The organism is Micromonospora sp. DT231, assembly GCF_049847025.1.
Classification (GTDB): domain Bacteria; phylum Actinomycetota; class Actinomycetes; order Mycobacteriales; family Micromonosporaceae; genus Micromonospora.
In genome coordinates, this window is sequence record NZ_JBNCNO010000023.1 from 1 (window position 1) to 40,373 (window position 40,373).

Below are 40,373 nucleotides of genomic sequence, written 5' to 3' on the forward strand. Positions count from 1 at the left end.
ACCACCACCAACCCGCAACACCACATCACCCGACGTATCCACACCCCCCGACTCCACCGGAACCCACCGCACCGCGTAGAGAGGGTCGTGGAGCCGGGTGGGCTCGTTCAGCGGCGCGACGCTGACCGCGTCGACGGTGGCGACCGGTACGCCGGCGGCGTCGGTCAGGTCCAGCCGCCTCGTACGGTCGTCGCGGGCGGTCTCGTGGACGCGTAGCACCGTGGCACCGGCGGCGTGGAGCGTCACGCCCTGCCAGTCGGTGGCCTCGAATCCCGCGTCGAGTTGGAGGGCGAGCCCGAGCAGGGCCGGGTGCAGTGCGAAGCCTGCGGCCTGGTCGTGGTCGTCGGTGGGTAGGACGACCTCGGCGTAGGTTCCGGTGGTCGCGGCGGCTGCCGGTGTCTCGGTGGTCAGTGTTCCGGTGGCGTTCTCGACCCACGTGCCGGTGCCCTCGTCGCGGGACGAGATGCGCACCGAACGCACGCCGGTGCCGTCGTCACCGCCGAGGTGCACCTGCACGTCCGCCGGGCTCGCCGGCGCCCGGTGGACGGTGAGCCGGCGCACGTGAGTGGACCCCGTCTCGTCGCCGGCTCGGATGGCGAGTTCGAGCAGGAGCGCGCCAGCCGGCCAGTCTCGGGCCTTGTCGGGCAGGCGCCCGGTCAGCACGAGTTCGTCGCCGACCGGGATCGCGGCACCGAGTACGGGATGGTCGACCGCCTGGAGTCCGGCGGCGGTGACGTCGCCGCGGTTGCCGCCAGAGGTCAGCCAGTAGCGCTGGTGTTGGAAGGGGTAGGTGGGCAGGTCAGCGGGAGTGATACCGGCGAACTGGGCGGCCCAGTCGATCGGGACGCCCTGCACCCACGCCTCCGCCGCCGACCGCACCACCCGATCCCAACCACCCTCAGCACGGCGCAACGTCCCCACCACCACCGGGGCATCAACGTTGTACGTCAACACCGGATGAGCACTGGACTCCACGAACACGTCGAACCCGTCACCGGCCAACGCCTGAACCGCGTCGGCGAAGCGCACCGTCGAGCGGAGGTTCGCGAACCAGTACTCGGCGTCGAGCTGCACGCTCTCGTCCAGCACAGCCCCGGTGAGGGTCGAGTACATCGGCAGCACACCCGGCTGTGACGTGATCCCGGCCAGGGCGGTGAGGAGTTCCTCGCGGATGACGTCGACCTGGGCGGTGTGCGACGCGTAATCCACCGGCACCAACCGAGCCCGCACCCCCCGCTGCTCACACCCGGCAACCAACGCCTGCACCTCGGCAGGATCACCACCAACAACCACCTGCGACGGGCCGTTGACCGCAGCCACACTCAACCCGTCGGTCAACAACACCTGCACCTCAGCGGCGGGCAGGCCGACTGAGGCCATCGCCCCGGCACCGGCCAACCGCTGACCAACGATCCGGGACCGCTGCACCACCACCCGCAACGCGTCTTCCAACGACAACCGACCGGCGATGTAGGCGGCGGCGATCTCACCCTGTGAATGCCCGACGACGGCCGCGATCGGCAGGCCGAGGGACTGCCACACCCGCGCCAGACCGGCCATCACCACGAACGAGACCGGCTGCACCACATCCACCCGATCCAAATCACCACCACGCAACACCGAAGTCAGCGAGAAATCCACCAACGGCTCACACTCCGCCACCCAGGCGGCGAACACCGACGACTCATCAAGCAACTGGCCGCCCATACCGACCCACTGCGCCCCTTGACCGGGGAACACCAACACCACACGATCCCGCGACACCACGGCAGTGCCCTCGATCAGCTCGTCACCGACCCGCACCGCCCGATCCTCGAACACCGACCGCCGCACCAACGCAGCACCAACCGCCGCCGAATCACCAGAAACCCGCTCCCGCAGCGCCGACAAAGCCGCCTGACCACGCGCGGAGAACACCAACGGCACAGCGGGCATCTCGGGCGACACCACATCCGCGGCCTCAGGCGCCTGCTCCACGATCACATGCGCATTCGTCCCCGAAACACCGAACGACGACACCGCCGCCCGCCGCGGCCGACCGACCTGAGGCCACTCCCGCGCCTCGGTGAGCAGCGAAACCGCTCCCGCCGACCAGTCGACATGCGGTGACGGCTCATCCACGTGCAACGTCGCCGGCAACACCCCGTGCCGCATCGCCTCGACCATCTTGATCACCCCAGCGACGCCCGCAGCCGCTTGCGTGTGACCGATATTCGACTTCAGCGACCCCAGCCACAGCGGCTCGGACCGATCCTGGCCGTACGTGGCCAACAACGCCTGCGCCTCGATCGGGTCACCCAGCGTGGTACCGGTGCCATGCGCCTCCACCGCGTCCACGTCCCCGGCGGAGAGCGAGGCCGCCGCGAGCGCCTGCCTGATGACGCGCTCTTGGGATGGCCCGTTCGGCGCGGTCAGGCCGTTCGACGCACCGTCCTGATTGACCGCGCTACCACGGATCACGGCCAGCACCTGGTGACCGTTGCGCTCCGCGTCGGAGAGCCGTTCCAGCAGCAGGACGCCGACGCCCTCACCCCACGCCGTACCGTCGGCGGCCGCCGCGAACGCCTTCACCCGCCCGTCCGGGGCCAGTCCTCGCTGCCGGCTGAACTCGACGAACACGGACGGGGTGGCCATCACTGCCACGCCGCCGGCGAGGGCGAGCGAGCACTCCCCGGACCGCAGCGACTGCGCGGCCAGGTGGATCGCGACAAGCGACGACGAACAGGCGGTGTCCACCGTCATCGCGGGGCCTTCCAGGCCGAGGGTGTACGCCACTCGCCCCGACACCACGCTGCCCGCGCCGCCGATGCCGCGGTAACCCTCCACGCCGTCCGGAGCATCGATCACTCCCGCGCCGTAGTCGTGGAACATCAGGCCGGCGAACACCCCGGTGCGGCTGCCGCGCAGTGCCGTGGCGGGTATCCCGGCCCGCTCGACGGTCTCCCACGCGACCTCGAGCAGCAGCCGCTGCTGCGGGTCCATGGCGAGCGCCTCGCGCGGGCTGATCCCGAAGAACGCGGCGTCGAAGTCGCCGGCGCCGTCGAGGAAGCCGCCTTCGCGGACGTAGCTCTTGCCCGCGCGGTCCGGGTCGGGGTCGTAGAGGGCGTCGAGGTTCCAGCCGCGGTCGGCGGGCAGGCCGGAGACGGCGTCGACGCCGTCGGTGACCAGCCGCCAGAGGTCGGCGGGCGACGTGACGCCGCCGGGCAGGCGGCAACCCATCGCGACGATGGCGATGGGCTCGTCAGGCGCGGCGCCGGCGCTGTTGCTGTCCGCGGCCGCGATGTGGGCGGCCCGTTCCGGCAGCAGTGCGGCCGCGAGGTAAGTGGCGACGGCCCGGCTCGTCGGCTGGTCGAACGCGAGGGTGGCGGGCAGGCGCAGGCCGGTGGCGGCGGTGAGCGCGTTGCGTAGCTCCACCGCCATCCGCGAGTCGTAGCCGAGGTCGGTGAAGCTGCGGTCGGCGGCGACCCGTCCGGGTTCGGTCATGCCGAGCACGGTCGCGACGCGGCCACGGACCAGGTCGAGCAGGATCCGGTCCTGCTCGGTCGGGCCGACGGCGCCCAGGCGGGTACGCAGCGCGACGAGGACGCCCGTGTCCGGCCCGGTCGCGGGTCGGCCGGTCAGGTCGCGCAGTTGGGCCGCCGGAACCGCGGTGATCGCCTGCGGCGCGTCCGTGGCGAGGGCGACGACGTGCGGTTCGGTGGCGCCCAGCGCGACGTCGAGGCAGGCCAGCAGGTCACGTTCGGTCACCGGGCCGGCGGCCAGCGAGACCGCCGACCGGCCGGCGGCCCGGTGGTCACGGACCCGGGCCTCGGCGGCGAGGTCGTCGCCGGAGCCGAGCGGGGCGCAGGCGAGCAGGAGGTCGGCAGGCAGGTCGCCGGGCAGGACCAGCCCGGTCTCGGCGACCAGGCGGGTGCCGGCCGGTGACTCGGTGAGGAGCCGGGCGACCTGCTCGGGAGCGGCCAGGATCGGCTCGGCCCCGGCCGCGGCCAGCTCGGCGGCGATCTCCGGGCCGGCGTCGGTCAGGATCAGACGGCGTACCCCGTATGCCGTGACCAGGTGCCGGGCCACCAGCCGGCCGAGTTCCCCGGCGGTGCCGGTGACCGCTGCTGTGGTGGCGGCGTCGATGGGCACAGGTGTCGTGGTGCCGGCCGCCATCCGCACGAGCCGTGGCACCCGGCCGCCGTCCGCGCTCAGGACGATGTGGGGCTCGTCGCCGGCGAGCAGGCCGGGCAGGTCGGCCCAGCGCGGGTCGCCGGCGGTCTCGACCAGCACGGCGGGGCCGCGGTCGGCGCGGTCCACTCCGGACCCTTCGGGCGCGATCAGGACAGGACCTGCCCGCCCGGTGGCGGTGTCCTGCCACCGGGCGAGCACGTCGTGCACCCAGGCGAGGGGGTCGCCGCCCGGGTAGGGGAAAAGGACGTGGGTGGCGTCGGCCGGCAGGTCCGTCAGGTCGGTGCGCACCGGTGCGGCGGCCAGGGCGTCAGGTCGTGGGCCGGCGATCACCAGTTTGGCCACGGTGGTGCCGGGCGCGGCGGGCGGCCGGGTCCAGCGCCGTGCCAGCAGGACCGGCAATTGCCCGCGTACGGCGATGAGCCGGGCCGGATGACCGGCGAGCGCGTGCCGCCGTACCTTGCGTGAGCCGGTGCGGGGTATCGCGGTGACCTGGTAGAGGCGTTCGGGCAGCTTGTACGCGGTGAGGACCCGCTCGCAGCGCTCGAAGATCTCGTCCGGGTCGACCGGGCCGTCGGTGACCAGGTACGCCACCGGCACCTCGCCGAGCACGTCGTGCGAGACGGCGGCGACCGCCACGTCGGCCACGCCGGCGGCACCGCGAATCGCCTCCTCCACCTCGGTCGGGTGGATGTTCTCGCCACCGCGGATGATGATGTCCTTGCGGCGGCCGCTGATGGTGAGGTTGCCGTCGGCGTCGGTCCAGGCCAGGTCGCCGGTGCGGTACCAGCCGTCGCGCACCGCGCTGGCGGTGTCCTCGGGCCGGTCGTGGTAGCCGGCCATCAGGTTGGGGCCGCTGACCCAGACCTCGCCCTCGGTGCCGGCCGGGACGTCGCGCCCGCTCTCGGGTTCGACGACGCGGACCGACAGGCCGGGTACCGGCCGCCCGCAGGAGCCGTCCGGCGCGCCGGCCGCCGGCACGCTCATGGTGATCGCACCGCAGGTCTCGGTGCTGCCGTAGCTGTCCAGCAGGGAGATGCCGAAGGTACGGCCGAACTCGGCACGCAGCGCGGCGGGTGCGACGGCACCGGTCACCAGGCAGGCGCGCAGCTCGGGCAGCCGAGCGCCGGTGTCGGCGGCCGCGCGCAGCAGGTAGTGGAACATCGCGGGTACGCCCGGCAGCATCGTGTAGGTGCCCGCGTTGAGCAGGTCGAAGACGTCCTCGGCGGCGAACCGGTCCATGATGCGCGCGGTGGCGCCGACGGCGAGCACGCCGTGCACGCAGAGCACGTGGGCGAGGCTGTGGAACAGCGGCAGTGGCCAGAGCAGGCGGTCCTGTTCGCCGAGCCCGAGGATGGGCGCGTAGCAGTTGGCGACCGACCACAGGCAGGCCCGCTGGGTGGAGAGCACGCCCTTGGGCCGGCCGGTGCTGCCGGAGGTGTAGAGCATCCAGGCGATCTCGTCGAGGCCGAGGTCGTCGGGGGCGGGCTCGGGCGGCTCGAACCGGGCGAGCGCCTCGAACGAGCCGGGTCCGGTGCCGTCGTCGACGATCGTGCGCACGCCGGGGGCGACCCGCCGGACCCGGTCGAGCCGGGTCCGGTCGGTGATCACCACTTGGGCGCCGCTGTCGGTGAGCAGGTGGGCGAGCTCGGCCTCGGTGGTGGCCGGGTCGACAGGTACGGCCACCCCTGCCGCACGGGCCACGGCGTAGTAGCTCTCCAGCACCGCGACGCCGTTGGGCAGGAAGATCGCCACCCGCTCGCCGCGGCGCAGACCACCGGCGACCAAATGACCGCCGAGCCGCCGGGATCGCAGTTCCAAGCCGCGGTAGGTCACCGCGCGCCGGTCGTCTTCGAAGGCGACCTTGTCGGCGTGCCGGTCGGCCTGGTCGCGGAGCAGCTCCGAGATCGGGCGGACGAGCTCTCCCATGGATCCCCCTCGTGTCAGCGGTCGTGCCTGGAACTGCTACGCGCTGGTCAGCCGCGGGTGGTGGTGTTTAGCAGGACGGTCACGTCGCCGGACGTGTAGTTGGCGGTGGCGAGGTCGAGCCGCCGATCGCGGTTGAGGTCGGTCGCGACGATCTCCGACGGGTGCATGCCGTCGGCGGGCAGGCTGGTGGCGGCCGAGAAGCCGCCGCGGCCGTCGCCGCTGAGCACGCTGATCGTGCTGGTGTGCACGTCGGCGGTGGCGAGGTCGAGCTTGCGGTCGCCGTCGAGGTCAGCCGCGACGACGTCGGCGGGGCCAGCGCCCGTGGCGAAGGTGCGGGTGAGCGGGTATCCGCCCCGGCCGTCGCCGAGCAGGACGACCACCGCGTTGCCGAGGTAGTCGCTGACGACCAGGTCGGTGTCGTGGTCACGGTCGACGTCGGCGGCCGCGATACCGACCGGGCCGGTGCCGGCCCGGAACGTGCGCGGTGCGGTGAAGCCACCCGTGCGGTCCGCCAGGAGCACGCTGACCGAGCCGGTGGCGACGCTGGACACGGCAAGGTCGGGCCGCCCGTCGCGGTTGAGGTCGGCGATGGTGACGTCGGTCGGGTCGGTGCCGGCCGCGAAGGTCCGGGTGGGCGCGAGGCCGCCGTGACCGTCGCCGGCGAGCACGCCGACCGTGTCGTGGTCGGTGACGACCACGTCCGGTACGCCGTCCCCGGTGACGTCGCCGACCGCCAGGTCGCCGGCGCGGGCTCCGGCCGGGTGGGCGACGGGCGCGGTGAGGCCACCGCCGCGGGTGCCGAGCAGCACCGCGACGGTGTTGTCGATGAGGTTCGCGACGACGACGTCGGGGATGCGGTCGTGGTTGAGGTCGGCGACCACGACGTCGGCGGCGCCCGCGCCGACCGCGATGGGTGGGTCGGCGACGATCCGCCCGGTGCCGTCGCCGCGCAGGACGCTGAGGGTGCCGGCGTCGAAGTTGGGAGTCAGCAGGTCGGCGCGGCCGTCCCGGTCGAGGTCGGCCGCGACGATGGAGGTGGCGCCCGGCCCGGCGGCGGCGACCGCCGCGGGGGCGAAGCTGGAGCCGGCCGCGAGGGCCGCCGCGGGCAGCACGGTCGTCCCGACGATGGCGGCGCCTATGGTGAAGGCCGTGGCTTGGGCGGCCCGGCGTACGCCCTGATTGTCCCCGTGCTCGCGCATGTGTCTCCTCAGTGGACTTCGCTCCGCGTTCTGAAGCGAAAGTAGGTGCGCGTGACCGGGGGCCGGGACCCCTAAGACTCCCCTACCCAGTGCGGCGGGCGCTTCTCGGCGAAGGCGCGCGGGCCCTCGCGCCACTCCTCACCCGCGAGGCGGCGTTCCTCCCATTCGAAGCGGGTGGCGAATGCCTGTTCCAGCGGCATGGTGACGGAGGCGGTGGCGGCCTCCTTGATCGCCCGAAGCGCCAGCGGCGAGCAGGCGAGCACGTCACGCACCCAGCCGTCGACGCAGGAGTCCAGGTCGGCGGCGGGGACGACGTCGTTGACCAGGCCGTGCCGCAGCGCGTCGGCGGCGCTCATCCGCCGTCCGGTGAGCAGGTGGCCCAGTGCCACCCGGAACGGCGCCTGCCGAGCCAGCCGGAACACCCCGCCGGCACCGGGCACCAGGCCGAGCCGCGCCTCCGGGAGACCGAACTCGGCGTGCTCGGCCGCGACCACGATGTCGCAGGCCAGGGCGAGTTCGAAGCCGCCGCCCAGGGCGTACCCGTTGACCCGGGCGATCAGGGGTTTGCTGAACCGGAACCGTTCGGTCAGCCGGGGCCAGCCAGGCTGACCTCGGCTGCCGAACGTGCTCGGCGCGGTGCCGGAGGCGTTGCGGGTGGCCAACTCCTTGAGGTCCTGGCCCACCGAGAAGGACCGGTCTCCGGCGCCGGTGAGCACGACCAGCCGGACGGCGTCGTCGCGCTCCACCTCGTCCCAGATCAGGGCCAGCTCGGCGTGGGTCGCGCGGTCCATGGCGTTGAGCACCGCGGGCCGGTCGATGGTCACCCGGGCGACCCCGCCGTGGCGCTCGTAGCGGACTCGCGGTTCGCCGGTCACCGCGGTCTCATCCCTGCTCCGGGGTGCATCAGAACGGGTAGGGGGGCGGGCTGTCGCGTACGGTCAGCCACTGCCACTGGGTGAACTCGTCCTGGCTGTGGGTGGCGCCGAAGCGGCTGCCGTCACCGGAGGCGCCGCGACCTCCGAACGGCACGTACGCGTCGTCGTAGATCGTCTGGTCGTTGACGTGGACGATGCCGGTGCGCAGCCGGTCGGCGAGCGCGGCGCCGCGGGCGGGTACGCCGGTCTGCACGGCCGCGACGAGCCCGTACGGCGTGTCGTTGGCGACCGCCACGGCCTCGTCCTCGTCGCGGACGACGACGACAGGCGCCACCGGGCCGAAGACCTCCTCGGCGAAGACGGGCATGGCGGTGGTGACCCCGGCCAGAACCGTCGGCCGGTAGAAGAGCCCGTCGTGGCTGCCGCCGGCACGCACCGTGGCGCCGGCGGCGACCGACGCGTCGACGAGGCGGCGGACCCGGTCGAGCTGCGCACGGTTGATCAGCGGGCCGAGGTCCGTGTCGCCGTCGGCGGGGTCGCCGACGCGCAGCTTGTCGGCGCGCCGGGCGAGCCGGTCCAGGTACTCGTCGGCGACCGCCTCGACGACGATGTGTCGTCCGGCGGCCATGCAGATCTGGCCCTGGTGGAAGAAGGCGCCGAACGCGCCGGCAGCGGCCGCGGCGTCCAGGTCGGCGTCCTCGAGAACGATCAGCGCGTTGTTGCCACCGAGTTCCAGCGCGGTGCGTTTAAGCGCGCGACCGGCCCGCTCACCGATGACCCGGCCCACCGCGGTGGAGCCGGTAAACGCGATCATGGCGACGTCGGGGTGGTCGACAAGCGCGGCGCCCTCGTCGGCGTCGCCGGGCAGCACGTGCAGGACCCCCGCGGGCAGCCCGGCGAGTTCGAACAGCCGGGCGATCACCAGCCCGCCGGCGACAGGGGTGTTGAGGTCGGGCTTGAGCACCACGGCGTTGCCGAGCGCGAGCGCGGGCGCCACCGCCCGCAGCGCGAGGATCAGCGGGAAGTTCCACGGGGTGATCACACCGACCACGCCGAGCGGGATCCGGCGCGCGACGCTGTGCGCGCCGGCCGGTGTGGCGAGGAGTTCGCCGTACGGCTGCGTCGGCAGCGCGGACGCGGCCCACAGCTCGTCGAGCGCCGAGTCGATCTCGAAGCCGGCCTTGGCCGCCACGGCGCCGCCCTCGCGGGTCAGCCAGCCGGCGACGTCGGCGCGGTGTTCGGTGAGCAGGTGGGCGGCGCGGCGCAGGATCGCCGCCCGCTCGGGTGCGGGCCGGGCCGCCCAGGCGGGTTGGGCGACCTGTGCCCGGCGTACGGCGGCATCGATGTCTCCGGGGTTCGCCCGGCCGGCGGTGGTGAGCACCGCGCCCGTCGCCGGTGCGGTGACCTCCAGCGTGCCGCCGGCGGCGGTGCGCCACCCGTCGCTGAAAACCGTGGCGGCCGGTATCCGCAGCCGCTGGTCGGTGCTGGTCATGCGTCCTCCTCCGGGTGTCGGTGCCCGGTGATGGGCACGTCGATCAGCAGCGGCGCGTCCCGGGTTCCGGCCTTGGCCAGGGTCTCGGTCAGCTCGTTGGTGTCGCGGACGCGGATCGCGTCCATGCCGAAGAACGCGGCGGCGCGGGTGAAGTCCAGCGCCGGCGGGCCGAGATCAAGGCCCAGGTAGCGGCGCTGCCGCGCGGAGGGGCCGTCGATGTCGTCGAGCGTGTGCTTGAGCGTGCGGTACTCGCCGTTGTTCATCACGACGAACGTCACCGGCACCCGATAGCGGACGGCGCTCCAGAGCCCCTGCAGGCCGAACATGGTGCAGCCGTCGCCGAGCACGGCGACCACGGGCCGTCGCGGGTCACCGAGGCGGTGGCCGACGGCGGCCCCGATGCCGGAGCCGAGACCGCCACCGACGGTGTGCACGTACGAGCCGGGCCGGTCGAGCCGCAGCACCCGGCGCAGCAGGACGCCTGTGGTGATGGCCTCCTCGACCAGGACGGCGTTGTCGGGCAGCCCGGCGGCGACCGCGGCCGCGGCGGCGAGTGGGTCGATCGGCGCGACCGCGCGCAGGCCGCCCAACTGCCGGGCGAGTTCCGCGTCGCGACGCTCGGCGGCGAGACGTCCGGCGGCGAGGCGTTCCGCCGACCCGTCGGCGGTGCCGGTGAGCAGTGCGGCCAGCCCCTGCAGCGAGGCCCGGATGCCGCCGACCAGGCCCCGGTCGGCACCGAAGTTGCGCCCGATCTCCGCCGGGTCGCTGTCCAGTTGTACGACTGTGATCCCGTCCGGCAGCGGGTGCTCGGGCGTGTAGTGGTGCGGCGTGAAGGCGTGGCAGCCGGCGATGAGCACGACGTCGTGGCCGGTGAGCGCGGCGCGGATGCCCGCGTGCCGGGCCGGAAGTGTGCCGGCGTGCAGCGGGTGGCTGCCGGGGAAGTCGACGCCGTCGTTCATCGGCTGGTGGTAGACGGTCGCGCCGAGCGCCTCGGCGACCGCCACCAGCGCGGGTACGGCCGCGTCCCGGCCGACGCCGTCACCGGCGACGATGACGGGCGACCGTGCGGCGGCGAGCAGCCGGGCGGCGTCGGCCAGGCCGGGCGCCGGGCCGGCGGGGGCCACCACCGAGCGGGACGGCAGCGACACCTCGGTCAGCTCGGCCATCAGGTCCATCGGCAGCGACAGGAACACCGGGCCGGCCGGTGGCCGCGCGGCGAGCGCGAACGCCCGGCGCAGCAGCAGCGGCAGGTCGTAGGCGTGCTGCACGTCGAAGACCTGCTTGGCCACGGGCCGGGCGATGCCGACCAGGTCGCCGGCGAGCATCGGGTCCTGCGCGAGGTGCCGCCGGTCCTGCTGACCGGCCGTGACCACGAGCGGCGTCCGGGACCGGGCCGCGTTGAGCATGCCGACCATGCCGTTGGCGAGCCCGGCGGCCACGTGCAGGTTGACGAAGGCGGTACGGCCGGTCGCCCGCGCGTACCCGTCCGCCATCGCCATCACCGAGCCCTCCTGGAGCCCGAGCGTGTACTCGAACTCGGGCAGCTCGGTCAGCGCGTCGAGCAGCGGCAGCTCGGTGGTTCCGGGGTTGCCGAAGATCCGGGTCACGCCCTCCTCGCGGAGCACCGCGAAGAGCGCCTGCAGCGGGGTCATCCGTTCATCCCGTGCAGCGCGGCCCGTTCCACCTTGCCGAGCACGTCGTCGCTGTACATCCGGTACGCCTGGACACCGGCGAACGCGGCCATGTACTCCCGGAACCGCTGTGGCGGCTCCTCGGCCAGGCCCAGCATCCGCCGGTTGGCGACGACCGCGGGCGCGCTGAGCTGTTCCGCGGCGCGGGCGGCGACCGCCTCGATCTCGCGGGGATCGGCCACCTCGTCGCAGAGCAGCCGGCCGTCGGTTTCGTGCGCCCACACCTTGCGGCCGCCGAGGATCATCTGCCGGGCGAGGCGGCTGCCGGCCCGCCGGATCAGGCGCAGGTTCGACGCGCCGGGCACGATGCCCTCCTGCGCCGCGGGCAGGCTGAAGTACGCGTCGGCCGCGGCGACCACCCGGTCGAAGACCATGGCCAGCTGGGCGCCGCCGCCGATGGCGAACGACTCGACGACCGCGACCCACGGCTTCTGCACCGGCGGCGACCCGTCGCCCGGGTGCAGGCCGCGCACGATCTTGTTGAGGTAGCCGAGTTCCCGGGCCAGCAGGAAGTCGACGTACGAGATCCGGCCGCGGTGCAGGTCGCGCAGGTTGATCCCGGCGCTGAAGACGCGCCGTCCGGCGTAGCGCGGGTGCGACATCGGCGCGCCGCGCAGCATGCCGACACGGGTTTCGCCGTCCAGCAGCACCAGGTCGACAGCGGTCTCCATGTCCTCGGCGAGCTGGTTGTCCTCCGCGTTGAGGCAGTGGTCGTTGTGCACCTCGAGGCGGGTCACCCCGCCGGTGCGGCTGAGCCGGACGCTGCCCAACTCCAGCTGGCCCGTACGCGCGAACAGGTCGGCGAGCTCGAGCGAGCGCGGTACCGGGCCGAGCATCGACTCGACGAGGTGCTCGCCCGCGTCCGGCAGAGCGAGCAGCGCGCCGAACAGGATGCCCTGGTCGATCTCGCGCCCCTCCTTGCCGGCCTGCTCGTGGCGCAGCTCCGCGGCGATCTGGGCGGCCGTCGGCACCAGGCCCGGAACCAGGTCGGCAGCGGCGTACGCCACCTCGGGCAGCCGCGGCCGGCGGGTGTGGTCGCCGGTCAGCTCCCGGTACAACTGCGCGGCGTGAGCGCGCAGGAACTCCTCGCGCAGCGCCCGGCAGTCGGCGTGCACGCGGGCGGCCAGGTCCTGCTGGCCCGCGTCCCGGTCGACGCGCGGCGGCAGGCCGGCGAGGATCTCCTCCGCGCCGGCGGTGACCTCGGTCAGGGCGCGGGCGTCGGCTGCCCGGTCACCGCGCAGTGTGGGCACGGTGAGCGCGGCGGTCATCGCGGCTCGCCCGCGCTCGCGCGCAGGGTCCGGTCGCAGGCGGCGAGGTGGACGCCGAGCGCCTCCTCGAAGCTGGTGTTCACCGCGTCGAGCAGCAGCCGGCGGCGGATGGCCAGTTCGGCTCCGTCGACTGGCCGAGCGCCCAGCAGTTCGGCGGCCCGGGCGGTCGGGTCCGCGGTGACCTCGTCGATGATGTGGAGGGCACGGGCCTGCTCGGCGCTGAGGTCCGCGCCGAACAGTGTCAGCCGGCGGGCGGCGACCGCGCCGATCTGGTTGGCCAGCCGGTACAGCGCCATACCGGGCCAGGCGCCGCCGGTGCCCGGCAGCGTCACGGTCGCGCCGGGACCGGCGATCCGCTGGTCGCAGACGAGCAGGATCTCCAGGGCGCCCCCGACGACGGGTCCGTCGACGAGCGCGATGGTCACCGCGGCGGAGCGTTCGAGCCGGCGCAGGGCGCGTTCCCACTTGTTGACCACGTGGATGCCGGGGCCGCCCGGCCACTCGGCCAGCGCGCCGCCGGTCAGGTGGAGCAGCGCCACCGCCGCCCCGCCGGCCTCCTCGATGCGGTCGCAGAGGCGCTCCACGTCCGCGATGAGCGGGGCACCGAGCGGCTGCGCCGTGTCCACGGTGGTCTCGATCCGCACCGGTTCCTCCCGGTCCAGGACCAGGGCGGGTGCCACGCTGTCGGTCATGCGGCTGTCTCCTTGGCTCGTGGTCGCGTCGTTCACCAGCGGATGAGCGCGGTCTCGATGGTCGAGCCCGGTCCCATGGTCATCAGCACGCCGTACTCACCCGGGCGCGCGACGCCCTCTTCCAGCAGCCGCGCGTAGGAGAAGAGGAACGAGCCGCTGGACAGGTTGCCGTAATCGCGCAGGACGCCGCTGGTGTGCCGTACGTCGTGCCGGGTGATGCCGAGGTTGACCATCATCGAGTCGATGACCTTCTTGCCGCCCGAGTGGATGACCCAGTGGGCGATGTCGCTGCGCCGCAGGCCGGTGTCCGCCAGCAGGTCCGCGAGCACCGTCTCGGCGTGGGCGCCGACGACGTACGGGATGTCGCGGTCGAGGAAGAAGCTGAACTTGCCGGCCTCGTCGTCCCAGTCGTAGCGCATGGCATCCACGGCGTCGGGGATGATGCAGCTGGCGAAGCGGAGGACTGTCGGTCCCTGCACCGCCTCGCGCGGGTCGGGGCCGGCGATGATCGCGGCGGCCGCGGCGCCGTCGCCGAAGAGGCTGTTCACCACCGACGTACGCATGGTGCCGTCGAAGACGTACGCCGCCGAGCACGCCTCCACGCACACCATCAGCGCGAGCTGGCCGGGGTGCGCCGAGGCCCAGGACGCCACGGCGGTCAGCGCGTTGAGCCCGGCGTTGCAGCCCATGCCGACGACGTCGAGGCGCGACGTGCCGACCGGCAGGCCGAGCTCCCTGATCAGCAGGGCGCTGAAGCCGGGCGTGAGCAGGCCGGTCGAGGAGACACAGCACAGGTAGCGCACGTCCGCGAGCGTCTGGTCCGCGTTCTTGAGGCACTCCTGCAGAGCCCGGCCGCCCAGATCGATGCCCTGTCGCTTGTGCTTGGCGATGAGCTCACCCTGCGACTCCATGCGCGGGTTGCCGTCCGGCCCGTTCGGCGGCAGGGTCAGGTAGCGGCGGTCGATCGCGCTGCTGCGGAACACCGAGCGGATCTTGGGGTCGGCGATCCGGAAGATGCCGAGCAGTTCCTCCTGCGTGTAGCTGAACGTCGGCACCGCGGTACCGACGCCGGCGATGCGGGGCAGCGCACCGGCGAGAACTGATTCCGGCGGGAGGCGGTCGCCTCGCACGGCTGGGTCGTCGACCTGCAACACGCTCGTCACGGCGGCACCCTTCTTCGTGGGATCGGTGGGACCACCAGGTCCGTCCCGGACGCTACGGTCGCCGCGAACTGCACCCACACCCCTAGGGACACCTAAAACGGGCGGCCGCTCCCCTTAAGGGGTTCTCCGCTCCGCCGGCCACGGGCACCATGGCGAAGGCACACCCGGACGAGCGGCGAGGCGGGAAGATGACCGTATTGACGGAGTCCTCGGGACCGGCGCCGCTGGTGGTGGGCCTGGGCGGCACGACACGCAGCGGCTCCACGTCGGAGCGCGGGTTGCGGGCGGCGCTGGGCGTGGCCGAGCGCCTGGGCGCACGGACGCTGTGCTTCGACGGCCGCTTCCTGGCGGACCTGCCCGCGTACGCCCCGGAGCGGCCGGAACGCACCGCCGCCGCGATCAGGCTGGTCGAGGCCGTGCGCGCCGCGGACGGTCTGATCGTCGCCACTCCGGCCTACCACGCCGGCGTCTCCGGCCTGGTCAAGAACGCGCTGGACTACCTGGAGGACCTGAGCCTCGACGAGCGGCCCTACCTGGACGGCCGGGCGGTCGGCTGCGTGGTGGCGGCGCTGGGTGGGCAGGCCCTGGGCTCCACGTTGGACTCGCTTCGCGCGGTGATCCACGCCCTGCGCGGGTGGCCGGTGCCGGTCAGCGTGTGCCTGGAGAGCGGCCGGATCGGCTTCGAGCCGGACGGGACGTGCACGGACACCAAGGCGGCGATGCGCCTGGACCTGCTCGGGCGCCAGGTCGTCGGCTTCGCCGCCACCCCGTTTGCGGTACGCGCGGAGAACGCGCCGGACCCCATGGTGGGATCCGGCGCGTAGCCGGGCTCGCGCCGCTCAGCCCACGAGCGTGCGCAGCGACCGCTCGCCGGGTTCGCAGGCGGCGCGCAGAGCCTCACCGGCCGCCGGGTCGAGCCCGGCCGCGCCGTGGATCCGGCTGGGGTCGATCTCGCCGCGGGCGTCCGCCAGCCAGGCCGGGTCCGCGTCGACGCCCAGGAAGCCGGCCACCCGGGTGAGCTCCTCGTCCGGGTCGGCGAGCAGCGCCTCGAAGCTCAGCTCGGCCTGACGCTCGGCGGGCACCGCGGCGAGAGCCGTACACCCCTCGGTGATCATCTCGGACCACATCTCACCGAAGACCTCGACCGGGATCCGGTAGTCGCGGAACGCGCTGGGATCGAAGGGCGGCACCAGCAGATCGACAAGCTCCGCCGGCACGCGCTTCATCGTCTCCGGATTGAGCTGGGCGGGCGACGCGACCCCGGCCAGCCGGGCGGCGTGCCGGGCGAGCGCGGTCAGCCGGAAGCCGATGTGCCGGCTCATCGACTCGGCGCAGTCGGGGCCGTTGCGGTGGATGTGGACGAACCGCGCGCCGGGAAAGTGCGCCAGCAGGTCGGGTACCAGGGCCAGTGAGGCGCCCGAGCGCTCGACGACCACGGGCCGGCCGAGGCGGCGGGCCATCAGCTCGAAGAACGCGGAGTACTGCTCGCCGGCCGGGCGCAGCGGCCAGGCCGGCACCTCCGCGGCCAGCTCGTCGAAGAGCCGGTCGGGGTCGTCACTGAGCATCGGCAGCGTCATGTGCGAGATCATCGGTACGCCGGCGGCGGGGCCGAAGCGCCCGCTCTCGTACGGGTAGGTCAGCTCCGGCGCGCGTAACCCGTCGCGCACCATCGCGTCGAGGTACGGGTCGTTGGCCGAGAGCATCTCCCAGAACGCGGCCCCGTCCAAGGGTGCCAGCGGGATCGCGTCGCGCCGCACAGTCAGCGCGGCGAAGAACTCGCTGACGCTGAGCACCGCGGGATGTCTGCGCAGCAGCCGGGACATGAGTGTCGATCCGCAGCGGCCGCTTCCGACGATGAACGTGACAACCATCAACGCCTCCATGCTCGTCGCAAGGCGCCGCCGCGGTTCCGTCGACGGCCTCGGCGGCTCGTTCCTCGACGCTAGGAAGCAACGGGCGTCACGTGGACCCCCAATCGGACACATCGACCCCTATGCCCCCTTCTGCATACTCTACTGCTCCTATAGGCATTAATCGGTATCCGCGCCCCTGCCTCGAGCGACGGCCGCCGGCATGCGAAAGCCCGCCGTTGGTCCCGGCCCACCCCTTCATCGGGTACGGAGCGGACACACCGGCAACCCGGGCTCCTGGATCATTACGGTATGACTGCTCCGCTGCTTCGCGTCACGATGGAGTCCGGCCAGATCTGGCACGACCCCTCAGAGGATCTGCTGTTCGAGTTGCTGTCGGACATGGAGCGCGGCGAGGAAATGTTCCTCGTCGTGGAACGTCTCACCGATGCCACCGGTCAGACGTTCGCGCAGGTTGCCCGCACCGAGGCAAACGGATACCAGGTCGAGTACCGCGAGGGTGGCGAAGACAGTCACTTCCAGGCGTTCACCGAGGACAAGCGGCTCGTCCACTCCGTGCTCACGGCTTGGGCCTTCGAGCTGGCCGGATGGCGGGCGGCGCTGCCGTGGGTGCGCCTGCGGTTCGACAACCACAGCTGAGGGTGAGCCCGCGCGTCCCCTCGGCTAACGACTCGGCGAACCGCTGTCCCCGGGAGCACGGCTCACGATGGTGCTTGGGCTGCTCGTCTCGTCCGTGGGCCCCAGCGGCGGGGCCGCGGCCAGGTGGAACTCCCTGCGCAGGGCGGCCCGGGCGGCCAGGTGTCCGCAGAGACCGTGCACGCTGGGGCCAGGAGGCGTCGACGCCGAGCACAGGTACACACCCGCGAGGGGCGTGCGGTACGGGTTCCAGGCGGGTACCGGCCGGAACACGGCCTGGGTGAGCGTGACAGCCCCCGCGCCGATGTCGCCGCCGCGATAGTTGGGGTTGTACGTCTCGTACTCGGCCGCCGACACACCCCGCGCCGCGATGACCGTGTCGGCGAAGCCGGGCGCGTACCGCTCGATACGGCGAGTGACCAGCGGCACCGGATCCCGGGTATCGCCGTTCGGCACGTGTGCGTAGGCCCACACCGGGCGACGGCCACCCACCGCGCGGCCGGGGTCGGTCACGGCCGGATCGACGACGAGCACGAACGGCTCCTTGGCTGCCTCGCCCCGCGCCGTCGCGTTCTCCGCCGCGACCATGCCGGCGCGAGCGCCACCCACGTGCACTGTCCCCGCCTGGCCCACCTCCGGGTTGGCCCACGGGATGGGTCCGCTGACCAGGAAGTCGACCTTCGCCGCCCCGGGGCCGTAACGGAAGCGCTCCAACGCCCGGCGGTAGCGCGGCGGCAGCCGGTCGCCGGCCAGCGCCAGCAGGCCGTGCGGTGTGGTGTCCAGCATGATCACCTGAGCGTCGAGCTCCGCGAGGTCGGTGATCCGACGGCCGGTGTGCACGATGCCACCGTGCGCCCGCAGATCGTCGACGAGGGCTTCGGCGATGCGGACACTGCCGCCCCGGGGCAGCGGCCAGCCGGTGGCGTGCGCCAGGTGCCCGAGCAGCAGCGCGATGGCCCCCGCGGGCAGGCTGGGCAGCCGGCCCACCGCGTGCGCCGCAACCCCGGTGAGCAGTGCCCGGGCAGCCTCGGTGCGCAACCCGTCGCTCCCCAGGAGATGCCCGAGCAGACGCGGGCCGAGCAGCAGCGGTGCGGCCAGGTCGTGCGGCAGGGACCGCTGGCCGGACAGCAGGAAATCGGTTACGCCCGTGCTGTGCCGCACCAGCGGAGCCATCAGCCGCCGCCAGCGGCCCCCGTCCGGGCCGAGCCGATCGCAGGTCCTGGTGAGGTCGTGGTAGGCGAACGCGGCGGCGCCCCTGTCCAAGGGGTGCGCGTAGGCGATCGGCGCCCGCAGCAGCGCAACGCCGCGGGCCGCGAGGTCGAACTCCCGGAAGAACGCCGACGCGGCAGCCATGGGGTGCACGGCCGCGCACGTGTCGTGCCAGATCTCGGAGTCGAACAGCGCCGCACCGCGCAGGCCACCGCCGACCGTGGCGGCCTGTTCGTGAACGTGCACGGTCAGCCCGGCACGCGCCATGGTGACGGCGGCGGCCAACCCGTTCGGTCCGCTGCCGACGACGGCGACGTCGGCGCGCGTCATGCCGGTGCGGTGTCAGTAAGGAACCGCTTGTCGGCGAGGCCGGCGCCGCGCCCGCGAACAGTAGCGCGACCGATCATGCCGGCTTCGTGTACGACGAAACGAACACACCGGCGGTGGGAAGGTACTCGTTGCGGTGCCAGTCGCTGTAGTGGCCCTCCGGCCGCAACCCGGCGTCCTGGGCGTAGACATCCACCTCGCTGGGCGTCAGCAGGCGCGTGATCTCCGTACCGATGCGGTGCGTGCCATCCGACTCGAACAGGATGGTGGACACCTGCCAGATCCGGTTCTCCCCCAGGAGCAGGGCGTTCATCTGGATGCCGGTGTCCGGCTCGGACAACGGCAGGAAAGCTGTGCTGCGTGCCAAGCCCTGATGCAACGCCTCGACACCGGGACGGTTGTGTGTCTCGACCAGCAGCCTGCCACCGGGCCGCAGGTGTTCCGCCGCACGGGCGATGACGTTTCGCTGTTCCTCGGGATCGAGGATCAGCGCCAGCGTGGCGCAGATGCAGTAGACGAGGCCGTACTGCCGGTCGCCACGGTAGGTCCGGATATCGCCGAGCTCGGCGATCACCTCACCCTCGTCGGACTTCTTCTCGAGAGCTGTCAGCATCTCCGGAGAGGAGTCCACCCCGGTGACGGGGCCGACACGGCGCGACAGCGGTAACGCGACGCGGCCCGTCCCCACGCCCAACTCCAGGGTCCCCCAGGCGGGCTCCGGGTGACATTCGACCAGGGCGTCGACGGTGACCCCAGTGGCGCCACCGTCCCGGAAGATGCGGTCGTACCAGCCTCCGAACTGTCTGCCGTAGCCGATGTCCGCGATCGTCATGGGTTCTCCGTCCCAGTGCTCGGTTGTCGAAGCGCCCTCGCGGTGAGGGCTTGCCGTCTCGGGCGATGCGCAGATCGCTGGGGCGTGGTGCACCGCTCAGGCGGCAAGGGCAGCGTCCGGCCGGGGTGTGGCGGGCCGGGGCACGAGGGCAAGCTCACGCCGACGCTGCGACAGCACGTAGTGGATCGCCGGATGAGTGGCGCCGAACGCGAGAACGAACCGGTTGAGCCCCATGAACGCGCCGATGCCGAGGTGGAACGCCGTCATGGTGCCGAGGTAGGCGCGGGCGGCGGGCTTGGGAAGCACGTAGATGAGGGGGAATCCGAACTCGATGGCGATCGTGCCCCAGGACAGGACCTTGGACATCACCGGGTAGCGGGTCAGAAGCTTGTGCGCGTGCGGGTGCCCGTAGTTCTTCGTCCGGATCACTCCGGCGACGGCGTCCCCCTTCAGCCAGACCGGGGACACGACCTTCACCAATCCGGACGCGACGTAGGAGAGCGATGTCTCCAGTGCCAGCGTCCGCATCGCGAGGTCGTCGGCCCGCTCCTGGTCGCGGATCAGGCCGGTGGTGGCCATCGTGGCGTTGATGACCAACTGCAACTGGTCGGCGCCGTCCCGGCCGAACGGCATGAGTTGGCCCTGCACGCTCTGGAGAAGGGCCAGCGTCGCGCCGCCCGCGATCCGCAGCGGCCGGTTCTTGGGCCAGATGAAGGTGGCCGCCGACAGTGCGGCCTGCGCCCCGAAGATCGTGTAGGGGAGCGCTCTGGACGCCAACACGCGGTGCAGCCCGGGGTGATCCTGTGCCATCGTCGGCTCGAAGGCATCGATCTGGCTCCCCAGCAGATCGCCCTTCGCGAAACGCTTGTGCTGGCTGAGCGTCTCCAACGCCGCGATGAACGTCCCCGCGGAGGCGATGCGGCGCGCGGTGATGGCCGGGTCCAGCGCGTTGAGGAACGAGGCAACCCGGGTCAGACGACGAAACACAAGATCTCCTTCTGCTGGATTTGACTGCCAGGCCTGGGCATCGCCGGCGGTGGTGGGGCGCATTCCGCATCACCACCGCCGGCGATATCCCCGCTCTCAGTCAGCGGTACTCAATCCGCTCCCGGATCTCAGTAGGCGTTCCGTGCGACGTAGTTGTTGACGTTCGCCGCGAGCGCCCCCACCCCAGCAGCGAAGAGCGCAACCGCCTCCGGGCAGGTAACGGTGAGGGGGGTGAACAAGACGGGTTCGGCGGTGCCGTCGAACGGGGAGACGATTTCGATCTGCGTGAGCATCCCCGGCGAGACGTCGGGCAGGGTTTCATTGGCGTACTGGGCGACGAGAGACATCTGGATCCCTTCTTCCTGATCCTTGTTGGATCCCTTGGTGGTCCTTCCGAAAGAACAGCGGCCGCTCCCCAGTGGGGCAGGACGCCCACTTCGGCTGGGGGTACCGCCCTCACAGCGCGTACGGCGGCCTGAGGACGGGGCTCTCAGCCGATGTGGCCTACTGTGCGGTGGCGGCTGCCGGAAGCGCGGGAGTCAGGGGAATGTGTTCGGAAGCGAACATCGGTTTCACCGTGTACTTCCCCTCATCCTCGGGGTGACCCTGCAGCATCATGAACTGGGTGTGGTCGGCGCCCGGCTGGTGCGGGACCTGCGTCAGCAGGTAACGCTTCAAAAGCTGGTAGCCGGAGGTGGCGACGATGTGCGGCAGGTCGGCGGACGACTCATTTGACGCCTTGACGGTGACCTGGAGCGCGTCGAAGATGACCTTGGGAACGCGGTTTGTCGCGTTCCAGAAGAGGCCGTACCAGGGCCGGTCCGGGACTAGCTCGATCTCTTTCCACTCAGTCGCCGTGCCGCTGGTGAGGTCACGGTAGAGCAGGTGCATGTCCGACACACCGGGATTGGGCCCGAAGAACCTCCAGTTGGGTGCCCGGAGGAGTCGCAGGGGTCCCCGCTCGAGCAGGTGGTCGAACCGTTGGTCGGGAAGCTGACCGGCGGCGGTGTTGACCAGCCACGCCGCGAGTCCGGTCGATAGCGCGGCATACAGGACACGTTGTCTGTTCACTCCCAACTCCCAGGGACGATAAGTTCGGCGAGTTGCTTGGCGTGTGTCTGCTCGGCAACGATCCCGATGTGGGTGGCGTCCTCGTACACGTGGTGCCAGGAGCGGTCCGACAGCTTCAACATCCGTTCCTGCGACGCCCGGTGCTTCGCGATATTCGTACCCTTCGTCGCCGTCGCCACCTGCAATGGGACCGTCAGCCTCTGGACGGGTGGGTACGTGCGTGCGGCCATGTACTCGCGGTACGCGGTGGTCCACGTGCGAGGCAAGGCGTGGTACTCGATGAAGCTGATTTTGACCTCGTCCGCGTACGACTCGGTGAACGCTCCTATCGGCCGTAGGACGTTGAGGCCGGTGGCGGCCCACAGGGATTCCAGCAGCAGGTGCTGCCGCGCCCACGAGTCGGGAAGCGTGCCGGCGAAGGCCTTCAGGTCGGTGATGATCGTGGTATCGACCATCACCACGTGCGACAACCCCGCACCGCCGCGCGACTCGGCGTACGCGGCGGCCAGGTAGCCGCCGAGGGAGTGCCCCACCAGCACCACCGGCAGCCCTTCGAGGTAGTGCCCACGCAGCTCGTCGACGATCTGGAACTGCTCCTCCAGGGTGGCCCCGGGTAGCGGGCTGCTGAGTCCGTGGCCAGGCCTGTTGTATCCGACGCAGGCGGCGTTCTCGGGCAGGTACTCACGCACCCAGGCCCACTCTTCGGGTGGAGAGCCGAGCCCGTTGAAGAAGACCACACCAAATGCGGCGTCCGTCGGACGCGTGTGATCGACCTCGACGAGACTGCCATCGGCACGACGCATCGTGGAAGACATCGCCATCCGCCGACGCCTACCGACAAACCGCGTCCGCGCACCGATCGCCCAACTGCTGGCGCACAGCGCCGCCACACCGATGGCGAATTTCCGTTCAAACGACAATGTCCGCACCGTCGGCACACCCCATTCCTCCCGGCAAACGCCCTGCTCCGCGGGCGTTTCCCCCGTGGCCCCGGTGGTTGCCCAGCATCCGACCGGTCCGTCATGCGGGCACATCACGTGCTCGCCATCCCCTGGCGGTGGTTGTTGAACGGGGGTGACACCGATACTGCTTCCCGCCAACGGGCCGGAGCAACGGCCACCGACCGTCCCGGACAGACGCGAGCTGTCCCCGCTGATCAAAGCCGTGTCCGATCGTGTCTCGGACAGCAGGACATGGCGGAGATCCGCCGTTCCCTGGTGAGGTGGCCCCACCAGTATTGGCGTTCATGGGGCCCTGGGAGAGTGCGCCGTACGCGGCCGGAGGGCGCGCCAGGGGTCCAATCTGCGACCCAGCGGCGGGGGTGTACGAGCCGTTGCGGGCCGGCCAGGACCCAGACGGTGACCAGCATCCGAGGGTGTCGATAGACCCCCGCTAAACCGCGTAGAGCCAGTATGTCCCGGACAGACTCGAACGCCGTTGGTTCCACGACCCATCGAGAACCACGATGATCAAACACAGAGCGACGTCGACACGGGGGACGTATGACTCAGTATGGTGGAGGTCCGCCGAATCCGAATGGGGTCACCGAGCCGGGCGAGTTCACTGCCGCTCTCCGACAGTTGCGAGCCTGGGCAGACCTGTCATTCCGGCAGCTGGCCCAGCGGGCGGAGACCGCCGGTGAGGTGCTCCCGGCGAGCACGACCGCCTCGATGCTTGCCCGCGCCACCCTGCCCAGGAGCGACATCGTCGCGACGTTCGTCCGAGCCTGCGGGCTCGACGGCTCGGACGTCGCCAGGTGGGTCGCGACGCGCAACGCGCTCGCCGCCGCTCCGACCCGGTCGGATCACGCGGCACCCGTCATGCACGACGCGCCGCAGCCCACACCTGACGACGGACCCGTGCCTGCCATGCTGCCCCCCGACATCGCCGACTTCACCGGCCGCGAGGAGCAGGTGCCGTCGCTGCTCAAGCACCTGTCGGGCGCGACGCGTGCCAGCCAACACCACCACGCGCCGGTCATCGCGACGATCAGCGGCATGGGCGGCGTCGGCAAGACAGCCCTCGCCGTCCACGTCGCCCACCGGCTGTCCGAGACGTATACCGACGGTCAGCTGTACGTGAACCTGCGCGGCGCCGACGCGTCGCCCTTGCAACCCGGTGACATCCTGGCCCGGTTTCTGCGCGCGCTGGGTGTGCCGAACCAGGGGATTCCGGCCGACGAGACCGAACGTGCCGAGCTGTACCGCACCCGCCTCGCCGGCCGTTCCGTGCTGCTGGTCCTGGACAACGCGGCAACGGAGAGCCAGGTCCGGCCCCTGCTGCCGGGCACGGCGACCTGCGCTGTCCTGGTTACCAGCCGGGCACGGCTGACAAGCATCGAGGGCGCCCACCGCGTCGACCTCGACGTGTTTTCACCGACGACGGCGATCCGGCTCCTGGCCCGCATCATCACCGACAAGCGGTTGACCGCTCAGCAGGCCGCAGCGGAAAGAATCATCGCGTTGTGCGGTGGGCTACCACTGGCGGTTCGCGTCGCCGGGGCGCGCCTCGCCGCCCGGCCCAGATGGCACCTCGGACACCTGGCGACGATGCTCGGCAACGAGCGCCGCCGTCTGGACCAGTTGGCGGCCGGTGACCTGGCGGTTCGCGCCTCGCTCGCGTTGAGCTACCAGGGGCTCGACCCCACGGCACGGCGGCTGTTCCGACTGCTCGGCCTCTTCGACCTGCCGGACTTTGCGGCCTGGTTCGCCGCGGCCATTCTGGACTCCGGGTTGGACCTGGGCGTCGAGCACGCCGAGGCGTTGGTGGATGCGCAGTTGCTGACCGCCGCCGGCACCGATGGGGCCGGACAGCAGCGCTACCGCTTCCACGACCTGGTACGGATCTTCGCTCGTGAACGCGCCGCTGTCGAGGAGACCGATGAGTCGATCACGGCTGCGCTCACCAGCGGGTTCGGTGCCTGGCTGGCCCTCACCGAGCGGATGGCTGGACACATCCCGGGGCCGTGCTACGCGGCGATCAGCGGACCCACGGCGCGTCCGGCCACGGGCTGGGTCGACCGGTACACGCCGAGCATCGGCCCGGGCCTGTGGTTCGATGCCGAGAGGGCGGCACTGCTGTCCCTGATCCGGCAGGCGTGTCTGCTCGGCCTCGACGACGTGGCGTTCGACCTGGCCGGGTGCATGGAAAAGTACTTCGACGTGCGCGGCATGTACAGCGACTGGGTCGACACCAACACCGAGGTCATGTCCGCGTGCCGTGCGGCGGGCAACCTGCTCGGTGAGGCGGTCATGCTCCGCGGCCTGATCGACGTGACCACCTGGATCACCGACGGCGACGGCGACGGCGACGCGATGTCCCGGCTGCACGACGGGGCGTTCCGGCTGTTGGACATGTTCACCCTCCTGGGCCACGAGCAGGGCATGAGCGACGCCGCCGTGATGTGCTCCTGGGCGCTCACCGCGGCGGGCGACCGCCCTGCCGCGATCACCTATGCCACCCGTGCCCTCCAGTTGGCCAACCGGTCGGGGCACCCGGGGGGCCGGATCCGGGCCCGGTTGGCGATGTCGGTCGCCCACTACGAGCAGGGGCGGTTCGACGACGCGGCCGCTGGCCTGGCCGACGCCCTGGGCGAGGCGCGGGTCCTGGACAATCCGCGCTGGGTCGCGACCGTCCTCCAGTTCTCCGGCATCACCCATCGCGAGCTCGCCAACTTCGAGCGCAGCCACAGCATGCTGCACGAGGCGCTGAGCATCTCGCGTCACTTCGGCGACACGTACACCGAAGTCCTGACGTTGCTCGCACTGGCTCGGCTGGACCTGCGGCGGGGTGATCCGGCAGCCGCGCGCGGCACCGCCGACACGTCGGCGCTGCTCAGCCGCAAATACCACATGGGCCACCACCTGGCGGAGGCACTGCAGCTGCTGGGCGAGATCGAGATGGCCGACGGTTGCCCCGCACGGGCGGTCAACCACCTCGAGGAATCGGTAGCGATCTGGCGGACCCGCGGATGGCACTCCATGCAGGCCGCGGCGCTCACGAGTCTGGGCAAGGCGTACGCGCAGACTGAGCCGTCGGCCGCAGGACGGGCGTTCGAGGAAGCCGCTGCGATCTTCACCCGGCTCGGCAACACCGCCAAGCTCGCCGAGGTTCTCACGTACATCCCACCGCACGGCGTCGAGCGCCGTCGAGGTCAGTCGGCGCACACGCCGGCCTCCCCCGGGTATCGACCGCAATCGAGTGCCGCGGCGAAGTGGGCCGGGATCGCGTTGGGGGTGAGCGGGGACGCGGGCCGGGGTCGGTGATCGGAGCGTCGTCGAACTCGCAGGCAGCTCGTGCTGCCGACCGACCAGCAGGTACGCCTCGCGCAACGCCGGTTGGAAGTGTCGTGGCCGGCAAAGCAGCAGCCACCGCGGGCCCGGCGTTGTTATCGGTATGAGGAATAGGCACATCCATGAACGCTGACCTCGATCGGGAGTTCAGCGATTTCGTCGCGGCCCGCTCGCACGCACTGTTCCGGACCGCGCTCGCCCTGACCGGGCACCGTCAGCAGGCCGAGGATCTGCTCCAGACCGTACTGACCAAGGGCGCCCGACACTGGGGGCGGATCCGCACCGGAAACCCCGAGGCGTACCTGCGTACCGCGCTGTACCGACAGCAGACGAGTTGGTGGCGCAGCCTCCGGCGGGGGCGCGAGGTGAGCGCCGAACAGGTGCCCGAGGTCGCGACGACGGCCGACGCCACCGCCACCGTCGACCTCAACCTGGCGCTCAGACAGGCGTTGGCGCAGCTCGCGCCCAAACACCGGGCGGTGCTCGTGCTGCGCTACTTCGAAGACCGACCGGACGGCGAGATCGCGGAGATTCTGGGCTGCACCCAATCCACGGTACGCAGCCAGGCCGCACGGGCTCTCACCCGGCTGCGCGAACTCTGCCCCAGGCTCGACATCCTCACCACGAAGGAGGCGGCAGACCGATGAACCCGCACCTCACCAGCGCGCTCCGGACCGCATTCGAGGAACTGGCCGAGACCGCGCCCGCGCCGGTCGGGCTGGCCCAGGCCGCACTGGTCAGCGCCCGCCGGCAACGGGTCACCCGGCTGGCCGTCGGCGGTGGCTTCGCGGCGGCGATCTGCGCCGCGCTGATCGGCGTGGTCGCCGTCATCGCCCCGCTCAGCGGTACGGCCGGCGACCAGTTCGCCGGTAGCGGGCTGAGGCCACTCGTGGTGACCGCGTACAGCGGCATCCGCGATCCGAAAATCGATGATCCGAGCCCGCACTTTCTGTACTCGCTCCTGCTGAACGCGAAGACCGGCCGGTACGACCGGCTGCCGTACCGCTATGCCATGCCGTCCCCGGACGGCAGCCAGGTGTTGGTCGCGACGGGTGACAACAGTCCACGCTATCCAAACCGGGTGGGCGTACTGGACCGGGCCAGCGGGAACGTACGGTGGATCGCCGGCTCCGGCAGCACCAGCGACGCCCGCTTCCCCGGCTATTCGAACGACGGGCGCTGGTCGCCGGACGGGCAGCGCATCCTCTTCACCCACCTGCCGCGCACGGGTACGCCCGGCTTCGTGCTTGTGGATCCGGAGACGCTCACGACAACGTTCGTCCCACTGCCCGACCTGGCCGCGCAGAACGACCAGGCCACCGGCCTGATCTGGACGCCGGACAGCAACGGGCTCGCGCTGACGCTCTCCACGTCTGTCGACGAGCCCACGGTGGCCGGGATCCGCATCTACGACCTGGCTGGCAGAGTGGTGCGCACCGTTCCCGCCAGCGGCGGCCGGCTGGACGAGGTCAGCTTCTTCCCGGACGGCGGGCAACTGGCGCTGGCGCCGTACTCCGACGGGGTGCGGCAGACTTCCGTCACGGTGGTCGATCCGGTCACCGGGGCGCTCCAGCACAGCTTCAGGGTGCCCCTTGCCGGCGGCCTGATCGGCTGGACGGACGAGCAGCACCTGCTGATCCGCGTCTTCCACGACGCGGGCGGGATACCGGCACCGGACCAGCCCGCCCCGGTCCTCGGACCGGGTGATGACGAGTACGACCGCCTGCTCGTGGTCGACCTGACCGGTCGGGTGACCCACTCGATGCACCTACCGGCCGAGGACGCCGACCACCTCTTCATCGGCTCCTCCGCCGGCCTGCCGAGCAGCGCCGCGAAGATCACCTTCTAAGCCGTGCTGGACCTCGCCATCGTCGACGAGGTCGGCCAGACCGGATCTATGCCGGCTCGCGCACGCCGCCGGCGTTGCCACCGTCGTCCGGCATCGGTTCGGCCGGGGCTTCGGGCAGTTCGTCCGGCGCGCCGGGCAGAAGGTCGCCCGCGTCGTCGGGCACCGGTTCACGCGGGTCGATAGGCGGATACTGTTCGGGGTCGAGATCCGGTCCAGTCATCAGGTGAGTATCCGTCGCCTTCCGGACTGCCGCTCGTCGGGCCCGCGAGCCGGGCGGTGGAGCCAACGGCGCGTTGATCGGATCATCACCACTTGTTGAATAGACGCTGACAAATTTTGGCCAGGCTTGGCGGCATGGCTATCACACACCGACGCCTCCTCGCCGCCACCCTCGTGGCCGCGCTGACCCTGCTCGCGGCCTGGACACCGGCACGCGGCGCGGAGCCCGCTCCGGCGCCCGCCGCCACCGCACCCAACATCATTTTCGTTCTCGTCGACGACCTCGCCTGGAACCTGGTGCAATACCTGCCGCAGGTGCAGCGACTACAGAGTGAAGGAGCGACCTTCACCAACTACACGGTGACCGACTCGCTGTGCTGCCCCTCCCGCTCGTCGATCCTCACCGGGCAGTTCCCGCACGACACCGGCGTGTTCACAAACGGTGGAGACGATGGCGGGTTCGCGGTCTTCAAGGGCCGGGGCAACGAGAACCGCACCTTCGCGACCGCCTTGCAGGCCAAGGGCTACCGAACCGGCTTCCTGGGCAAGTACCTCAACGGCTACCTGCCGGCGGACACCCAGGGAGGCGCGCTGCCGTACGTCCCACCCGGCTGGTCGGAGTGGTACGTGGCGGGCAACGGATACTCCGAGTACAACTACGACCTCAACGAGAACCACACAGTTGTCCACTACGGCAGCCAACCGGCCGACTATCTGACAAACGTGCTGTCCCGCAAGGGCAAGGACTTCATCCAGCGTTCGGCGGCCGCCAACACACCCTTCCTGCTGGAGGTCTCGACCTTCGCCCCGCACAGCCCGTTCACACCGGCCAACCAGGACCTCGACGACTTCCCCGGCCTCACCGCCCCGCGCACGCCGGCGTACGACCAGCTGCCCACCAACCCGCCGTCCTGGCTGGCCGGCAACGCGCCGTTGACCACCCAGGAAAAGAGCACCCTGGACACGAACTTCCGCAAGCGTGCCCAGTCCGTGCAGGCCGTCGACCGACTGATCGGCAACCTGCGTACCCAACTCACCACGAGCGGCATCGCCGACAACACCTACGTGGTGTTCAGCTCCGACAACGGCTTCCACATGGGCGAGTACCGGCTGACCGGAGGCAAGCAAACCGCCTTCGACACCGACGTGCGGGTCCCCCTCGTCGTCGCCGGACTGGGCGTCGTCCCCGGATCGCAACGTGCCGAGGTCGTGCAGAACATCGACCTGGCGCCAACCTTCCAGCGCATCGGGGCGGCAGACGTCGGCACGCACGTCGACGGGCGCAACCTGCTTCCCCTCGCCCAGGGCGAGGCGGCACCGAACTGGCGTACCGGGGCGTTGATCGAGCACCACGGCCCCAACCAGGCGGCCGACGACCCCGACGCCCAGGACCGGCGCAACGGCAGCCCGGTCACCTACGAGGCCCTGCGGACGGCGACCTACACCTACGTCGAGTACTCGAACGGCGAACGGGAGTACTACGACCGGACCGTCGACCCCCACCAACTCAACAACATCGCCGCCGGGCTCTCGACAACCCGCCGGGCCGCACTACACGACGCACTCGCGGCGTACGTCGCCTGCCACAGCCACTCGGCGTGCTGGACGGCAGGTCACGTGCCGGCCTGACGGCGCATCATCCGCAACGGCCCTGACCTGCGGCCTCGCGCTGTCGCAGGCCAGGGCCGATCGCCGTCCTCGCCCGGCTGGGCGCAGGTGGCCGCCACACGAGCACGACGAGCCGTACCCCTTCGGGTTGGCGATTCGCTCGACCAGTCGTCACCTAGTTGGTCACCCAGACGAGCGATTCACGCGTCGTCACAGGTCTTCATCGTCTTCGTCTGGTGGCAGGTCGGTCTGCCACCAGATCCGCATCAGGTACTGCTCGATTCCGGAGTGCTGTCGTTGCAGATCGTCGATGCGCTCATCGTCGCCGTCAGTGCCCATCACCTTCAGAATCTCGTGGAATGCCCCGTCTGCCTGCTCACGCCCGCGATGAAAAAGCGCGACCGTATACCGGCCGTGCCCCCTTGGCGGGTCAATGCCAGAAATGACCGTGCCGAATATGTCGCCAACCTGCAGATTGCCGGTAGGACAGTCCAGGTCGAACGTCAGGGGCCCCGTCCACCCGGACGCGCTCAGGTCGTCATCGGGAGCCTCGTCCCAAATCTCCACGTCGGCTTGTACTTTTATGAGGTCTTGGGTCGCGACGATGTAGATCTCGTATCCGGTGCTCGCTGCCACATTCTTGATGGCCTCGCTGATAGCGGTCGCTGAGCCCACGGCGGCGTCGCAGTAGACGTCGCGGAGGACGACCATCCGGTAGTTCGGACTTAACGTCAGGCCATGGCGGCTGTGCCGGGTCGGCATGGTTGCTCTCCTACGAACGGTCGACAGCTCGATACCCTCACCCGACAAACAACAGCACCCTCCGGCTCCGGGGGGCCCGCTCACCGTGAGCGGGCTCCCGAACCGGATCAACCACCGAGCTGCAAACGCGCGGATCGCAACCCGCAGGCCCGTCTTGAGGAACGCACGGAGATCATCCGCAGTGCCCGTCCAACCCCGCCTGGATCCTGCCGGCAACGTGGTCAACGAGTCCCTGACCGCCGCGGCCACGATCTGGTTCGCAAGCACCCGCACCTCATAGGGCGCCAGGTCCGAGAGGTGCGTCACGCGTCGATCATCGCAGTCGGGCACGCCCGTGCGAACAGCAAAACAACGGTGCGGGCCGCCTCTGGGCGGCCCGCACCGTTGTCTGCCGGAATGCTGGTGGGTGGGAGTTCCTGGGCTACAGGTCGGCCTTCGTCACGCGGGAGGATTCGTACGTCGTGGATGCCTGGGGGGTGCCCGGCACGATGGAGACGTCCTTGACCAGCATGCCGGTCTTGGCGTCGATGGTCAGCACCTCGCTGCCCCCGCCGCCGAACATCTCGGGGCCGGCGGTGATCGTCAGCGTGGCCTTGCCGTGGGTGGTCGAGTTCATGACGCTGACCGCGGAGATGGTGGACAGCAGACGCAGCACACCGGCCCGGACCTGCGTGTTGCCGTCGCCAGCGGAGAGCGCTTGGGTGCTGTACGTCCACAGGGCGTTGTCCAAGTGCTGCTGAACGGCCTGAGGGCTGTACGGCTTCGGCTCGGCGTTGCCGCCCTTCTGCTTGATAATCACCTGGGCGGCCGCCTGCTGCTTGTCCCACACCGCCTTCTGCGCTGCGGGATCGAGGCCCACCAGCGGCTCCTTGGCTGCCTTGAGCATCTGGGTCCGGCCGTCGGCGGGGCTGCTGTCCGCCGCGGCGACGGCTGCCTCGAGGAGCGGAGCGTAGCCGCCGTCCGTCATCTGGTCCTGGTGACGGGCGATCGCACGCTTGATGTCCCGCACGCTGTTGCCCGTGTAGATCGCGTGACCGTCGGTGTACAGCGTGTAGACGACCTGCATGGTCTTGGTGCCGTGGACCTGCGTCGCCTTCACCAGCCACGCGTCGCCCGCCGGCGGGGTGACCGTCTTGATGGATCCGGCCAGGGTCATCAGCGGCGCGGGCTCGGCGGACTCCTCGACGGTGGTCGAGCCCGAGGCGGCGGCCGACGAATCCTTGCCGGCCTGCGTGCCCCCGGTCGCTGGCGAGTTGAGCAGCACAGCGACGACTGCGGCCGCGGCGGCAACCCCCACCCCGGCGCCGATGCCCAATCGGCCCGCGATACCGATCCGGCGGCGGCGCTGAATCGCCGGACTGGATTCGTGGTCCCGCGTGGTTGTCGTCGTTTCCATGGTTGAAGTCGCCTCCACAGTCGTGTCCTCCGCTGACGTCGCGCCCAGCAGCCGCACGGTTCCGGCGTCGGCCATAGCCGCCCGCAGCACCGCCCGCGCCCGCTGATACGCCTCCGGGCGCAGTGGTTCTGCGCTGCCCAACGCACCGACCAGATCGAGCTCGTCGGTCATCGGTGTCTCTCCTTCGTGCTGTTGCGGTCCTTCAGAAGCGCGGACACCCCCGGCGCGTCGCGCAATGCCGTCCTGGCCTGGCTCAGCAGCCGCCGCGCGGTGCCGGCCGGTATGCCGAGTGCCCGCGCGGCGTCGGCTGCGGTCAGGTCCTCCCAGGCGACGAGCCTCAGGACCTCCCGCTCTTCGGGTTTGAGCCGCGTCAGGGCCGACCGGAGCACCGCCCGGGCGTCCACGCCGAGGTCCACCGCCGACCACGGATCCCATCCAGTCCCCACGTCCGGCACGTCCGCGACCAGGTCCTCGGCCGGCCGGGACCGCCAGTGGCGTCGCAAGCGATTCAATGCCACCCCGTACAGCCACGGCCGCGCATCGTTGTACGACCGGTCGTACAACCGCCGCGACTCGAACGCCGCAACCCAAACCTCGCCCAGGAGGTCCTCGGCCGCATCCCGCCCCGCCCGACGAACGAGGTACGCACCGACGGCGGCCTCATGACGCTCGACCACCTCCACGAAGGCGTCGACATCGCCATCCAGTGACCGGCCTATCAAATCCGCATCCGAAGCCATGGCCCTCCTCGGCTAAGTCCGCGCTTCAACCTGTCATTGCCGATCAGGCGGGGAAGTGTTCAGGCACCGAGGTTCCGGCGGCAAGCGGTCGCCCAACAGCGACCTCTGGTCGGCATGAGCGGCTGCGGCGCGGTAAGCGTTGGGCCCAAGCGTGGCGCCCAGGCCAGGGCCGAGGGCCGACGCGGAGGCAAGGAGCGACACCGCACGCGTGGGCGCCCCCGGTGCACCGTCAGACCGATGAACTTCTACGGCCCGGCACCGAGTTCGCACTCCGGTCGAGAGTACGTGCACTCAGGGGAAGCTGGGTATGCCTGCTCCTCCATCAATAGTCGGTGATGGAGAGGATGGTTCGCATGCGAAGGACACTGATTGTGGTGACGGCCGTGATCCTGGGTCTGGTGTCGGCGAGCGGGCCGGCGGCGGCGCAGCAGCGGCCACGGGGGATCCCTGACCGGGTCATGTTGCAGCCGGACGATCTCGGCGGGGCCGTGCCGGGGCCGGTGGAGGACGGGCTGGTGTGGTCGCTGCTACCCCAGCCGTGCGCGGACACGCCAGTGCCGCAGCCGGTCGTGAGCCGCACTGCGGCGGCTGATCTCGGTACCCGATTTCGGATCTACGAGAACGTCGCCCGGTACCGCGGCGACGGGGCACACGCGTACATCACCGAGCTGAAGGCGCAGCTCGCCCGGTGCGGGGCGGGCGGCGACGAGGAGGGCTTCGACCCGGTCGCCGAGGACCGCCTCGGACCGGACACGGTGCTGTTCCTCGGCACCTACGACGAGGGCGACCACTACGTCGGCTACGTCGCCGCCGCGGTTGGCCACTACGTGGTGGTGGTCATGATGTCGGACTCGTACCTGGGGGCGGCCGACCTGACCACGTTGAACGGGCTGGGCAGCGCCGCGATCAGCCGAGCGGCTGCGTGACGCGCAGAGGCCGGCCCTCGGGAGGGCCGGCCTCTGGCCACGGGCAGCGTGACCGGGCGATGAGGGTGCCCAGACTGGCGAAGCTGCTGTAAGGCATCGCCCCACAGGTCGCTCGGTCGATGGGTGAACGTAGGACTGCGTCGCCGGTGTGGTTCGGTGCTACGCCGGCTCCGGCATCCTGTCATCGGCTACTTGTTTCATTGACCCGCAACCGTGGTGGGTGCGGCCTCGAAGGGATCGGGGATCGCCGTTTACGATTCGGGGTGTGCCGACGTATGAGCAGCTGACGGAGCTGAGTCGTCTGCGAGACCCGTCTACCCTGCTGTTCGGCGCACGGTCCGGCGCGCCGGCGGCGGGCGAGCGGGGCCGCCGCGAAGCGGTCGAGCACTGGGCGTTCCTCGCGGGCCGTGACGGCTACACGGTCACACCGCTGGACACCGACTCGGGGCATGGCGCTGCAACGTACTGCGGTGATGTGAATGTCGACGGGCTGGTTTACCAGATACACCGAGGGCCACGCCGACGAATCCTTCAGACGTGGATGGACAGCGAGGGCGACTGGCAGGGCCGGTTCGTGCTTGACGACGCGATCTGGGCGGTACCCGTACCGCCGCAGCCGGAGCCGACCGACTGCCGGTGGTGCGCGGACGGCCCGCCGGACACTCTCCGGATGGCTGATTCCGGCCTGGTCGACGGCATCTTCTCGGTTTGGGTTGCCGAGCACCCTGATGGCACCGGACGCGGGATCGTCATCCAGCAAGATCCTGATGACGATGAGCCCAACGTCGTGTGCTTCGAGCCCGCTCACGCTGTGGCGGCGGCTGGCCTTCGGGGGTGGGCGCTGTCCGACAACGAACTGGCCCTGCAATTCACCCAGGACGCTGCCGGCGATGTGGACATACTCGATTCCGATGGTTGGCTGCGGTTCCAGCTCGCGGTGAAGCCAGCGGCGCGCCGTGATCTGCGTGCTGGCCTGGAGAAGATACGGAAGCTGCCCACCTGACGGCCACGCACGGCCGTGCGTGCGCACCTCGCGGCGCCAGGTGCCGGCCTGCTGCTAGAACCGCGCGGGTCGCCAGGACGACCCGGCGATCTTCGGCGGTATGACCAGCGTGGGGATGATGGCGAGCCAGGTGGCGTGCCAGGCGCCGGGAGGAAGCGCCAAGGTGGCACACACCTCGCCCGCCAATTCATCGGGACTACGCGACCGGACATCGATGCATAGCAGGTCTGTCACTGTGACGATCGGTCCCCCGTGAATGGGGGGGGGCACACGAGCGATGCTGGAGCAGCTCGCAACGATGCCACCGGGCGGCCTGCCGTGCATCGGCTATCGTTCGCAGGTGTCGACGATCGAGCCGTATCGCATCTCCGTCGAGCCCGAAGTGCTTGTTGACCTGCGTGAGCGCATCGGCCGCACGCGCTGGCCGCAGGCACCGCTGGAGCCAGGATGGGAGTCCGGCACCGAGCCGGGTTACCTGCGCGAGCTGCTGAGCCAGTGGCAGGATTTCGATTGGCCGGCCTTCGAGAAGACGCTCAACGAGCTGCCGCACTACCGGTTCGAGGGTACGCATTTCGTCCACGCCCACGGCCGGGGGCCGGACCCGCTACCTATCGTGCTCACCCACGGCTGGCCCGGCAGTTTCCTGGAATACCGCGACCTCATCCCACTGCTCACCGAGCCCGACGACCCGGCCGACGCCTTCGACGTGGTGGTGCCGTCGCTGCCAGGGTTCGGGTTCTCCGACTGGCCAGTGTCCCCGGGCGTGGTCAACGCCGTCGTCGCGGACCGCTGGCATCGGCTGATGACCGAGGGCCTCGGCTACCGCACGTTCGCCGCCCACGGCAGCGACCTCGGCGCGGGCGTCACCACACAGCTCGCCAAGTTGCATCCGAGGAGTGTCACCGGCATCCTCCTGAGCGCCACGGCGATGCCGCGGCCGCAGCAGCCGTGGAGCGACGCGGAGCAGCGGTACCTCGCCTGGATGGACGAGTGGCAAGCCGCCGAGGGCGCTTATGCACATCAACACGCGACGAAACCCCAAACCTTGGGGTACGGGTTGACCGACTCCCCTGCCGGGCTGGCCGGCTGGATCGTCGAGAAGTACCGCGACTGGTCGGACAGTCACGGCGACGTCGACGCACGGATCGGCCGTGAACACCTCCTCGCGACGCTCACGCTCTACTGGGCCACGGGCACCATTACGCCATCGATCCGGATGTACTACGAGCACCGCCGGCAACCCACGCCGGTGACCGAGCGAATCCCGGTGCCGGCCGGGTTCGCGCTCTTCCCCAACGAGTTCGTACCGCTGCCTAAGCCGCCGCGTGAGCTGGCCGAGCGTTTCTACCAGGTCGAACGCTGGACCGAGCTGCCGCGCGGCGGACATTTCCCGGCTATCGAGGAGCCGCGGCTGCTCGCCGAGGAGCTGCGAGCGTTCTTCCGCCCGCTGCGCGCACAGTGTGACCCGTTCGCGCAGCGCTCTGACATCAACTGATGGCAACGCTGGCACGCCGCCCTGCAGATTAGCGAGCCCTATACCGCCGCCTGCAACGAGATCGCGGGCCACTACGTGCACCACCGTCCAATCCTGACCGAGGCCATGCAGGACGGCGTGGTTAGCGCAGCTTCCCGCATGGGCGGCGACTGACCGTCAGGCCCTGGATCACTTCGCATCACGGAACGCAACGAGGTGGGCAGCCACGTCCCGACACAGCACCGTCACCTGGGTACACGACCTCCATGGCGGCCCAGACGGCGGGGAGCCACGCCCACCGTCCCCGCGCCTTGTCAGCGGCAGATCCGGATACTCACTGGGCTTGAGCCGGGCCGGGTGTCGCACGGTCAGGTGTTCCTGGCCCGCGGGCTATCTCATCCCCGGGCCTCGAGGTGAAGCAGCCGGGCGGCGTCGAGCCTGGCGGCGCGCAGGGCACCGGCGGAGCAACGCCGTGCGTACGGGTACCCGCGCCATCCGGAACACCGACACAACCGGACTGCGGGGGCCGCACATGTCGTACATATGTACGATGTGCGACTTTTGAGATCTCCGCCTAGCCTGCGTGGTGACCGCCGCCGCGCCATTGGCCGTGGATTCGCGGCGGCGGTCTATTGCCCACTCCAGGTATTCGAGAAGGAGCAACGTGACAATCCTAGTAACCGGAGCGACCGGCAATGTGGGTCGCCAGGTGGTGGCCCAACTGGTCCGGGCTGGGCGACCGGTGCGGGCGATGACCCGCCAGCCGCACCCCGGTCGGCTGCCGGATGGGGCCGAGGTGGTCCAGGGAGACTTCGAACGTCCCGACACCTGGCCGGCGGCGCTGGACGGAGTGCAGTCGGTGTACCTGTTCCCCTTCGTGTACGCCGCGACCGACCATGGGTTCGTCGATGAGGCGGTCAAGGCCGGCGTCACCCGGTTCGTCGTGCACTCCGCGGCGGCGGCCGGGTTCGCACCCGGAACCGGAGGCAACGGCGCCCTCGGGCGGCACCTGACCGAAGAGCGGGAAGCGCACCGCGGGCTGGAACTGCTGGTGGAGGCCTCCGGCGCTGAGTGGACCCATGTGCGGCCGGGCCTGTTGGCCGCCAATGCGCTGCAGTGGGCCGACCAAATTCGGGCCGGACGGGTGGTGCGCGGGCCGTACGCGGCCGCTGGCTACCCGGTGGTCCACGAGGCCGACGTCGCCGATGTGGCGGTCGCGGCGTTGCTGACCGACGACCATGTCGGTCGCGTGTACACCGTCACCGGCCCGGTGAAGGTCTCGCAGGCGGAGCAGGTCACCGCGATCGGTGCCGCCATCGGCGTGCAGGTGCGGTTCGAGGAGCTCGATCCGACCGAGGCGTGCAGGCAGTGGCTGCGCGACGGCTTCGACGAGGAGACCGTCGACTGGATGATCGCGCTGCTCGCCGACGCGGTCGACGGGACGGGTGCGCTACCGCCAACGGACAGCTATCTGCAGGTGACGGGGCGACCACCGCGCACGTTCGCCCAGTGGGCCAACGACCATGCCGCCGACTTCCGGGTAGAGGTGCCGCGATGACGATTCTGGTCACGGGTGCCACCGGCATGGTGGGCCGACACGTCGTCGCCGAACTGGTGAGGACCGGTCATCGGGTCCGCGCACTGACGCGGACGCCGTCGGCGGCGGGTCTTCCGGACGGGGTGGAGGTCGTCGGCGGCGATCTGACGGACCCGCCGTCCCTGGAGCCGTCGTTGAACGGTGTGGAGCGGATGTACCTGTTTCCGGTCGGACGGTCGGCGCGTGATGTTGTTGCTGCTGCGAAGTGGGCCGGCGTGCGGCGCATCGTCGTGCTGTCCGGGGCGCTGGCCGACACCGACGACAGCGAGGACGGGTACCTGGCGGTCGAGCGTGCGGTCGAGGACTCCGGTCTGGAGTGGACGCACGTCCGGCCCGGGGAGTTCGCCGCGAACTGGCTGGACTGGGCCCCGACCATCAAGGAAGGTCGTGTGGTCCGCCGGCCGTATGGGGCTGCGGTCACCCAACCCACCCATGAGGCGGACATCGCCGCGGTCGCCGCGAGGGTGCTCGTCGAGGACGGCCACGCCGGCCGGACCTACACCTTCGCCGGCCCCGAGGCGCTCACCACCGTCGCGCAGGTCGACGCGATCGGCACGGCGATCGGTGCCACGGTGCGGTTCGACGAACTCGATCCGGCCGAGGCCCGGGCCGAGTGGATCAGCAACGGCTATCCAGAGACGTTCGTCGACTGGATCTTCACCATGTGGGCGCAATCCGCGCGTGATCCCGCCCCGACGAACCAGGAGTGGGCCGACATCGTCCCGCGCCTGACCGGCCGACCCGCGCGGACATTCGCGCAATGGGCCACCGACCACGCGGCCGACTTCCGGTAGACCGTTCATCGTGGGGCATGGGCTCGGCCGCCCGGGCCACATGCCCCACACGACCGTCAACCCAGCACGACGCGACGAACGCTCCGCGCAAACATCCTCAACTCGGCAGATCAGTACACCGGCATGGACCTGCTGGCTTAAAGCCCGCTGGCCGGCTGAGGCCGTCGGATGAACTGTCTGTCGCGGGCGGAGACCGAAGCCATTGGGCTGGCCGCTCGGAGGACGACATCGAGGACCAGGTCTGGATCCGCTACGTAGGCGCCGCTGGCCCATGCGGCATTCGCCTCGATCACGGCCCAGTGGCCGTCGACCAGTCCTACGTCTACGACGATGGCGGAGGGCAACGTGTGCCCATACCCGGCGATGAGATCGGTGCCGAAGGCTAGCGCCTCGGTCGACGCAGGGCCGAGGTGCAACCGGCCGTGCGCGGCGTACTGGCTGCCTGCGTAGACACCAGCGTCGAGCACGTGTAGCCGGTACTCGGCGGTGAAGTCGACGATGTCGCTGACGAGCACTGGAGTCCGCCGGTCGACAGCATCCGGGCCGGGCAGGCGGGAACCATCGGTGTAGATCATCGCCGGGATGTTCTTGTCGTTGGGCGACTTGATGAACGCCGGTCGACAGAGCTCGTAGGCCTCGCCAATGGCGACCAAGGTGATCTCGCGGCCGGTGAGTTCACGAGGAAGGCTAGTCAGCCAGCCAGGTTCAGCCTCCAGGGGCGCGATCCCGAGCAGCGGTGCGACGACGTCGGCGAAGCTCGGTCCCGCGTGAAGGTGATCAGCACGCAACCCGGCGGGTACTTCGAAAGAGCCGAGCTGGACGGTGCGTAGTCCGCGTCGATGAGCGGCATCGCGCAAGCTCTGAGCCGAGGCTGTCAGGCGCGGCGGCAGGACGAGTGTCACGGCCGATGATCCTGCCTGAATACACCGTGGCAGTTACAGCGGTTTGCTGCTCGTCGGCGACCTCGACGATGAAGACGCAGAGATATCCTCTCGAGCACCTGTTGGAGGAGGCGTGAATGGGATTGTCTGGCAGGGATTGCCCTGACTGTGGTCGGCGCGTGAGCAAGCCGTTCGAGAAGACCATCACCGGTCGGCGAGTCTGCCCGGACTGCGCGAACGCCCTGTTTATGGGCTCGGCCGCTGGCACGATCACCGGCAACGTCGGTTCCGGATACGGAGTGTGGGCGATGCTCATGCGAAAGATCCGACACTCCGACTGACCCCGATTGCTGCGAGCATCGCATCATGGGCATCGCCGGATTCCGCTCGAACATGCGTAGCCTGATCGGGCTGGCGGCCGTCTGCCTGGCCGTCGCGGCGGTCATCAGCGTCGCCCCGAACCCTGCTGTACCTGAACGCGACTGGCGACCACCAGCTGGCTATGTCCTGGTCGACACGGTCTCGCTCGACGACGAGCACACGTTACGGCTCTGGACCGGGCCGTCCGGCTGGTATGTCGAGAGCATGCTGTCCGGTCGGCACCAGGCAGCCGTCGGAGCAGGCAGTGGCGGCGACCAGTCCAGCGTGAGCGAGGTCCTCAATGGGCTGGTGGGCCAGTTGTCCCTTGCTGGCGCGACGGCCGTCGCGGTCGGGTCGCCTACACCTGTGCGCGCCCGGGTTCACTCCGGAGTGTTCCTCGTCTCGACGTCGGTGATCCGATCGACCGATCGGGCAGTTCCGGTGACGCCACTCGACGTCAACGGAAAACCCCTCGCTCCGGAGACTCTCGTAGAGGTCGCCGGCCGCGGCTGATCCCTACGATCCAAAAGTTCAGCACCCCGTAGCCCAACGGATGGTGATCATGGGCTGGGCTGAGGCACTCAGTTGGTGGGTTCGTGGGGCACGTACCAGCCGCCGAGTGCCTGTCGTAGTCCGCACAAGAAGATGCTCGCCGCGATCGATGTCGCGATCGCGATGAGCAGACCCCCGTACCACCGGTCCCGCGGGTCGCGGCCGATCGAGTCAGCCGGGGCGGAACTGCGGGCTGCCGGCCAGTGTTTGGTTGGCGCCAGCACTGCTCCCGCAGCCGCATCGGTCGATCGGGCAGCACGCTCACGATCGCCGCGCCTTGTCAGCGGAAGATCCGTGCACCGATCGTGCCGACGATCTGGTGGTCTCCAACGCCGCAGCCGGACTGGACTACGCCATCCGGCCGGACGTGCCTCGGTAGCATGTTCCGCCATGCACCGCATCGTCATCAGGCCACGCATCCAGATCCCGGTCCTAGACGAGTAAGTCCTAACGGCCCTGGGTGGTGGAGATAGACGAAGGGTGTTGAGGATCAGTTTGTGACGACCGA

33 protein-coding genes are annotated in these 40,373 nt (G+C 70.6%); 13 read left to right on the top strand and 20 right to left on the bottom strand.

Annotated features, from left to right (window positions below; genetic code table 11):
* From ACPXBU_RS34145 to dpgA, 8 genes are all read right to left on the bottom strand, one after another.
* On the bottom strand, positions 1 to 6,099 hold a 6,099-nt coding region (locus ACPXBU_RS34145; protein WP_425761312.1), incomplete at its 3' end, for a beta-ketoacyl synthase N-terminal-like domain-containing protein.
* 47 nt (positions 6,100 to 6,146) lie between these two features.
* Entirely contained in the window at positions 6,147 to 7,298 is a 1,152-nt protein-coding gene (locus ACPXBU_RS34150) for an FG-GAP repeat domain-containing protein (RefSeq protein WP_425761313.1), read from the bottom strand.
* Between the two features lie 71 nt (positions 7,299 to 7,369).
* On the bottom strand, positions 7,370 to 8,173 hold the full coding sequence (gene dpgD / locus ACPXBU_RS34155; RefSeq protein ID WP_425761314.1) for an enoyl-CoA-hydratase DpgD: 804 nt from the start codon (positions 8,171 to 8,173) through the stop codon (positions 7,370 to 7,372).
* Between the two features lie 28 nt (positions 8,174 to 8,201).
* Positions 8,202 to 9,665, bottom strand: a complete 1,464-nt coding sequence (locus ACPXBU_RS34160) for an aldehyde dehydrogenase family protein (protein ID WP_425761315.1) — start codon at positions 9,663 to 9,665, stop codon at positions 8,202 to 8,204.
* Positions 9,662 to 11,317, bottom strand: a complete 1,656-nt coding sequence (locus ACPXBU_RS34165) for a thiamine pyrophosphate-binding protein (protein ID WP_425761316.1) — start codon at positions 11,315 to 11,317, stop codon at positions 9,662 to 9,664. Before ACPXBU_RS34165 ends, ACPXBU_RS34160 begins: the two co-directional genes overlap by 4 nt.
* On the bottom strand, positions 11,314 to 12,624 hold the full coding sequence (gene dpgC / locus ACPXBU_RS34170) for a (3,5-dihydroxyphenyl)acetyl-CoA 1,2-dioxygenase DpgC (protein ID WP_425761317.1): 1,311 nt from the start codon (positions 12,622 to 12,624) through the stop codon (positions 11,314 to 11,316). The genes ACPXBU_RS34165 and dpgC overlap by 4 nt, the downstream gene beginning before the upstream one ends.
* The gene (dpgB, locus tag ACPXBU_RS34175) at positions 12,621 to 13,316 is read right to left on the bottom strand and encodes an enoyl-CoA-hydratase DpgB (RefSeq protein ID WP_425761318.1); all 696 of its coding nucleotides are present in this window, start codon (positions 13,314 to 13,316) and stop codon (positions 12,621 to 12,623) included. Before dpgB ends, dpgC begins: the two co-directional genes overlap by 4 nt.
* A gap of 32 nt (positions 13,317 to 13,348) precedes the next feature.
* A complete protein-coding gene (gene dpgA, locus ACPXBU_RS34180) occupies positions 13,349 to 14,479 on the bottom strand; it encodes a 3,5-dihydroxyphenylacetyl-CoA synthase DpgA (RefSeq protein WP_425761319.1) in 1,131 nt (376 codons plus the stop codon).
* Positions 14,480 to 14,667: 188 nt separating this feature from the next.
* On the opposite strand from dpgA, the gene ACPXBU_RS34185 reads away from it, so the two are divergent.
* Entirely contained in the window at positions 14,668 to 15,303 is a 636-nt protein-coding gene (locus ACPXBU_RS34185) for an NADPH-dependent FMN reductase (protein WP_393374078.1), read from the top strand.
* 15 nt (positions 15,304 to 15,318) lie between these two features.
* Here the strand turns inward: ACPXBU_RS34185 and ACPXBU_RS34190 are convergent, their stop codons facing one another.
* Positions 15,319 to 16,350 carry a sulfotransferase family protein gene (locus ACPXBU_RS34190; RefSeq protein ID WP_425761320.1) on the bottom strand — a complete coding sequence of 344 codons (1,032 nt, stop codon included), beginning with the start codon at positions 16,348 to 16,350 and terminating at the stop codon, positions 15,319 to 15,321.
* A 291-nt stretch (positions 16,351 to 16,641) separates the two neighbouring features.
* Between ACPXBU_RS34190 and ACPXBU_RS34195 the strand changes: the two genes are divergently transcribed.
* Complete coding sequence (locus ACPXBU_RS34195; RefSeq protein WP_425761321.1) at positions 16,642 to 16,989, top strand: hypothetical protein; 348 nt, start codon at positions 16,642 to 16,644, stop codon at positions 16,987 to 16,989.
* Positions 16,990 to 17,013: 24 nt separating this feature from the next.
* Here the strand turns inward: ACPXBU_RS34195 and ACPXBU_RS34200 are convergent, their stop codons facing one another.
* The 6 genes from ACPXBU_RS34200 to ACPXBU_RS34225 all read right to left on the bottom strand — a co-directional run bounded on the left by ACPXBU_RS34200 (position 17,014) and on the right by ACPXBU_RS34225 (position 22,227).
* The gene (locus ACPXBU_RS34200) at positions 17,014 to 18,525 is read right to left on the bottom strand and encodes a phytoene desaturase family protein (RefSeq protein ID WP_425761322.1); all 1,512 of its coding nucleotides are present in this window, start codon (positions 18,523 to 18,525) and stop codon (positions 17,014 to 17,016) included.
* A gap of 73 nt (positions 18,526 to 18,598) precedes the next feature.
* Positions 18,599 to 19,354: a class I SAM-dependent methyltransferase gene (locus ACPXBU_RS34205; RefSeq protein ID WP_425761323.1), complete on the bottom strand. Its 756-nt coding sequence runs from the start codon at positions 19,352 to 19,354 to the stop codon at positions 18,599 to 18,601.
* A 96-nt stretch (positions 19,355 to 19,450) separates the two neighbouring features.
* Positions 19,451 to 20,341, bottom strand: coding sequence for a hypothetical protein (locus tag ACPXBU_RS34210; protein WP_425761324.1), 891 nt, complete (start codon positions 20,339 to 20,341; stop codon positions 19,451 to 19,453).
* A 128-nt stretch (positions 20,342 to 20,469) separates the two neighbouring features.
* Positions 20,470 to 20,688, bottom strand: coding sequence for a linaridin-like RiPP (locus ACPXBU_RS34215; RefSeq protein ID WP_425761325.1), 219 nt, complete (start codon positions 20,686 to 20,688; stop codon positions 20,470 to 20,472).
* 157 nt (positions 20,689 to 20,845) lie between these two features.
* Entirely contained in the window at positions 20,846 to 21,412 is a 567-nt protein-coding gene (locus tag ACPXBU_RS34220; RefSeq protein ID WP_425761326.1) for a hypothetical protein, read from the bottom strand.
* Positions 21,409 to 22,227: an alpha/beta hydrolase gene (locus ACPXBU_RS34225; RefSeq protein ID WP_425761327.1), complete on the bottom strand. Its 819-nt coding sequence runs from the start codon at positions 22,225 to 22,227 to the stop codon at positions 21,409 to 21,411. Before ACPXBU_RS34225 ends, ACPXBU_RS34220 begins: the two co-directional genes overlap by 4 nt.
* 687 nt (positions 22,228 to 22,914) lie before the next feature.
* On the opposite strand from ACPXBU_RS34225, the gene ACPXBU_RS34230 reads away from it, so the two are divergent.
* The 3 genes from ACPXBU_RS34230 (at position 22,915) to ACPXBU_RS34240 (ending at position 27,553) form a co-directional block, all read left to right on the top strand.
* Positions 22,915 to 25,677: an ATP-binding protein gene (locus tag ACPXBU_RS34230; RefSeq protein ID WP_425761328.1), complete on the top strand. Its 2,763-nt coding sequence runs from the start codon at positions 22,915 to 22,917 to the stop codon at positions 25,675 to 25,677.
* A 149-nt stretch (positions 25,678 to 25,826) separates the two neighbouring features.
* Positions 25,827 to 26,351 carry a SigE family RNA polymerase sigma factor gene (locus ACPXBU_RS34235; RefSeq protein ID WP_425761329.1) on the top strand — a complete coding sequence of 175 codons (525 nt, stop codon included), beginning with the start codon at positions 25,827 to 25,829 and terminating at the stop codon, positions 26,349 to 26,351.
* Positions 26,348 to 27,553 (top strand): hypothetical protein, encoded by a 1,206-nt coding sequence (locus tag ACPXBU_RS34240; protein WP_425761330.1) that lies wholly within the window; start codon positions 26,348 to 26,350, stop codon positions 27,551 to 27,553. The genes ACPXBU_RS34235 and ACPXBU_RS34240 overlap by 4 nt, the downstream gene beginning before the upstream one ends.
* Before the next feature lie 46 nt (positions 27,554 to 27,599).
* Here the strand turns inward: ACPXBU_RS34240 and ACPXBU_RS34245 are convergent, their stop codons facing one another.
* Positions 27,600 to 27,773, bottom strand: coding sequence for a hypothetical protein (locus ACPXBU_RS34245; protein WP_425761331.1), 174 nt, complete (start codon positions 27,771 to 27,773; stop codon positions 27,600 to 27,602).
* 134 nt (positions 27,774 to 27,907) lie between these two features.
* Here ACPXBU_RS34245 and ACPXBU_RS34250 point away from each other — a divergent pair, with 134 nt between their 5' ends.
* Entirely contained in the window at positions 27,908 to 29,401 is a 1,494-nt protein-coding gene (locus ACPXBU_RS34250) for a sulfatase family protein (protein WP_425761332.1), read from the top strand.
* 189 nt (positions 29,402 to 29,590) lie between these two features.
* On the opposite strand, the gene ACPXBU_RS34255 is transcribed toward ACPXBU_RS34250, so the two are convergent.
* The 3 genes from ACPXBU_RS34255 to ACPXBU_RS34265 all read right to left on the bottom strand — a co-directional run bounded on the left by ACPXBU_RS34255 (position 29,591) and on the right by ACPXBU_RS34265 (position 32,278).
* On the bottom strand, positions 29,591 to 30,142 hold the full coding sequence (locus ACPXBU_RS34255; protein ID WP_425761333.1) for a hypothetical protein: 552 nt from the start codon (positions 30,140 to 30,142) through the stop codon (positions 29,591 to 29,593).
* Between the two features lie 421 nt (positions 30,143 to 30,563).
* A complete protein-coding gene (locus tag ACPXBU_RS34260; protein WP_425761334.1) occupies positions 30,564 to 31,709 on the bottom strand; it encodes a hypothetical protein in 1,146 nt (381 codons plus the stop codon).
* A complete protein-coding gene (locus ACPXBU_RS34265) occupies positions 31,706 to 32,278 on the bottom strand; it encodes an RNA polymerase sigma factor (protein WP_425761335.1) in 573 nt (190 codons plus the stop codon). The genes ACPXBU_RS34260 and ACPXBU_RS34265 overlap by 4 nt, the downstream gene beginning before the upstream one ends.
* Positions 32,279 to 32,631: 353 nt before the next feature.
* On the opposite strand from ACPXBU_RS34265, the gene ACPXBU_RS34270 reads away from it, so the two are divergent.
* The 5 genes from ACPXBU_RS34270 to ACPXBU_RS34290 all read left to right on the top strand — a co-directional run bounded on the left by ACPXBU_RS34270 (position 32,632) and on the right by ACPXBU_RS34290 (position 38,072).
* The gene (locus ACPXBU_RS34270; protein ID WP_425761336.1) at positions 32,632 to 33,204 is read left to right on the top strand and encodes a hypothetical protein; all 573 of its coding nucleotides are present in this window, start codon (positions 32,632 to 32,634) and stop codon (positions 33,202 to 33,204) included.
* A 265-nt stretch (positions 33,205 to 33,469) separates the two neighbouring features.
* A complete protein-coding gene (locus tag ACPXBU_RS34275) occupies positions 33,470 to 34,207 on the top strand; it encodes a hypothetical protein (protein ID WP_425761337.1) in 738 nt (245 codons plus the stop codon).
* Positions 34,208 to 34,484: 277 nt separating this feature from the next.
* A complete protein-coding gene (locus ACPXBU_RS34280) occupies positions 34,485 to 35,702 on the top strand; it encodes an epoxide hydrolase family protein (RefSeq protein WP_425761338.1) in 1,218 nt (405 codons plus the stop codon).
* A gap of 565 nt (positions 35,703 to 36,267) precedes the next feature.
* Positions 36,268 to 37,239 (top strand): NAD(P)H-binding protein, encoded by a 972-nt coding sequence (locus ACPXBU_RS34285; RefSeq protein WP_425761339.1) that lies wholly within the window; start codon positions 36,268 to 36,270, stop codon positions 37,237 to 37,239.
* The gene (locus ACPXBU_RS34290) at positions 37,236 to 38,072 is read left to right on the top strand and encodes an NAD(P)H-binding protein (RefSeq protein WP_425761340.1); all 837 of its coding nucleotides are present in this window, start codon (positions 37,236 to 37,238) and stop codon (positions 38,070 to 38,072) included. The genes ACPXBU_RS34285 and ACPXBU_RS34290 overlap by 4 nt, the downstream gene beginning before the upstream one ends.
* A gap of 137 nt (positions 38,073 to 38,209) precedes the next feature.
* Here ACPXBU_RS34290 and ACPXBU_RS34295 read toward each other — a convergent pair whose 3' ends face one another.
* Positions 38,210 to 38,974 (bottom strand): ATP-grasp domain-containing protein, encoded by a 765-nt coding sequence (locus tag ACPXBU_RS34295; protein WP_425761341.1) that lies wholly within the window; start codon positions 38,972 to 38,974, stop codon positions 38,210 to 38,212.
* 158 nt (positions 38,975 to 39,132) lie between these two features.
* Here ACPXBU_RS34295 and ACPXBU_RS34300 point away from each other — a divergent pair, with 158 nt between their 5' ends.
* Together ACPXBU_RS34300 and ACPXBU_RS34305 are read left to right on the top strand one after the other, a co-directional pair.
* On the top strand, positions 39,133 to 39,294 hold the full coding sequence (locus tag ACPXBU_RS34300; protein ID WP_425696324.1) for a hypothetical protein: 162 nt from the start codon (positions 39,133 to 39,135) through the stop codon (positions 39,292 to 39,294).
* 25 nt (positions 39,295 to 39,319) lie between these two features.
* Positions 39,320 to 39,826, top strand: a complete 507-nt coding sequence (locus ACPXBU_RS34305; protein ID WP_425761342.1) for a hypothetical protein — start codon at positions 39,320 to 39,322, stop codon at positions 39,824 to 39,826.
* Positions 39,827 to 40,373 lie beyond the last annotated feature (547 nt).

What these genes read in the sequence shown, in the direction of transcription:
- ACPXBU_RS34150 (WP_425761313.1), bottom strand. Translation starts at nt 7,298, where the DNA reads ATGCGCGAGCACGGGGACAATCAGGGCGTACGCCGGGCCGCCCAAGCC.
- ACPXBU_RS34160 (WP_425761315.1), bottom strand. Translation starts at nt 9,665, where the DNA reads ATGACCAGCACCGACCAGCGGCTGCGGATACCGGCCGCCACGGTTTTC.
- ACPXBU_RS34165 (WP_425761316.1), bottom strand. Translation starts at nt 11,317, where the DNA reads ATGACCCCGCTGCAGGCGCTCTTCGCGGTGCTCCGCGAGGAGGGCGTG.
- dpgC (WP_425761317.1), bottom strand. Translation starts at nt 12,624, where the DNA reads ATGACCGCCGCGCTCACCGTGCCCACACTGCGCGGTGACCGGGCAGCC.
- dpgB (WP_425761318.1), bottom strand. Translation starts at nt 13,316, where the DNA reads ATGACCGACAGCGTGGCACCCGCCCTGGTCCTGGACCGGGAGGAACCG.
- ACPXBU_RS34185 (WP_393374078.1), top strand. Translation starts at nt 14,668, where the DNA reads ATGACCGTATTGACGGAGTCCTCGGGACCGGCGCCGCTGGTGGTGGGC.
- ACPXBU_RS34190 (WP_425761320.1), bottom strand. Translation starts at nt 16,350, where the DNA reads ATGGTTGTCACGTTCATCGTCGGAAGCGGCCGCTGCGGATCGACACTC.
- ACPXBU_RS34195 (WP_425761321.1), top strand. Translation starts at nt 16,642, where the DNA reads ATGACTGCTCCGCTGCTTCGCGTCACGATGGAGTCCGGCCAGATCTGG.
- ACPXBU_RS34200 (WP_425761322.1), bottom strand. Translation starts at nt 18,525, where the DNA reads ATGACGCGCGCCGACGTCGCCGTCGTCGGCAGCGGACCGAACGGGTTG.
- ACPXBU_RS34205 (WP_425761323.1), bottom strand. Translation starts at nt 19,354, where the DNA reads ATGACGATCGCGGACATCGGCTACGGCAGACAGTTCGGAGGCTGGTAC.
- ACPXBU_RS34215 (WP_425761325.1), bottom strand. Translation starts at nt 20,688, where the DNA reads ATGTCTCTCGTCGCCCAGTACGCCAATGAAACCCTGCCCGACGTCTCG.
- ACPXBU_RS34225 (WP_425761327.1), bottom strand. Translation starts at nt 22,227, where the DNA reads ATGTCTTCCACGATGCGTCGTGCCGATGGCAGTCTCGTCGAGGTCGAT.
- ACPXBU_RS34230 (WP_425761328.1), top strand. Translation starts at nt 22,915, where the DNA reads ATGACTCAGTATGGTGGAGGTCCGCCGAATCCGAATGGGGTCACCGAG.
- ACPXBU_RS34235 (WP_425761329.1), top strand. Translation starts at nt 25,827, where the DNA reads ATGAACGCTGACCTCGATCGGGAGTTCAGCGATTTCGTCGCGGCCCGC.
- ACPXBU_RS34240 (WP_425761330.1), top strand. Translation starts at nt 26,348, where the DNA reads ATGAACCCGCACCTCACCAGCGCGCTCCGGACCGCATTCGAGGAACTG.
- ACPXBU_RS34245 (WP_425761331.1), bottom strand. Translation starts at nt 27,773, where the DNA reads ATGACTGGACCGGATCTCGACCCCGAACAGTATCCGCCTATCGACCCG.
- ACPXBU_RS34250 (WP_425761332.1), top strand. Translation starts at nt 27,908, where the DNA reads ATGGCTATCACACACCGACGCCTCCTCGCCGCCACCCTCGTGGCCGCG.
- ACPXBU_RS34255 (WP_425761333.1), bottom strand. Translation starts at nt 30,142, where the DNA reads ATGCCGACCCGGCACAGCCGCCATGGCCTGACGTTAAGTCCGAACTAC.
- ACPXBU_RS34260 (WP_425761334.1), bottom strand. Translation starts at nt 31,709, where the DNA reads ATGACCGACGAGCTCGATCTGGTCGGTGCGTTGGGCAGCGCAGAACCA.
- ACPXBU_RS34265 (WP_425761335.1), bottom strand. Translation starts at nt 32,278, where the DNA reads ATGGCTTCGGATGCGGATTTGATAGGCCGGTCACTGGATGGCGATGTC.
- ACPXBU_RS34270 (WP_425761336.1), top strand. Translation starts at nt 32,632, where the DNA reads ATGCGAAGGACACTGATTGTGGTGACGGCCGTGATCCTGGGTCTGGTG.
- ACPXBU_RS34280 (WP_425761338.1), top strand. Translation starts at nt 34,485, where the DNA reads ATGCTGGAGCAGCTCGCAACGATGCCACCGGGCGGCCTGCCGTGCATC.
- ACPXBU_RS34290 (WP_425761340.1), top strand. Translation starts at nt 37,236, where the DNA reads ATGACGATTCTGGTCACGGGTGCCACCGGCATGGTGGGCCGACACGTC.
- ACPXBU_RS34305 (WP_425761342.1), top strand. Translation starts at nt 39,320, where the DNA reads ATGGGCATCGCCGGATTCCGCTCGAACATGCGTAGCCTGATCGGGCTG.